Below are 57,671 nucleotides of genomic sequence, written 5' to 3'. Positions count from 1 at the left end.
ATGGAATAAGAATGGGCAAGGCCGGATTTATTCCGGCCGATAGCCTCAAAAAAAATCAAAACTCCTTCCAACATGACCTTTCATCAAAAAAAGAAAAAAATTACAGTTGCCTAAACTCATAAATAAGAGGTAAAATAAAGATTATTTTATATATTGGAAAGCTAAGCTAAAAAAGTACAGGCGAATATAGCAGATGAAGCTTGGTAAACTATTAGCTGCTCTCCGTGATTTTCCTCCTTATAAATGAAGAAAATTTTTGTACTCTTCAATTACTTCAGGAAACCTCAAAAAATAAAATCTTTCCTTTTTCCAACCATAGTATTTGTTCGCTTTTAAGGTATATTTGCATATGGGGAAAATGATTGAAAATTCTAAAGAGTGGTGTCGAAATGGGATTAAATATTTCTAGTTTAGAAAATATGAAGTTGAAAGAGCTTTATGAGCATGCTCGCGAATATAAAGTTTCTTATTATAGCAAATTATCAAAGAAGGAATTAATTTTTGCCATCTTAAAAGCGAGAGCGGAGCAAGAGGGCTATTTCTTCATGGAAGGCGTTTTGGAAATTATTCAGTCTGAAGGCTTTGGTTTCTTAAGACCGATTAACTATTCACCGAGTTCAGAGGATATTTATATTTCTGCCTCACAAATCCGCCGCTTTGATTTAAGAAACGGTGATAAAGTATCTGGTAAAGTACGTCCGCCGAAAGAAAATGAGCGTTACTTTGGTTTGCTTCAAGTGGAAGCGGTAAATGGCGATGATCCAGAATCGGCAAAGGAACGTGTTCATTTCCCTGGATTAACTCCGCTTTATCCAGATCGTCACATGAATTTGGAAACGTCAACAAAACATATTTCTACGCGCATCATGGATCTGCTCGCTCCAGTCGGCTTCGGTCAGCGTGGTTTAATTGTTGCACCGCCTAAAGCGGGTAAAACGATGTTATTAAAAGAAATTGCCAATAGCATTACAACCAATCATCCCGATGCAGAGCTGATCGTCTTATTAATTGACGAGCGTCCAGAGGAAGTAACGGATATCGAACGTTCTGTCGCTGGCGATGTAGTCAGCTCCACTTTCGATGAAGTGCCTGAGAACCATATTAAAGTCGCAGAGCTTGTATTAGAGCGAGCGATGCGCCTTGTTGAGCATAAGCGGGATGTAGTCATCCTAATGGATAGCATCACAAGACTGGCAAGAGCCTATAACCTGGTCATTCCGCCAAGCGGAAGAACATTATCGGGTGGTATCGACCCAGCTGCCTTCCACCGTCCAAAGCGCTTCTTCGGTGCGGCTCGTAATATTGAAGAGGGTGGAAGCTTAACGATTCTTGCAACTGCACTAGTCGATACAGGCTCTCGCATGGATGACGTTATATATGAAGAATTCAAAGGAACAGGCAACATGGAGCTTCATCTTGACCGTCAACTTGCAGAAAGAAGAATCTTCCCTGCCATTGATATTCGTCGTTCAGGTACACGTAAGGAAGAATTGTTGATTCCTAAGGATCATCTTGATAAACTATGGGCAATTAGAAAATCCATGACAGATTCCCCTGACTTTGTAGAAAAGTTCATGCGTAAGCTAAAGCAAACGAAATCCAATGAGGAATTCTTTGCAAATTTAGCTGAAGAGATGAAGGCAAAGCGCTCACATTAATAATGGAATTAAGTGGAATAAACTAATAAGAAAACCTTTATTGCAAATTACGCTGGTACTTGTTATAATAATTCCAGTATGTTTTTGAAGATTACGGGTAACCGTAACTATATAACTCTGTCTCAGAATGATTCAGGGCGGAAGGAGATGAAAAGAATGAAATCAGGAATTCATCCTAACTATAAAAAAGCAATGGTGAAATGTGCATGCGGCAACGAATTCGAAACAGGTTCTGTTCAACAAGAGATCCGCGTTGAGACTTGCTCTGAGTGCCATCCATTCTATACTGGACGTCAAAAATTCGCTGAAGCTGGCGGACGTGTTGATCGTTTCAACAAAAAATACGGCATGAAGCAGCAATAATTTTAATAACAACCAAAACAGGCAAGTGCAGTTTCTTGCCTGTTTTTTATTTATGGTAAGACCGATTCTGTTTAAGTCCTTGGAGTATTTTGAGGCTTTTAGGCGACCTATGCATGTCGGATAAGAAAAACATTCATGAGACATCCTAAAAGTTAGCTTCAGTATGCATCGGGGATTAAGTCGGTAAGCTAACAACTAGATACCACTTAGATTTATTGGGAAGGAGAGAGGCCGTTCATGTATGTAATGAATCACCATGGATGGGTAGAAGTGATTTGCGGGAGTATGTTTTCTGGCAAGTCCGAAGAGCTAATTCGCCGTGTCCGGAGAGCTCAATTTGCCAAACAGCAAATCGCTGTATTTAAACCACAAATTGATAAACGTTATAGTGAGGAATCAGTCGTTTCTCACAATGGCTCCTCTTTTATTGCCCAGCCTGTTGCACACTCAAGTGAGATTTTTCAATTTATCTCTTCTGATATTGAGGTGATTGCGATTGATGAGGTTCAATTTTTCGATGATGACATTATCCATGTTATTCAAAAACTTGCGAATAACGGTCATCGTGTTATCGCCGCAGGCCTTGATCAAGACTTCCGCGGAGTACCATTTGGAAAAATGCCTGACCTAATGGCCATTGCAGAGCTAGTAACAAAGCTTCAAGCCGTATGTGCGACCTGTGGCTCACCTGCAAGCCGAACGCAAAGGCTGATCAATGGTAAGCCAGCTTCATTTGATGACCCAGTCATTCTAGTTGGAGCATCTGAATCGTATGAGCCTCGCTGTCGCCACCATCATGTAGTAGGAAAATCAGCTGGTCACATACAGGAAGATAAAGTGACGAATACTTAAAGAAAAATCTGCTTGGCTATAGTCATGCAGATTTTTTGTGGTTTTAAAGCTGTAATTCTTCCTGAAAAGATCATTTAAATCCAATGGTTGTCTGCGATTTGGAAATGGTCAACAACATAATGAAAATTAACCCACATATTGGAAAAAACGAATTAAGCAGAAAAACGTCGGAATAATGCTGAAAAACGTCGGAAAAATCATTACTCTCCGAAATAAACGAAAATTCCTGCTGAAATATTTAAACCTTTTATATAATGAGCAAAAACCGATAAATTAAATCCTGCAGATAAATGGTGGAGATAAATTCTTTAAATCAAATACCTCCAACCTAATATAAAACGACCCAAATAAAATATTCTCGCAAAAAACCTCTGCCATATTCCTAAATCCAGCCCGCAAATCAAAAACTAAACACTCACCCTTTTCCTTCAAAAAATTGTCTGTTCTACCTCCTGACTCTTTGGGCAACCTACCAACAGGAGGTGCAATAAATGAAAAAATTGAGTGTTTCCATTCTATTGCTTGCTCTCATGGCTGGGTGTTCTTCATCTCATGAAGCTGAACATGCAGATAGAGATTATAACCTGAACGATGCGAATAGCGTAAAGCTGAGCAGTCCTGCTGGTCATCGTCCGGATGCGACAAAGGAATTTGCCATGTATGAGCAAAACCCGAATCTGCTTAATACGAATGGAGATAAAGTCAGTGAGCGCAGCGATATTGATAAGGCTCGCATTGTCATTAATACCGAAACCGATTACAAACCGGGTGCGGTTTGGATTGACGGAGAGCATTTGCGTGTAACTGCTTATGCGAAGAAAGATTTCAAAACTGACAATGAGCGGGAAAAAGCAGAAGAGAAGCTCCATAAAATACTGCAGGGTGCACTACCAACTTATTATATTGATGTTAAGCTACGCGAAGATCACAATGATTAATGGAAAAAAGACGGCATGAACGCCGTCTTTTATGCTGTCTTATGAACCTACGGTTTGACAGGCAAGGTCGATACATAGCTGTGAAGTGCCATACCAAGCATGACTAAGCCCATGCCAGCTAGAGAAACATTAGAAGGGAAGGCACTGGAAAGAAAGATGACCTCTCCTGCAACCGCAAATAATACTTCCAATGATTGTGTAGCTTCAACCGCACCCAATTTTTGCATATTCCCTTGAACTAAATCTGTCGCTGCAAAAAATAGTACGGTGGCAAAAACGCCGGATAGGAGCGCGACTAATCCGGATTGATAAACTTGCCCAGCGCTTGGTATACCGGATGTTTGCAAGCCTATGGCTGCAAGGATGAACCAAAAGGGCAGACTGGCAATGGTCATACCGAGCACCCTTTGGTAAGCGTCTAAACGGTTATTCGTCACTTCCATCATTTTTCGATTCCCTAACGGATAAGCAATGGAAGCAATAATAATTGGAATGACGCAAAGCAACGTTTCTTTTAAGGATACTTTAGATGCGTGCTCGAATTGCATAATAAACACACCCAATAAAATAATCAAGCTCATCATCAAACCGCGATAAGGAATCTTCCCTTTAATTTGTATGGGACCCTTTTTGGTATGAATCGTCTCATAAAACAGTGGGGCGAGCAAAGATCCGGAAATAATGGTGATCTGCCACGTTCCTGCGATCAGCCAGCCTGGACCATATGCCGCTGCAAAACAGATGGGGGCATAAAACAAACCAAAGCCTACGAAGCTCCATATCAGCCATTTTCGAGGTGCACGTTTCATTTCTGCAAACATTTGCCGTAAATTGCGCCTGCATGCCACGATCACAAGCAGCATTGGAATCATAAATAAGTAACGTAAGGATGCACTCCAAAACCAGCTTCCGCCATCCATTTCCATCGATGAATTTAATATAAATGTAAATGCAAAAAAGAATGCGGCAAAGATGCCTAATATAATTGCCTTCAAGCTTAAAACACCTCGACTTCCATGATGTATAAACTAACTATATTAAATAACTAACTATCCTTCAATCTAAATATCGAAATTTTCAAACATAAACACCGTATGGTTTTGACTGGTGGAAACAGCTATACTATAATTAGACTGTTATAGGTATCAGTGGTATACCTGATTTTTTCGGATAAATAATATAAATGTTTATTGACTGAGTCAATAGGCTTTTAAAAAATAGAGGTGAATGATTGTGTTTGATCGTCTTCAATCAGTTGAGGACCGCTATGAAAGGTTAAATGAGCTTTTAAGCGATCCTGAAATTGTAAATGATCCTAAAAAACTGCGTGACTATTCCAAAGAGCAATCAGATATTCAAGAAACGGTTGATACATATCGCAAATATAAAGATGTGTACGAACAATTTAAAGATGCGAAAGCGATGCTCGAGGATAAATTAGATGCAGACATGCGTGAAATGGTAAAAGAAGAGCTAGGTGAACTTGAAACACAAGTGGAAGAGCTAGAAGGGAAACTAAAGATACTGCTTGTTCCTAAGGACCCCAATGATGATAAAAACGTTATCATGGAAATCCGCGGTGCAGCTGGCGGTGATGAAGCAGCCCTATTCGCTGGAGACCTCTATCGCATGTATAGCCGTTTTGCAGAAATGCAAGGCTGGAAAACAGATGTGATTGAAATGAGTTCTACAGGTGTTGGCGGCTATAAAGAAATCATCTTCATTATTAATGGCAAGGGTGCTTTCTCAAAGCTTAAGTATGAAAATGGTGCACACCGTGTGCAGCGCGTTCCTGAAACGGAATCGGGCGGACGTATTCATACCTCAACAGCGACTGTAGCGGTTCTTCCTGAAGCTGAAGAAGTGGAAATTGAGCTTCATGATAAGGATATCCGCGTTGATACCTTTGCTTCAAGCGGTCCAGGAGGGCAAAGTGTCAACACGACAATGTCCGCCGTCAGGCTTACGCATATACCGACTGGAACGGTTGTTTCATGTCAGGATGAAAAATCGCAAATTAAAAATAAAGATAAAGCCATGAAGGTTTTACGTGCACGTGTATACGATAAGTTTCAACGGGAAGCACAGGCTGAATACGATCAGCAACGTAAATCTGCTGTAGGTACAGGCGATCGCTCTGAGCGTATCCGCACATATAACTTCCCGCAAAACCGTGTAACGGATCATCGCATTGGCTTAACGATTCAGAAGCTTGATCAAATTCTGCAAGGGAAGATTGATGAAGTGATTGATTCGTTAATTCTAGAAGAGCAGTCTGCGAAACTTGAAAGTGCGTCAAATGAGTAATGCAACGGTGAAAGTATATGAAGCCCTTAACTGGGCTTCTTCTTTTTTAAAAAAATATGAGCGTGATGACAATGCGGGTGAGCTATTATTAAGACACTTTTTAAAAATGAACCGCTCGAGCTTTCTGGCGAGCTTGCGCGAAGAATTACCTGCCGGTGTATACGAACAATTCAAACAAGCAGTACAGCAACACGCAGACGGCAAGCCGATTCAATATATTATGGGCTATGAGGAGTTCTACGGCCGTACTTTTCAAGTGAATGAAGATGTCTTGATACCTCGTCCGGAAACAGAAGAGCTTGTTTACGGGATCTTGCAGCGTATTGAGCACAAATTTGCTGGCAAGAAACAGCTTGCTCTTGTTGATGTCGGGACTGGCAGTGGAGCGATTGCTATCACGCTTAAGCTGGAGAGTAATCGCTTAGATGTGACAGCAACAGATATTTATGGACCCACACTTTCGTTAGCTCAGAAAAATGCCGAAGCTTTGCAAGCTGATATCCATTTTATTGAAGGTGACCTGCTGCTGCCGATAATTGATTCGGGAGATAAGTACGATATCGTCATCTCCAATCCCCCTTATATTCCAGCTGAAGATGTGGAATGGATGTCTGAAGTCGTAACGGATCATGAACCCCATCGTGCTTTATTTGCAGGTGCGGACGGTTTAGATTTATATCGTCGATTCATGGTCGAACTTCCACAAGTAGTACAAGAACAAGCGCTTTTAGGATTTGAAGTAGGCGCAGGTCAAGGTGAGGCGGTTGCATCCATGCTTAAACAAGCCTTCCCACATGCAAAGGTAGAAGTAGTGAATGATATCAATGGCAAGGATCGTATGGTTTTTGCCGAGATTGGATAAAGGATGCCTCCAGCCCCTAAGCTGGAGTTTTTTTTTTGTTTTGGCAGAGGAATGAAAATACATCATTTCAGCTCGTAGACAAAGGTTAAAGTAAGCAAACTTCCTTGGATTTGGAGATGTGTCCGCTCGACCCCTGTGGGAGAAGCGAGATAGGTGAAACCCTGCAGGAGCGTAGCGGAAGCGGCCTGGCGCTCGCCCCGCGGAAAGCGCACGGTAAGCTTCGGGAAATCCCCTACCACTCTTTTTCATTAATAGATATGAGTTTATCTACAGTATCGAATGAAAATACATCATTTATTATTCGCCTATTCATAAAGCCAAATCCGGATATTTTTTAAAGTATACATAATACAAAGATACAAGAATGATAGCCTCCTCTCGGTTAATTTTTGCCATACTGAAACTGCTTCTTCAGATTCAGAAGAAGGAATAAGTGAGATTCTTAATGGTTCCAAAAGAACCATCCTCCGCTTTCGTTTCTATTTTTTTAATTTTAATAGTTTAGGAATTTGTCATCCTGACCACAATGATGATAGTGAAGGGATGGTGCAGGAAAGATGAATGCAAAAGTGATTGTGAACTTATATATTTTAATTTTATCGATTGGGACTTTATTTAGTTTATATATTCCACAGACAGAAGTAGTGGCTGATGAGCCGCTTGTCATACCTAGTGAAGCGATTCGGTTAAGAATACTGGCGAACAGCGATTTAGATAAGGATCAGGCAATCAAGCGAAAAGTGAGAGATGAAGTGAATAAACAGATTACAGAATGGGTGTCTGAGTTAACCTCTATTGATGAGGCGAGATCATTAATTCAATCAAAGCTTCCAGAGGTACAAAAGATTGCCGAGAGAGTAGTGAAGGAAGAGGGATCAACTCAAACAGTAAAAACTGATTTTGATAAAGTGGATTTCCCAACAAAGTTGTATGGTCAATTCCTTTATCCAGCTGGAGAGTATGAAGCGATTCTTATTACTCTTGGTGAAGGAGAGGGTGCAAACTGGTGGTGTGTTTTATTTCCGCCTTTATGCTTTCTTGACTTTTCAAACGGTGTTGCTGTAAGTGAAGGCTTTACAGAAGATAAAAAAGAAGATGAGCAGTCGGTCGCAGAGGGTGAAGAAAAAGTAGAGAAGGAAAAAGCAAATGAAGAAGAGGAAGACCCTGTATATACGGGGGAGGAAGATGAAGAAGAAGTAGAAGTAAAATTCTTTCTTGTTGAGCTTTGGGATAAAATCTTTGGTTAAACTTTCATTTCTAGTAGAATTTTTTGTTCTAGTTTTTTTGAAGGATTCATATTCATAGAGTATAAAATTCGATAGAGGTGAAGATGGGTGACGACAAGTACAGTTAGAGTAGCGCAATCAAATGATATTGGTAGATTAATGAGTTTTTTACAAGAAGCAAGTTTAAGTACGGAGGGTGTGGCTGAAGCCATTGATTACTTTATCCTAATGGAGGATGATCAGGGAGAATTGAAAGCAGGTGTAGGGATAGAACCATATGATGATTGTGGACTCCTGCGATCACTTGTAATGAGGGCAGGAACTTCCGAGCATGATCTGCTTTATCTTTTACAACAGATATTTGCTTTAGCGAAAGATAAAGGCTTAACATCTGTATTTTTAGCATCGAATAAACGGAGCACACTTGAATTATTCCTATTGATGGGATTTAAGAAAGCTGAAAAGGCTGACTTACCAACATCTCTTCTACAGTCATCTCATGTTCAGCATGTTTTGACTGTGGATAACTCTTTCTTTTTGCAATTTTCTATCTAAATTGTGGATAGAGCAACAAAGTTATACACAGAAACAGAAGAATTATACACAATTTGTGGATAATCGCTTGAGTTATCCCCCATCTTCTTTTATACTTTCAAAGGTGATTGGTAAAAAAGTAAAGAATATAAAGGATTCTTTTAATCTAAATGACAATTGTAATGAAGGTGGATATATATGAATACAAGTAGATGGTCGGTGGATAAAAATGTGGATAACCTGGAGAGTTACCCACAGATCACTCAAGCATCCCAAAAACTCATGGAGAATGAAGCTGTAGCTTTTCCTACAGAAACGGTATATGGCTTAGGCGGAAATGCGGAAAACGACGAGGCGGTTGGGAAAATTTTTGCGGCAAAAGGACGTCCGGCAGATAATCCATTAATCATTCACATTGCTGAGCGCGGTCAGTTAGCGGCATTTGTAGAGGATATTCCTGCTAAAGCAGAACGCTTAATGGATGCTTTTTGGCCAGGCCCATTAACGTTGGTTTTCAATAAAAGGGATGGGGCATTATCCGATTTAGCTACGGCCGGGTTAGCAACTGTCGGTGTTAGGATGCCAGATCATCCGGTTGCACTGGCTCTGCTAAAGAAAACGAATCTGCCGATAGCAGCACCGAGTGCAAATCGTTCCGGAAAACCAAGTCCTACAACAGCTGCCCATGTCTGGGAAGATTTGAATGGCAGGATAGCTGGAGTGGTTGATGGCGGTCCAACTGGTGTTGGTCTGGAATCGACGGTGTTGGATTGCACAGAGGAGATTCCGACGATCTTGCGACCAGGAGGAATCACAAAGGAGCAGCTTGTCGAAGTCATCGGTGAGGTGAAGATGGACCCGGCCTTACAGGACACAGCACAAGCCCCAAGGTCTCCAGGAATGAAGTATCAGCATTATGCGCCAAATGCGCCGCTCTATTTAGTGGAAGGTTCTAAGGAAGCGATTCAAAAGCTTGTGTCTGAAAAGCGAAACGAGGGCTTAACCGTTGGTGTATTAACAACAGAGGAAAATACAGATTTTTATGATGCGAATGTTGTGATTGCCTGTGGAAGAAGATCGAACTTAGAAACGGTTGCTTCAGGATTGTATGATGCATTGAGACAATTTAATCATGCTGACATTGATATCATCTATGGTGAAGTATTTTCTGCCGAGGGTGTCGGGGCTGCTGTAATGAATAGGTTGGTTAAAGCAGCAGGTCATCGTGTGATTTCAATTTAGGGGTTTTGACGCTGACAATGTATGTCGGCGTTTTTTGCATGGGATGAGGGTATGTGCTGCAGGGAGGGGATCATTTTTTTTGACGTTCGCTTAGCTCTTGTGAAAAATTGCAGCTTTACTGTAGATTTGAAAGCGGAGGGAATAGTAAATGTAATAAAGGAAGAAAGCGCTCGTAAAATCCGGGATTTGTAAGATTCTAAATGACCTTGGACGTGCATATGCTGAAATAGCAAGTCCAAGGAGGCAGATAGGATGTCAGTAATAGTAGGAGAAATACTTACACTAGCGCTAATGGCTTTTGCCCTAGGCATGGACGCCTTTTCGGTTGGTTTAGGTATGGGAATGTACAAGCTGCGATATAAACAAATATTTAAAATAGGTGTGACCATAGGATTATTTCATGTCATGATGCCGTTAGTAGGAATGCTGCTTGGCAGGTTTCTTTCAGATCAGTTTAGTGAAATCTCTGCCTATATTGGTGGAGGGCTGATGATCATCTTAGGATTGCAGATGCTTTGGTCCAGTATGAAAAAGGAAGAAGAGAGCTTAATCACTCCGGTGGGCATGGGCTTACTTTTGTTTGCTTTGAGCGTTAGTCTAGATAGTTTTTCGGTCGGTTTAACCCTAGGCATCTTCGGAGCAAAAACAGCATTGGTTCTCACCCTATTCGGCATCAGCGCCATGCTGCTCACATGGACCGGCCTCCTCATCGGCCGCAAAGTCCAAGGCTGGCTAGGACGCTACAGCGCTTCACTAGGTGGCGGCATCCTCCTAGCGTTCGGAATCAAACTCCTTTTCCTATAGATATAGAAGAATTGTCGAAATATGACGGTGACAGGCACCAAATTACTACAATTGTCGAAATTTGGCGGTGACAGGCACCCTTTTTTTCTATGTGAAATAGGGATTTTGGATTATAATGTAAGGAAAGGAGGGAGCTTTATGGCTCATGTTTTGTTTGTTTGTACGGGGAATACTTGTAGAAGCCCGATGGCGGAGGCTATTTTGAATAGTAGGGGATTTTCTGGAGTGGAAGCTAGGTCGGCGGGGATTTACGCTGCGAATGGCAGTGATGCGTCTGCACATACGAAACAAGTGCTGTTGGAGGAGGGAATAGAAATCAATCATGATTCCTCGATGTTAACGGATGAGCTTGTTGACTGGGCAACGCATATTCTTACAATGACAAATGGTCATAAATCGGCCATATTGCAACAATTTGCAAATGCAAATGGAAAAACATTTACGGTGAAGGAGTACGCGCACGGTCAATTAAATAGAGATATCATCGACCCGTATGGCGGCCCATTAGCATTATATAAACAAACTTTTCTTGAGTTGAACTCAGACATAGAAAAAATTGCAGCAATGATCAAAGATCAACCTCAAAAAGATGACTATTAAACAATTCTCAGGGGGCAAAAATGGAAAAGCGGAAGTTTAAATTTAGTTTACGAAAAAAATTAGTCATACTCATCTCGGTCCTTGCCATCATTACATATTCAATCAGCGCGATATGCATTCAATTTCTCTATCCGCTCATTGAAGCCTACATACCGATACCTATCGTGGCTTTCAACATCTTCATTTTGATGTTAGGTGCATTTTGGTCAGGTGTATTAGCGTTTTTTGCAGCTGGGTTCATTACAAAGCCTTTGCAGAGCCTTGAGCATTCCGCATTAAGAGCAGCGGACGGCAATCTTCAGGAAGAAGTTGTGCTTGCGCAAACAGACGATGAAATTCGTTCTCTTGGAGCAGCGTTTAACCGCATGCTGGACAGCCTAAAGGAGATGGTCCAAAGCATAGATGGTAATGTCAATGCCACGAATGAAAAAGTAATTGCTATATCCAAAGAGTCCTCCATTGCTGCAGATCAGGCAGAAGCCATTTCTGTCACTATCTCAGAAATCTCACATGGTGCTGAAAATTCAGCGGTTTCCACCCAGTCGACAGCTGAATTAGTAGACGAGGTCATCAGAATCGCAGAGGAAGTGCAGGAAAAGGCTAAGGACTCAGAAGATGTTTCTGCTGAGTTAGTTGAAGATCTCATTAATTCGAAAAAAGCGATTCATTCGCTTATTACTGGGATCGAAACGCTGGCATCAGGCAATCAACACTCTCTTGAAACCGTAAAAAGACTAGAAAATAATGCAGCAAGGGTCGGACAAATTATTCAACTTGTCGGTGATATTGCTGCACAAACCAATTTGCTTGCATTAAACGCTTCAATTGAGGCAGCCAGAGCAGGCGAGCATGGCAAAGGGTTTGCTGTTGTAGCGGAAGAAGTGAGGAAACTTGCGGATGAAAGTGCTAAAGCGGTTCAAGGAATCTCAGAGCTCATCAAAAATATTCAAGAAGAAGTGAAAAATGTCGTTAGTCAAATAACACAGCAAGTAGAAACAGCTAATCAAGAGGCGAAGAAAGGGACGGAAACAAATACAGTCATTGAAGAAATGACACAAACCGTTAACCAAATGGCAGTATCTGTGTCCTCGATTACTGACCTTGCTGATCGTCAAATGAAAACGATGCAGGAAACATCTGCCCAATCCCAACAAGTAGCAGCAATTGCAGAGGAAACATCTGCAGGTGCTGAGGAAGTTTCGGCGGCAGCACAACAACAAACCGCTGTCATTGAAAATGTTGATAAATTAGCTACAGAATTAAAAGCGCAAGCAGAAAATCTGAAAAGTAATATCACAAAATTTAAACTATAAGGCATAGCGGGTGGAGTCACTCGCTTTTTTTAGTTAGAATAATGTCTAACTCCTGCGCCTATCAAACTTTAGGTCTCCTCCCTGCGATATGCAGCACCCGTTTGTTTACCGTATTTCCTTTATCTAAAGAATAAGCCCATCTGCGTTTGTACGGCGATGTGTAAGGCACTTCCGTTTTTCTAATAGAAATACATTTTTGAGTAAGGGTAGAATGACTCCCTTTATTCATTTAAACTGGCTTTATAATTTTAATAGTTTGTGTCAAAATAAAGGCATAAAGCAGTCAGTTGAATGGAGGACTTGTAGAAATGAAAGTAGCAATTGCTTCAGATCATGGAGGCATTAATATTCGCGAAGAGCTTAAAGGTTTATTGGAAGAGTTAGGGATTGAGTATGTTGATTTTGGCTGCGAGTGTAATACGTCTGTAGACTATCCTGATTTTGCTTTACCTGTGGCTGAAAAGGTAGCGAATGGTGAATTCGATAAAGCGATTCTAGTTTGTGGTACAGGTATTGGTATGAGCATTGCAGCCAATAAGGTAAAAGGAATCCGCTGTGCGTTAGTGCACGATACATTTAGTGCAAAAGCAACGAGAGAGCATAATGACAGTAATATACTGGCGATGGGTGAAAGAGTCATTGGGCCGGGATTGGCACGAGAAATTGCGAAAATTTGGTTATCCACTGATTTTGAAGGCGGACGCCATGAAAATCGCATAGGAAAAATTAAAAAATATGAAGAAGAACACCAATAAGCGCGTAAATAAGGAGCGACTTAAAGATGGAACAAGTAAGGCAGTGGGAAGAGCAGCTTGATCAAATAATCTCTGAATTCAGCGAACAAGTGCCGTTAGCAAGGAACAAAATTTTTGTTATCGGCTGCAGTACGAGCGAAGTAGCGGGAAGTCGAATTGGAACAGCCGGTACGGAGCAGGTTGCCGAAATGATTTTTACGAGGCTGAAGAAGTTAAGTGAAGCTACTGGCGTTGAACTGGCCTTCCAATGCTGTGAACACTTGAACCGGGCGATCATCATTGAACGTTCAACAGCTGATAGGCAGCAACTAGATGAAGTCAGTGTTGTTCCTATCCGCAAAGCCGGCGGTGCGATGGCAGCGTATGCTTTCAATCACATGACAGACCCGATCGTTGTGGAACATATTAAGGCGGATGCGGGCATTGATATTGGTGATACCTTTATTGGCATGCAGCTAAAACATGTTGCTGTACCTATTCGAACCTCCCTGCAATCACTAGGCTCGGCCCACGTTACGTTGGCAACAACGAGACCAAAGCTCATTGGCGGTGTAAGGGCTGTGTATGAACGAACAGAATAACGACAAAAAACCTTTGCGTAAGGCAGAGGTTTTTTTATTTGAAGAATAGTAGATGAATTTTTGAAAAACTTGTAACATATCTCTCATTCATACGTTGTAATAAGTTGAAGTTTCTTTTTAAATTGCGGGAGAGAGTAAAAGAAGAGTTAAAAACTATACCGACATTAAGTAAATTCGATGCAATTAAGGAATAAGAGGAGCGGTCCTCGATGACCTCACATATTGGAACTGGGACTAACTGGATGACCACAATGTTTTATCGGAAAAAATCCATGTCGGTGCCTGTCACCTGCGCGAAAAACATGTTAGAATAAAATAGAATTTTCGCAATAAAGCTATTCAATATTTAAAATAGTGTGGCAGATATAAAGGGAGGATTATTATGAAGCATTTAGCGCAGCAGGACGAGCAAGTTTTCAATTCGATTCAAGACGAACTAGGACGCCAGAGAAGTAAGATTGAATTAATCGCTTCTGAAAACTTTGTAAGTGAAGCGGTAATGGAAGCACAGGGGTCTGTTCTGACAAATAAATATGCTGAAGGTTATCCAGGTCGCCGTTATTATGGCGGTTGTGAGCATGTCGATGTAGTAGAAGATTTAGCTCGCGATCGTGCCAAGCAAATTTTTGGTGCAGAACATGCCAATGTGCAGCCTCATTCTGGTGCACAAGCCAATATGGCCGTTTATTTCACCATTTTAGAGCAAGGCGATACCGTCCTTGGTATGAATCTTTCCCATGGAGGCCACTTAACACATGGAAGCCCTGTTAACTTCAGTGGTATCCAATATAACTTCGTTGAATATGGTGTTGATGAGAAATCTCATACGATTAACTATGATGATGTTTTAGAAAAAGCACGTGAACATAAGCCGAAATTAATTGTTGCTGGTGCAAGTGCATACCCGCGTGTAATCGACTTTAAAAGATTCCGAGAAATTGCCGATGAAGTGGGCGCATACTTGATGGTTGATATGGCTCATATCGCAGGTTTAGTTGCGGCTGGACTTCATCCAAACCCAGTGCCTTATGCTGACTTTGTAACAACTACAACACATAAAACATTAAGAGGTCCACGTGGAGGCATGATTCTTTGCAAAGAAGAATTTGCGAAGAAAATTGATAAATCAATTTTCCCTGGAATTCAAGGTGGTCCATTAATGCATGTGATTGCGGCAAAAGCGGTAGCATTTGGTGAAGCGCTGCAAGATAGCTTTAAAGATTATGCAAGCAGCATTATTTCAAATGCTAAGCATTTGGCAGAAAGCCTGCAAAGGGAAGGAATCGAAATTGTATCTGGCGGCACAGATAACCACCTTTTACTAGTAGATGTCCGTTCACTAGGCTTAACTGGAAAAGTGGCTGAAAAAGTATTGGACGAGGTCGGAGTGACAGTAAACAAGAACACGATACCATTCGATCCTGAAAGCCCATTTGTAACGAGTGGTATCCGTATCGGTACAGCAGCTGTTACTTCCCGCGGATTTGGAAAAGAAGATATGGAAGAAATTGCATCGATCATTGCTTTTACATTAAAAAATACTGAAGATGAAGCGAAGCTCTCTGAAGCAAGTCAGCGTGTTGAAGAGTTAACAAGCAAATTCATCTTATATCCTGAAAGATAATGTGAAAATCCAGCCCGAAAAAAAGGGGCTGGATTTTTGTTTGACTGCCGAAGTAATTTAAGCGGGAGGTCATTTGAGCTCACGAATTTAACATTGCCCGATGTATCTATTGTGGTACTATATGGAATCCCCTCATTAATAAACAATGTTATTCTGAGAAATACATTTTCCGTATTAATGATTATCAGAGTTGCCCCGCAAGGTTTTTTTCTGTAAAATAGGACGAAGTGTAAAATGAACTTTTTTAGTAGAAGGAGAGATTTTAAAGTGGCAAAGGTATATGTGTTTGATCATCCATTAATCCAACATAAGCTTACATACATCCGTGAAAAAAATACAGGTACGAAGGAATTCCGTGAGCTAGTTGACGAAGTGGCAACATTGATGGCATTCGAAATTACCCGAGATATGTCTTTAGAAGACATCGAAATTGAAACGCCAGTACAAATGACAACTTCAAAAGTACTTTCTGGTAAAAAGATGGGTATCGTCCCAATTCTTCGCGCAGGCATCGGCATGGTAGACGGAATTCTAAAATTAATCCCAGCAGCAAAGGTCGGACATGTGGGTTTATATCGCGATCCAGCGACACTAAAGCCAGTTGAATATTATGCGAAATTCCCTGGTGATATAGAAGAAAGAGACTTCATTGTAGTGGACCCAATGCTTGCAACAGGCGGATCTGCTATTGAAGCAATCAATTCTTTGAAAAAACGCGGCGGCAAAAGCATTAAGTTTATGTGCTTAATCGCAGCTCCAGAAGGCGTAGAAGCTTTAAAAGAAGCACATCCTGATGTAGATATTTATATCGCTGCATTAGACGAAAAGTTAAATGAAAAAGGTTATATCATTCCTGGATTAGGTGATGCGGGAGACCGTCTGTTCGGAACGAAATAAGGAATTTTCTATTATTGAAGATATTAAAAATGGCATCTCAGAAGTGTAGTAAACAGAGTAAACATACGACTGCACTTCTGTCTTCGCCTATCCAAGGCTCGCCATTTTGGCGGGCTTTCTTTAGAAAAATATTTAACTTCAGCGCCTAGTGCCTATCAAACTTCAGGTAACTTCTTCTAAACGATAAGTCAACAACGGTTCGCTCGTGTTTTCTTTTACTTGAAGCCCTCTAGTTTGTACTGTGCCCAGCGCTTTTCTTAAAAAGAGGAGTGTATCCAAATGAATCGGCCTATTAAAGTAATGACCATTTTTGGGACAAGACCAGAAGCGATTAAAATGGCGCCGCTTGTTCTCGAATTGGCTAAGCATCCTAATGATTTTCATTCGATTGTCACAGTCACCGCGCAGCATCGCGAAATGCTTGACCAAGTATTGAATATTTTTAATATCAAACCAGATTTTGATTTAAACATCATGCAGGAACGCCAGACTTTAATTGACGTAACAACGAAGGGGCTAATCGGTCTTGATCAAATTATGAAGGATACGAAGCCAGATATCGTCCTTGTTCATGGAGATACCACCACTTCATTTGTTGCGAGCCTCGCAGCTTTCTATAACCAAATAACGGTTGGCCATGTAGAAGCAGGGTTGCGGACTTGGAATAAGTACTCTCCGTTTCCTGAAGAGATGAATCGCCAGCTGACTGGTGTGATGGCGGATCTTCATTTTTCGCCTACCAATAAAGCAGCTGAAAATCTGTACAATGAAAATAAGCAGGAAGAGCATATTTTTATTACAGGGAATACAGCGATTGATGCATTGAAAACGACGGTGAAAGAGAAATATCATCATGATGTGCTCAATCAAATCGGAGAAGATCGACTCGTATTGTTAACTGCGCACCGCAGAGAAAATCTTGGTGAGCCAATGCGCAATATGTTTAAAGCCATTAAACGTCTAGTGGATGAGCATCAAGATGTTCAGGTCGTTTATCCTGTTCATTTAAACCCTGTTGTTAGGGAAATAGCTGCGGAGATTTTAGGCGGCGATGAACGAATTCATCTCATTGAACCACTTGATGTAATTGACTTTCATAACTTTGCCTCAAGAGCTTATTTAATACTGACTGATTCAGGCGGTGTTCAAGAAGAAGCACCTTCTCTTGGAGTCCCTGTTCTCGTTTTGCGTGATACAACAGAACGACCGGAAGGCATTGAAGCTGGAACATTAAAGCTTGCAGGTGTTGAAGAAGAGAATATTTATAATATGGCTAACACGCTTTTAACAGATGAAGGCGAATATCAGCAAATGGCCAAAGCTGCAAACCCTTATGGGGACGGCAAAGCGTCGATTAGAATTGCTGATGCGATCCGCTACTATTTTAAAAAGATAGACGAACGGCCTACATCATTTTAATAGGGGAGACTGACACTGTCAGTCTCTTTTTTCTATTTACATACCATGCCGATTGTCTTCTTCTCAATTTATTATGAATACTACTTCACAAAAACGAGGACTCTAAACGAAAAAGGGGTGTCCTCATGAAGAAGCTGACTTGTTTACTTTTAATTTTATTAATGATCCAAACCTCAGCCAGTGCACGTGAATTGCAGCTTCCACCACTGCCTGAGGAGTCTCTTGATGCAGAGGAAATTGCGATTGTCATATTGAATGAAAATGAGGATACCCAATCGATGAAGCGAAAGATTCTTCAGGCTGGATTAGAAGTTCGACATACATATAAATATGCGATAAATGGTTTTTCTGTAAAAGGGAAGAAGGGTGACATCGCAAAAATAAACGAGGCGGCTGGCATTTCGTTTATTTCCCGGGTCAATACTTATACAGTTCAATCAGATGATAATATTAAATTGATTGGCGGGCAAGCAATCAGAGGGTATTTTGATGAAGAGAACAAACGCCTGACAGGTAAAGGAGTCACGGTTGGCATCATAGATACGGGAATTGATTATAATCACCCTGACTTACGAAGAAGCTATGGAGGCGGACGAGACTTAGTCGATGGTGATGACGATCCAATGGAAACAAAGAAAGGTCAAAGTACCCTGCATGGCACCCATGTCGCCGGCATCATTGCCGCAAATGGGAAGATTAAAGGTGTTGCACCTGAAGCGACAGTTAGAGCCTATCGCGCATTAGGTCCTGGCGGGAGCGGAACCACAGAGCAAGTGATTGGTGCGATTGAAGAAGCAATCAAAGACAAAGTCGATGTATTGAACCTTTCGCTCGGCAACAATGTTAATGGTCCTGACTTACCCATCAGTATGGCCTTAAATAAGGCGGTGGATCATGGCGTTGTCGCTGTTACTTCTTCGGGGAATTCCGGACCAAATGTATGGACTGTCGGCTCTCCGGGAACTGCGGCAAAGGCAATATCCGTCGGTGCTTCCACTCCAACCATGAATATTCCCTATCTTCAAGGAAATGATTTTCAAGTTCGCTTAAATCCGATTCAAGGGTCCTTGGATTGGGATTTGCATCAATCGTATGAAATCATTGATGGAGGAATAGCAAGAAAAGAGGAACTTAAAAATGCCTCAGGAAAAATCGTCCTTGCTGAGCGAGGAGAGCTTACTTTTACAGAAAAAAGCAAAAATGCGTTTGAAGCAGGAGCGGTCGCACTCGTAATATATAACAACACAAAAGGAAACTTTATGGGTAATCTTGAAAAGGAAATACCCATTCCTATCACCGCTATATCAAAAGAGGACGGGGAGCTGCTGTTAAGACAAATCGAAAAAAGAAAGATCATTGCTCGCACGTATATAATGGAAGAAAAGGATATACTAGCCGATTTTAGTTCACGCGGTCCGGTCACCTCAACTTGGGAAATTAAGCCCGATGTGGTTGCGCCCGGAGTAGCGATTAATAGTACCATTCCTGGCGGTTACCTCCCTCTTCAAGGCACAAGTATGGCAGCACCACATGTGGCAGGGGCAGCAGTACTGTTAAAACAAGCCCATTCGGATTGGGGCCCTGAGAAAATTAAGGCGGCACTCATGAATACTGCAAAGCCAATAGCGAATGAAGAAGGAGTGCTATATCGTGCATATGAACAAGGAGCAGGGCGGATTCAGCTGGAGGAGGCATTGAATAGCCCATCGCTCGTCATGCCTGCTTCACTGCAATTCGGGAAATTCAAGCTGGCGGATCGAATGCATGAGCATAGTACATCTATTATGGTAGAGAATACGAGCAAGGATAGACAAACCTATTCATTTGCGATTCCTCATCAAGAAAAGGGCATTCACTGGCGGTTACCTATTTCCTTCAACTTAAAGCCAGGAGAGAAAAAGAAACTGAAAATCACGATGTCTGCAGATCCTGCAGAACTAAAAGAAAAGATATATGATGGGCGGTTAGCATTACAGGCAAGCTTCGGTGACATCGAGATTCCTTACCTCTACGTATTGGAGGAACCAGATTATCCAAGGGTAATGGGTTTTGGTTTTGGTAAAGGAGATAAGAAAGGAACGTATCGCTATGAAGTGTATTTGCCAGGTGGAGCAGATGAATTTGGTATCGCATTATTTGATTCAGACTCATTAAAATTTGAAGGATTTTTAGATTGGAAGCGCAATCTCGGCAAAGGCCAAATACAGGAAGTGATGCAAGCAGAAGGACTTCCGGAGCCGGGACTTTATATTGCGAAAGTATTTGCGAGGAAAGCCGGTAAAGAGGATTGGCTAGAAACTTACTTAGTGGTTGGACAGAATGGTGAATTAGAAGAGCAATTAAATAGGGGGAGAAATAAGAAAGCTATCATAGAAAAATAATAATTAAAAACAATGCATAATTTGTAGAATATTGCAATAGAAGGTAGAGAACATAATTATGAAGAAAGTGTGAACATCCCAAATTTTAGCCAAATGGCAACGGTTGTTTTTGGCCCAAAACGCATTGACATTGACAAGACCCTATTGTATGCTTACAAAGGGTATAATTGATAGGGTTTTCAAAATATTGTTCATGGCTATTTTCCGCGTCTGATCAAGGAAAAACGTAGGCTTGTTACCTCAGAAAACCTCTTACCGTTCTCTTAAGAGAGGATGCGTTTTTATGCGTCAAAACGACCGCCGCCCATTTAAAGCAATGGCGTTAATGTCCGCGATTCTTTCTCAATTAGTAGGTTCAATCCTTCTCGGGATTTTTGCAGGGAGATGGCTGGATCGGGTGGCAGGAACCGAACCGCTATTTTTAATCGTAGGTTTACTGATGGGATTAGCTGCAGGAGTATATGCCATGCTGCGTTTAGTCCAACATTTCTTTACAGGAGAATAACAACTATGCCGGAAATTAAAACAAGTTTCACCAGACAGCGTAAATACATGTTTTTTCTGTTGTCTATTTATGTTCTCGGCTGGGGCTTTACGTCTTATCAATCTATCTTTCTAGGGCTCATTCTCGGAACCGCTTTAAGTTTATTTAACTTATGGCTTATAGTGCGGAAAACAACGCAGTTCGGAGAAGCGGTCGCAAATGGGAAGAAGGTGCGCTCTCTCGGAACTATGACACGGATGGCGTCTGCCGCATTGGCAATAATCATCACGCTTGAATATCCGGAAGCATTTCACCTCATTAGTGTAGTTTTGGGATTAATGACGTCCTATATAGTCATTATGATAGATTTTTTTCTTCAATCTTTTCATTTACGTAGAAAGCGGGAAGAGAGGTGAAATATTTATGGATCACGGAGCTCCATTGGTAGATTTTATGGGGTTAACTTTTAACTTGTCTAATATTTTAATGATTACAGTGGCTAGTGCCATCGTATTCTTAATTGCTGTAATTTCAACACGCCGTCTGGCAATGAAACCTACAGGAATGCAGAACTTTTTTGAATGGATCATGGACTTTGTTAGAAACATTATTAACAGCAACATGGCATGGAAAGATGGAGGAAGATTTCATGTATTAGGGATTACTCTTATCATGTATGTGTTCGTTTCAAACATGCTAGGTCTTCCATTCGCGATCACCTATGATCATACTCTATGGTGGAAATCACCAACAGCTGATCCAATAGTTACATTAACTTTGGCAGCAATGGTGGTTGGGCTTTCACATTACTATGGTATAAGGGTGAAAGGATTAAAAGAATATGGGAAAGATTTCTTTAGACCAATGTCGTTTTTGTTCCCGTTAAAAATTATTGAGGAATTTGCCAACACATTAACACTAGGTCTTCGTCTTTACGGAAACATTTTTGCCGGAGAGATTCTACTTACATTATTGGCAGGTTCACTTGCTAAAGGGTTTGCAGGCACGCTTGTTGCGGTTATACCAACACTTGCATGGCTTGGTTTCTCACTATTTATCGGTGCTATCCAAGCATTTATTTTCTGTATGTTAACAATGGTTTATATGTCTCACAAAGTGAGTCATGACCATTAATATATACCTGTTCAATACTTGAACAAAACATTTTGTTAAAATAATTTATTTAATATTCTAAGGAGGAAACAAATAATGGGTCTTATAGCAGCAGCAATTGCGGTTGGTTTAGCAGCACTAGGTGCAGGTATCGGTAACGGTCTTATCGTTTCAAAAACAGTTGAAGGTATGGCACGTCAGCCAGAAGCTCGTGGTATGCTTCAAACTACAATGTTCATCGGGGTAGCTTTAGTTGAGGCCGTTCCTATCATCGGCGTAGTTATCGCGTTTATGGTTATCGGTGGCTAATTTTACCGATCGAAATTTTAAAAAATGGCGAAGATCATATTAAGTGGACCTTCGCCTTTCCTTTATGTCTATTATTATTTTTCCGCAAGGATTCTAAATAGGAATGATCCTAAGTGAACGTCTCTTGAAGGGAGTGAATCGAGAGTGTTATTAAACAGTTTTGTTTTAGGCGCAAGCAATGGTTTTAACGGTGGGGATATTTTATTCCAGCTGGCTATGTTTATTATCTTATTAACTTTAATTAAAAAGTTTGCATGGGGTCCTTTAATGGGAATCATGACACAGCGTGAAGAGCATATTGCAAACGAAATCACTGCTGCTGAAGATAGCCGTGTAGAAGCAAAGAAACTATTAGAAGAGCAAAAAGCACTTCTTAAAGATGCACGTACAGAAGCACAAGCTATGATCGAAAGTGCGAAGAAGCAAGGAGAAATCCAGCGTGATGAAATCATTGCTGCATCTCGTGCTGAGTCAGACCGCATGAAAGAATCTGCTAAACTTGAAATCGAGCAGCAAAAAGAACAAGCAGTTACAGCTATTCGTGAACAAGTCGCTTCATTATCTGTCCTAGTTGCTTCTAAAGTGATTGAGAAGGAATTAAGTTCAGCAGATCAAGAAAAGCTAATTAACGAATACATTCAAGAGGCAGGAGAAAAGCGATGACGAGCTCTATAGTAGCAAAGCGCTACGCGTTGGCTCTTTTCCAACTTGCGAATGAGCATCAGCTTCTTGACCAGATGGAAGAAGAGCTTCGTGCAGTGAAAGACGTAGTAAACCATAACTCTGAATTTAAAGCAGTGTTAAAATCTCCGAAACTTCCAATTGAGAAGAAGAAAGAGATTGTGAAGGAAGCATTTGCATCCGTTAACACATATGTATTAAATACATTATTAATCATGATTGAACGCCATCGTGAAGACCATATTTCAGGTGTAGTCGATCATTTTATCAGCCAAGCAAACGAACTAAAAGGTATTGCTGAGGCTACTGTATATTCTGTTCGTCCATTATCGGACGACGAGCGTAAAGAATTGTCTGCATCTTTTGCAGCTAAAGTAGGAAAGAAATCACTTCGAATTGAAAACATTGTTGATACAAATCTACTAGGCGGTCTTAAGCTTCACATCGGAAATAAAATTTTCGACGGCAGCTTGCGCGGCAAACTAGATAGACTTGAACGTCAATTATTAGGCTAAGATTCGTAGATAGGGGTGAAACTCATGAGCATCAAAGCTGAAGAAATCAGTGCGCTGATAAAGAAGCAAATCGAAAACTATCAGGCGGAAATTCAAGTGAGTGATGTTGGTACCGTTATTTCTGTAGGTGATGGTATCGCACGTGTTCATGGACTAGATAGTGCCATGGCGGGTGAGCTTGTTGAATTTTCAAACGGCGTTATGGGTATGGCGCAAAACCTTGAAGAAAATAACGTTGGTATTATCATTTTAGGACCTTTCACTGAAATCAAGGAAGGTGACGAGGTTCGCCGTACAGGGCGCATCATGGAGGTGCCGGTTGGTGAAGAACTAATCGGACGTGTAGTCAATCCTCTAGGACAACCAGTTGATGGTATGGGTCCAATCAATACAACAAAAACTCGTCCTATTGAAGGTGCAGCTCCTGGTGTTATGGATCGTAAATCCGTCCACGAGCCACTTCAAACGGGTATCAAAGCGATTGATGCATTAGTGCCAATCGGGCGCGGACAACGTGAGTTAATCATTGGAGACCGTCAAACTGGTAAAACATCTGTTGCCATCGATACAATCTTGAACCAAAAGGATCAAGACATGGTCTGTATCTATGTTGCAATCGGACAAAAAGAATCGACTGTTCGTAATGCAGTTGAATCACTTCGTAAGCAAGGTGCATTAGATTACACAATCGTTGTAACTGCTTCTGCATCTCAACCAGCTCCATTACTATACCTTGCACCATATGCAGGTGTAACAATGGCCGAAGAATTCATGTACAATGGCAAGCACGTTCTTGTTGTGTATGATGATTTAACAAAACAAGCTTCTGCTTACCGTGAACTTTCACTATTATTACGCCGTCCTCCAGGTCGTGAAGCATATCCAGGGGATGTATTCTACTTGCATAGCCGTTTGTTAGAGCGTGCTGCAAAATTGAGTGATGCAAAAGGTGCTGGTTCAATCACAGCTCTTCCATTCATCGAAACTCAAGCAGGTGACGTTTCTGCTTATATCCCAACAAACGTTATTTCCATTACTGATGGACAGATCTTCTTGCAATCTGATTTATTCTTCTCTGGCGTTCGTCCAGCGATCAATGCAGGTCTCTCTGTATCACGTGTTGGTGGATCAGCTCAAATTAAAGCGATGAAAAAGGTTGCAGGTACACTGCGTCTTGACCTTGCATCATTCCGTGAGTTAGAATCTTTCTCTCAATTCGGTTCTGACTTAGATAAAGCAACACAAGCTAAATTAAACCGTGGTGTACGTACAGTTGAGGTTCTTAAACAAGACCTTAACAAGCCATTAAAAGTAGAAAAGCAAGTAGCCATTCTTTATGCGCTTACTCGCGGCTTCTTAGATGATATCCCAGTTCAAGATATCCGCCGTTTCGAAGGCGAGTACCTGACTTGGTTAGACCATAACCGCAAAGAATTATTAGACCATATTGCAACAACAAAAGAACTTCCTGCTGATAATGATATGGTAGCTGCACTTAATGATTTCAAGAAAACATTTGCCGTTTCTGAATAAAAGCAGCAATTGACAGGATGGGATCATGTATCCCCTCCTGCATTTTCATGCATGATCTATACGGGATCTAACGATAAGGAAAGGCTTGTCATTTCTTTTGACTTGTTCAATAAGGACTAATAAGCTGGACACACTTAGTATGAGGGTGGTGAGAACCTGTGGCATCATTACGTGATATAAAAAATCGGATTACTTCTACGAAGAAAACGAGCCAAATCACAAAAGCAATGCAAATGGTATCAGCTGCGAAAATGACCCGTGCAGAAATGAATGCAAAAGCATTTGTTCCTTACATGGAAAAAATTCAAGATGTTACTGCATCCATTGCACTTGGAAGCAGCGATGCGTCGCATCCGATGCTAGTAAGCCGCCCTGTGAAAAAGACTGGTTATGTGGTCATCACATCTGACCGTGGTCTTGCAGGAGCTTATAATAGCAGCATCTTAAGAGCAGTAAACCAAACAATTCAAAAACGCCATAAATCAAATGATGAATTTGTAATTATTGCAGTCGGCCGTACTGCCCTTGATTTTTTCAAAGGCAAAGGAATGAATGTCATTCTTGACATCGTTGGTGTAGCTGATCAGCCTTCGTTTGCGGAAATCAAAGATATCGCCAGCAAAACAGTTGGCATGTTCTCTGATGAAACTTTCGATGAATTATTTATTTATTACAGTCACTATGTCAGCGCGATTCAACAAGATGTTACATCGAAGAAAATTCTTCCGCTTACAGATATCTCTAGCTCTGATAAGCTTGCATCTTATGAGTTTGAACCATCCGCTGAAGAAATTTTAAAAGTATTGCTGCCTCAGTATGCTGAAAGCTTAATCTATGGAGCGTTGCTTGATAGTAAAGCAAGTGAGCATGCTTCGAGGATGACAGCTATGAAGAGTGCAACGGATAACGCGAACGATTTGATTAATTCATTGAGCCTAAGCTACAACCGTGCACGTCAAGCAGCAATTACCCAAGAAATTACAGAAATCGTCGGTGGAGCAGCTGCTTTAGAGTAGGGTGTTCTGTCAGACATTTTAAGATAATTGGAATTAGCACTGACTAATTTCAGGCGAGATTGGCCCGAGCCATCCGCCGAATGGATTTCTTATTAGATAAGAAAGAATTAATTTTTCATTAGAAAAATGTCTAGCTCCAGCGCCTACCCCCTCGATGGTCTAGGGAAGGCCTCCCAGAAAGGTAAAGAACACCTTTTTTGTGAGGCTCGTCTTATGCTTTGAGGGTGATCAAGGCGCTTGCGCTTTTCTTATTAGGAGGGAAAAAGATGAACAAAGGACGCGTTCTTCAAGTTATGGGTCCGGTTGTTGACGTAAAGTTCGAAAGCGGACAGCTTCCTGCAATCTATAACGCATTGACAATTGTAAACCAAGCGCGTAACGAATCTGAAGTTAACATCAACTTAACCCTAGAAGTTGCCCTTCATTTAGGTGATGATACAGTTCGTGCGATTGCAATGTCTACAACAGATGGCTTACAACGTGGTAGTGAAGTAATTGACACTGGTGCAGCAATTTCTGTACCTGTTGGTGATATTACTCTTGGACGTGTATTCAACGTACTAGGAGAAACAATCGACTTGGATCCAGCTATTGCAGCAGATGCTCGCCGTGACGTTATCCACAGAGAGGCACCAACTTTTGAAAAGCTTTCTACAGAAATAGAAATTCTTGAAACTGGAATTAAAGTAGTAGACCTTCTTGCACCTTACATCAAAGGTGGTAAAATCGGTCTATTCGGTGGTGCCGGTGTTGGTAAAACCGTATTAATCCAGGAATTAATCAATAACATCGCTCAAGAGCACGGCGGTATCTCTGTATTCGCTGGTGTAGGTGAGCGTACACGTGAAGGTAATGACCTTTATCATGAAATGACTGATTCTGGCGTTATCAAGAAAACAGCAATGGTATTCGGACAAATGAATGAGCCGCCAGGAGCGCGTATGCGTGTTGCCTTGACTGGTTTGACTATGTCAGAATACTTCCGTGATGAGCAAGGACAAGACGTTCTTTTCTTCATGGATAACATCTTCCGTTTCACACAAGCAGGTTCAGAGGTTTCTGCCCTATTAGGCCGTATGCCATCTGCCGTTGGTTACCAACCAACACTTGCTACAGAAATGGGTAAATTGCAAGAGCGTATCACTTCTACAAATGTAGGATCTGTTACATCTATCCAAGCAATTTACGTACCAGCCGATGACTATACGGATCCGGCTCCAGCAACAACTTTCGCGCATCTTGATGCAACAACTAACCTTGAGCGTAAGCTTTCTGAAATGGGTATCTACCCAGCTGTGGATCCATTAGCATCAACTTCTCGTGCGTTATCACCTGAGGTTGTTGGCGAAGATCACTATAATGTAGCTCGTCAAGTCCAACAAACTCTGCAACGCTACAGAGAATTACAAGATATTATCGCCATCCTAGGTATGGATGAGCTTGGTGACGATGACAAGCTACTAGTAGCGCGTGCACGTCGTATCCAAAACTTCTTATCTCAAAACTTCCACGTGGCTGAACAGTTCACTGGTCAAAAAGGTTCATATGTACCGGTTAAAGAAACAGTTCAAGGTTTCAAAGAAATCCTTGATGGTAAATATGACCACTTACCAGAAGATGCATTCCGTCTAGTAGGACGTATCGAAGAAGTCGTTGAGTCCGCTAAGAAAATGGGCGTAGAGGTTTAATTCTGGACCAGGAGGGTAAAAAATGAAGACGATTAAAGTCAGTGTTGTTACTCCCGATGGCCCGGTGTATGAGGCAGATGTGGAAATGGTAAGTACTAAAGCTGAAAGTGGAGAGCTTGGTATTTTAGCTGGCCATGTTCCTATGGTTGCACCGTTACAAATTGGAGCTGTCCGTCTGAAAAACGGCGATCAAACAGATTTCGTCGCAGTCAACGGTGGCTTCCTCGAAGTACGTCCGGACCAAGTAACGATTTTAGCTCAATCTGCTGAACAAGCGAATGAGATTGATCTTGAGCGTGCAAAGCTTGCAAGAGAGCGTGCAGAACAACGTCTTAACGACCAAAAACGTGACAACGTTGATATCCGTCGTGCTGAACTTGCGCTTCAACGTGCGGTTAACCGTGTAAATGTTTCGGAGAGAAATGTTTAATATAGCATAAAAAACCCCTTGGCATCCTTGCCAAGGGGTTTTTTATGTGGAAAAGTATTTGGAATGCTGGAGGATGTAATATTTAGTTAAGCTCAGTGATTGGATCTGGAATTTAGAGACATTTTCGGAATTGACGGTATAATGAAAAAATTGCTGATATAACCTCAAAATCGTCGATATAATGAAAAAATCGCTGATATAACCTCAAAACCGCCGATATAATGAAAAAATCGCTGATATAACCCTAAAACCGCTGATATAATGAAAAAACCGCTGAAATATCCTTAAAATCGCCGATAAATCCTCAAAAGCCCCTGATCAATCCAAATTACCACAAAAAAATCATCAACAGAACCGCATATCTATAAAAAATTCCTACTCAAAACCTTGAACATAGGAATTTTGAATCTCTTTTAAATAAAATGGATATATCGAGGACAACTAATCATATAATTTAGAGCAGCAGATTTTAAACAGTCTTCCAAAAAAAGGCTGCGTCTTATCGACAGAGAAACATAATAATGCTATAATGAATCCGATTACATTTACAATATTTCGAATATTAATTCTTCTGATAGGGGAGATGATTTTGGACCTTTGGAACGTTTATCAAAATAATTATTTAATTGTTATAGTCTTCCTCTGTTTAGGGATTTTATTGCCGATCATTGCATTGTTTTTGGGCAGACTTCTCCGTCCCTATAAACCAGCCGACAGTAAATATACGACCTATGAAAGCGGGATTGAACCGTTTCATGATTCAAGGGTGCAATTTACTGTGCGCTATTATATTTTTGCCCTCATGTTCGTCATTTTTGACGTTGAGACCGTGTTTCTTTATCCGTGGGCTGTAGTGTATGAAAAACTGGGGATATTCGCTTTAATTGAAATGCTGATTTTTGTGTTTATGCTAGTGATTGGACTCATCTATGCATGGAAGAAGAAGGTGCTAAAATGGAATTGAAATTGGAGAACATTACACAGGAAGAAATGGCAGAGCTGCAACGAAATGTTTTTCTCTCGACGCTGGAGCAATTAAAAGGCTGGGCAAGAAGCAATTCTTTATGGCCGATGACTTTTGGGCTCGCATGCTGTGCGATTGAAATGATGGGTGTCGGCTCATCACATTATGATCTTGACCGCTTTGGTTCCTTTTTCAGAACATCTCCTCGCCAATCAGATGTCATGATTGTCTCAGGAACAGTCACAAAGAAGATGGCACCAGTTGTAAAAAGATTATATGATCAAATGCCTGAACCTAAATGGGTCATTGCAATGGGCTCCTGTGCCACTGCCGGGGGACCGTATGTAAAATCTTATTCAGTCGTTAAAGGTGTTGATCAAGTAGTTCCAGTGGATATATACATACCTGGTTGTCCACCTAATCCAGCCGCTTTAATATACGGAGTGAATAAATTAAAAGAGAAAATCCGTTATGAGGCGAAAACTGGGAAGAAGGTGATTTAATCGATGGACGGGGAAAAAGATCTTGAACAATTGAAAAAGGAGGCCGCCGCAAAAGCGAAGGCCGCCGCACTCGCTAAAAAGAAAGAAAAAGAACAATCCACCACAGAAGAAGTCTCCGCAGAAGAAGAACCAATGGATATAGCCAAACAAAAAGCCGCCGCAGCCGCAAAAGCGAAGGCCGCCGCACTTGCCAAAAAGAAAGAAAAAGAACAAACCACCACAGAAGAGGTCTCCGCAGAAGAAGAACCAATAGATATAGCCAAACAAAAAGCCGCCGCAGCCGCAAAAGCGAAGGCCGCCGCACTCGCCAAAAAGAAAGAAAAAGAACAATCCACCACAGAAGAAGTCTCCGCAGAAGAAGAACCAATAGATATAGCTAAACAAAAAGCCGCCGCAGCCGCTAGGGCAAAGACTGCCGCACTTGCGAAACAATCTGCAGACACTGGTGACGTTGAAAAAGCGAAAGCCATTGCAGCCGCAAAAGCGAAGGCCGCCGCAGCAGCCAAAGCGAAAGCCGCAGCACAAGGAAAGTCAGCTGGAGGAAGTGATGAAAAAGCGAAGGCGATTGCAGTTGCGAAAGCAAAAGCCGCCGCCGCAGCTAAAGCCAAGGGGAAAGCTTCTGGGGCGGACAGCGCGGCTGTATCAGAGGAGGAAAAGAAACCCTCGCCAAACCAGCCTGTACTTGATAAATATATAAAGATAATAGAAGAGCATTTAGGCAAATCTATTTTAGAAGATTCCTATATTAATGAGCTTTCGAAAGATGTTCCGACGCTGGTTGCAAAGCCGGAAGCCTACTTTAGGCTAGCGGAATTTCTGAAATATAATGAGCAGCTGAGCTTTGACTTCCTCTCGGAGCTGCATGGAACAGATTTTGAAACGCATATGGAAATATACACGCATTTATTTTCCTATAAGAATCGTCACTCGTTAGCATTGAAAGTGAAGGTTGCCCGGGAGAATCCGGAGATTGATTCCTTGCAGCCGTTATGGGCTGGCGCCAATTGGCCGGAATGTGAAGCGTATGATTTACTTGGAATTCGCTTTAACGGCCACCCTGATCTTCATCGAATCATGTTAGGTGAAGATTGGATAGGATATCCGCTCCGTAAAGATTATGAACCATATGATGTGGAGGTGTAGCAGGGTGATTAGAACAGAAGAAATGCTATTAAATGTAGGCCCTCAGCATCCAAGCACACATGGTGTTTTTCGCCTTGTCTTAAAAATTGACGGGGAAATCATTACAGAAGCAAGGCCAGTCATTGGCTACTTACATCGAGGAACGGAAAAGCTTGCGGAAGATCTTCAATATACGCAAATTATTCCTTATACAGACAGGATGGATTACTTAGCAGCCATGACGAATAATTATGTGCTCTGCCATGCTGTCGAAACGATGATGGACCTTGAGATCCCGGAACGAGCTGAATATTTGCGCATCATCACAATGGAACTTGGCCGCATTGCAAGTCATCTTGTATGGTGGGGCACGTATCTTCTGGATTTAGGTGCAACGAGTCCATTCCTCTATGCCTTTAGAGAGCGGGAAATGATCATTAACATGCTAAATGAAATATCAGGTGGCCGATTGACCTTTAACTATATGAGAGTTGGCGGTGTGAAATGGGATGCGCCAGAAGGATGGATTGAGAAGGTAAGAGAGTTTATACCATATATGAGGGAACAGCTGAAAGGATATGACCAGCTGGTAACAGGCAATGAAATCTTTATGAATCGTGTGAAAGGAGTCGGCACCTATACGAAGGAAGATGCCCTTAATTATTCATTAAGCGGTGCCAACCTTCGCTGTACAGGTATAAAGTGGGATCTGCGTAAAGAGGAGCCCTATTCCATTTATGATCGGTTTGATTTTGATGTTTGTATCAGGGATGGCGGTGATGCGTGGGCAAGATATCATGTTCGCTTAAGTGAAATTGGAGAATCGTTAAAGATTCTCGAACAAGCTGTCGAGCAATTCCCATCCGAAGGTGCCGTTTTAGGAAAAGTCCCTAAAGTGATCAAACCGCCAAAAGGGGAAGCCTTCGTAAGAATTGAATCACCACGAGGAGAAATCGGCTGCTATATTGCAAGTGAAGGGAAGAAGGAACCCTACCGCTTAAAGTTTAGGAGACCTTCCTTTTATAACCTGCAAATCCTGCCAAAGCTTCTTGTCGGACAGAATATGGCGAATTTAATTGCCATTTTAGGTGCGATTGATATTGTCCTCGGGGAGGTGGATGGCTGATGATGGAAGGGTTATTGGCAGCTGAAGCAAGCTGGCTGAACTTCGGCATCTTCTTTTTACTCGCTGTAGTTTTATTGTTTGTCGTATTAGGATTTGTCACTTATGCCATTTTAGCAGAGCGTAAAGTGATGGGATTTATGCAGCTTCGATACGGGCCCAATCAAGTTGGTGGACGCTTTGGACTGCTGCAAACTGTCGCAGATGTTTTAAAGCTTTTAATAAAGGAAGACACGATTCCAAAGCTTGCTGATCGGCCGCTTTTTATTCTTGCACCAGTCATAGCGTTTACACCGGCGTTTATGGTATTAGCGGTCATTCCATTTACGGATAAATTTTACTTTGCTGATATCGGTGTCGGCCTGCTCTATTACATTGCTATCTCAGGATTAACGACGATAGGGATTGTGACAGGCGGCTGGGCTTCGAATAATAAATATGCACTAATGGGAGGCATGCGTGCAGCCGCACAGATGATTTCCTATGAGATTCCACTCGTCATGTCCGTCATCGGGATCATTTTATTGACTGGGAGTCTCAACTTAAATGATATCGTCGAGGCACAGAAGAATGGCTGGTTTATCATTTGGCAGCCCATTGCCTTCATTGTCTTTTTGATTGCAGCTGTAGCGGAGCTAAACCGGGTGCCGTTTGATTTGCCTGAAGCGGAATCGGAGCTTGTAGCGGGGTTTCATGTTGAATATTCAGGGTTTAGATGGGCATTCTTTATGCTTGCTGAATATGTGTATATGTTTGCCATGGCCTCACTTATTACGGTGATTTTCTTAGGCGGATGGCTGCCGCTGCCGTTTTTAGGTTTTATTCCAGGAGCGGTCTGGTTTGCCCTCAAGTTTACAGTTGTTATCTTTATTCTCATTTGGTTCCGGGTGACGTTCCCGCGTATCCGTGCCGATCAATTGATGGAGTTTGGCTGGAAAGTGCTGCTCCCAGTAGCTTTGGCGAATATCTTTTTAACAGCAATTCTTAAAGAACTGCTTAATATTTTTTAAAAAAAAGGGGTGGAAAAACGATGCTTGGATTAGCGAAAGGCTTAACCTATACCCTGAAAAATTTAACGCGGAAAAAGCTGACCTATGATTATCCTCATGAACCTTTGCCGTTACCTGATCGATTTCGCGGGATTCAAAAGTTCTATCCAGAGAAGTGTATTGTATGTAATCAATGCGCAAATATATGTCCGACAGACTGCATTCAATTGACTGGAAAGAAACACCCTGATCCAAATAAACGGGGAAAAATTATCGAAACGTATGATATTAATTTTGAGATTTGCATCCTTTGCGATTTATGCACTGAGGTTTGTCCAACAGAAGCAGTTATTATGACCAACAACTTTGAGCTGGCAGAATACAGTCGGGATGAGCTGTTTAAAGACTTAGTCTGGTTAGATGAAAACGATGAGAACTTGCGGAAGGTGAATAAAGCATGATTTTTTCAGGCGAGTTTCTTATATTCATGCTTCTTGCCCTCATTGCTGTCATGGGCGGAGTGCTGATGATTAACTTAACGAAAGTTGTCCATATGGTGGTTGCGCTCGTATTCACATTCGTAAGCATTGCCGGCATCTTTGTCCTTCTTTCAGCAGAATTTATTGCCGCTGTCCAAATATTGATATACTCAGGTGCAGTTACGATCATCATGTTATTTGGCATCATGCTCACTCGTCATAATGATGAGAGTGAACCAAAAACAGGACGCCTCCGAAAGATTCTTCTTTTTCTCGGTGTCCTTGGTTTCGGAGTTGTCTTCTATATTGGTGTATATAACGTCGATTTCCCACAGGCTGCTAATACGCTGCATGAAAATAATACGGAGCAAATTGGCATTGCACTTTATTCCAAATATATCATTCCGTTTGAACTCACATCGGTGATATTACTTGTCGCATTAATTGGCGCGATTGTTTTAGCTAAACGAGACGATCAAGAGGAGGCTGATAAGGAGTGAGTACCGTACCAATTTCAGCTTATCTGACATTAGCGCTTGTTCTTTTTTGCATCGGATTATTCGGTGCGCTGACAAAACGCAATACGGTCATCGTGCTGATTTCTATTGAATTAATGTTAAATGCAGTCAATATCAATCTAGTTGCCTTTAGCAAGCTGGGGATGGCTCCTTCGATAGATGGCCAGGTTTTTGCCCTTTTTGCTATTGCAGTTGCTGCTGCTGAGGCAGCTGTTGGACTAGCGATTCTCATTGCGCTTTATCGCAATCGCAAGTCTGTGAATATCGATGAATTTAATACATTGAAAAACTAGTTGTAATCACGTAACAAAGTCATGATACACATGCTAAAGGCCAGTGTGGATTGGTTTTAATAAATACGCTAAAACATAGAGGCGTATTCACTAAAGGGGACCAGTGAAAATGATGGAGAACGCATGGATCATACCGCTATTCCCGCTTTTATCGTTTTTATTCCTTATCGTTTTTGGCAAAAGATTGAGAGCAGTCAGTGCGTATATAGGCATTTTTCTCACCTTTGCCAGTTTTATTATTTCGTTGTTGGTACTCATTGCTCGCTTCGGCTCACCAACATATAAGGCGGAAGGCATTTGGCTGACGATAGGGGATTATCAGTTAACAGCGGGTTATGAAGTGAATCAATTAAATGCACTCATGCTAGTGATTGTCTCACTCGTCAGCTTCCTCGTACATATGTATTCGAAAGGCTATATGCATGGAGATGGGCGAATATCTGTTTTCTATGCTTATTTAGGATTATTTACTTTTGCGATGCTCGGACTCGTTCTTTCACCGAATCTATTGCAAACGTATATTTTTTGGGAGCTTGTTGGTCTAGGTTCCTTCTTATTAATAGGCTTTTATTTTTATAAGGAAGAAGCAAAAGCAGCAGCAAAAAAAGCATTTATTATGACGCGTATTGGAGATGTCGGGCTGTTTATCGGCATGATTCTTTTATTCTGGCAAGTGGGCAGCTTCGAATATGATGAGATTTTTGCAGCCGTATCTGCCGGAATGATTTCCGAACAGATGATCACACTGATCGCTCTGCTTATTTTTATCGGAGCAGTTGGGAAGTCGGGGCAATTCCCGCTCCATACTTGGCTGCCAGATGCAATGGAAGGACCGACGCCGGTATCCGCTTTAATCCATGCAGCGACGATGGTTGCCGCGGGTGTTTACTTAGTTGCTTCCATGTTTCCATTATTTGCAGCCAGTGAAACGGCAATGATGACAATTGCCATCATCGGGGCATTCACGGCTATTTTTGCGGCGAGTATCGGGATTGTGCAAAAAGATATTAAGAGAGTACTAGCTTATTCAACAGTCAGTCAGCTCGGGTTTATGATGCTTGCACTGGGATCGGCTGGTTATGTAGCAGGCGTTTTCCATTTGATGACACATGCCTTTTTTAAAGCGCTGCTTTTTCTCGCAGCCGGAAGTGTCATTCATGCGGTTCATACACAGGATATTGAGAAAATGGGCGGGCTATGGAAAAAGCTCAGGGTGACTGGACCGCTGTTCTTAATCGGTACATTAGCCATTAGCGGTGTACCGTTATTGTCAGGTTTCTTTAGTAAAGATGAAATACTCGTATCAACATGGGTGCATGGCCATACGTTTTTATTCTGGCTAGCTGTGGTGGCTGCCTTTTTCACCGCCTTTTATATGTTTCGGCTGTTCTTTATGGTTTTCACTGGTGAAGCAAGAGGGAAGACCGCAAACGTAAAAGAATCGCCTGGTGTGATGGTTATACCCATGTTGATTTTAGCTGTTCTTGCGATTGGTGCCGGTTATGTGAATACACCATGGTTTGGCACTTTTCTAGGAGATTGGCTGACAGAAGGCAACCAAGCACTCGGGCACGGTCATGTGGAGGGTCCTGCATGGATTATGGTGGTAGCCACAGCAGTATCCCTTTTAGGTATTCTTTTAGCTTGGCTGATGTACGGTAAGAAGACGATTGCAAGAGATTGGTTTTCAGCGGGTGTGCCTACCGTATATGGGATTCTCGCTAACAAATACTATATAGATGAATTTTATAAAATGACTATAGTAAAAGGAACGACAGCCTTTAGTAGAATCCTTCATTTTATTGAAGTGATTGTTGTGGAAGGCATAATGAAGATGGTAGCAGGAATCATTTCTGGACTGTCCAAACTTGGTTCCCGCTTTCAAAGCGGTCAGGTGCAAACATATGGAACGGTTGCCTTTTTAGGATTAGCGATATTAGTTATCTTTTTTGCAGTGACAGGGGGGTACTTAAAATGATGTTTCCTTATTACCTATCATTATTAGTTTTCTCCCCACTCATCGGTATTTTGGTTTTGGTATTTATCCCCAAGGTAAAGGAGCCTTTCATTAAGCTCATTGGTTTTCTGGCAACCTTGCCAGCGCTTATTTTAACGGTCATTGCTTATATTGCCCATCGCAATGGTGCAGAGCTTAGCGAGCTGGCTGAAAAAGTAGGCTGGATGCAGTTTGTTAATCCAGAAATGGCAGGGAAAATTTATTCCATTGATTATGAGCTAGGGGTAGACGGCTTTTCTTTACTCATGTTGATGTTGACCGCACTGCTTTCAACCTTGGCTGCGATTGCTTCCATTCATATTAAAAAAGAATGGAAAGGCTACTTTATGCTGTTTCTTCTGCTTGAAATCGGAATGTTGGGTGTGTTTGCAGCAGAGAATTTAATTCTATTCTTTATCTTCTTTGAGATCACATTGATTCCAACCTTTTTCTTAATTGGAAAGTGGGGCTATTTTGAAAAGGAAAAAGCGGCATTTAAGTTTTTAGTTTATAACGGTTTAGGGTCAGCGATTCTTTTGATTGTCATTATGGTGTTGTATGCGAGGACAGGAACATCCAATATAGAGGCAATTATGTCAATTATGGCGTCTGACAGTGACCATCTTGTCGTATCCGCCGGGACTAAGATGGGCTTGCTTATTGCTCTGGTCGTTGCCTTCGGTGTAAAGCTGCCAATTTTTCCTTTGCATAGCTGGATGGTAGAGGTTCATGTGCAGGCACCGCCATCAATAGTCATGCTGCATGCAGGCATTCTTTTGAAAATTGGTGCGTATGGGTTGATTAAGTTTGGGATGGGTATCTTTCCTGATCAATTTCAATCGCTGGCAGTCTGGCTTGCGGTTTTAGGCGTAATTAATTTATTGTATGGTGCCTTTCTCGCCTTCATACAGACAGACTTCAAGAAGGTGCTTGCCTATTCATCCATCTCTCATATGGGGGTCGTGCTGATAGGTCTTGGTGCACTCAATGCTGCTGGTATCCAGGGTGCGATTTTTCAAGTCGTCTCACATGGATTAATTGCTGCTTTATTATTTCTGCTTGTGAGCATTGTGCATGAGAGGTATGGCACTTCTGATATGGCAAAAATCAGTGGACTCGCAAAAAGTATGCCGATTGCAGCCGGAATTCTTCTTACAGCGGCGCTGGCATCCTTAGGGATACCGGGAATGTCCGGCTTCATCAGTGAATTCATGGCGTTTTTAGGACTATTCAAGGAGATGCCAGTCCTTGCTGCCATCGGTTGCCTCGGGATTATTATGACGGCTGCGTATCTATTAAGAGCGGTTCTTTCAATTACCTTTGGAGAAGCAAAACGTGAAAATACAGAGGTTAACGATGTGGCGCCACTTGAAGCCATACCGGCAGCCATCCTGGTCGGACTAATCGTCCTTATCGGTGTCTACCCCAATATACTAAGCGGGTCGCTCACTTCTACTATTGAAACAATCTTACTGGGGATGGGAGGATGATGAAGGATGGATCTTGAGACATTATTATCATATCACTGGAGTATCATGACACCGGAGTTCATTATCCTTGGATTTGCCACGCTTCTTTCACTGCTTGATTTGTTTATGCCTAGAAAAATAAACCGGAGAATTCTTGGGTGGCTTGCTTTAACAGGAATTCTAGCTGCAACCATTTCCGTGTTTACTTTACTTGGCTCTGCACCTGAATCAATTTTATATGATACATTCAGACTGGATTCCTTTGCGATTGCCTTCAAATTATTGCTGCTGATTGGAGCAGCATTGGTAATGATGTTGGCTGTATCATATGAACCAAGGGAAAGGATCGATGAGTACCGCGGGGAATTTTACTACTTATTCCTGGCAGGCCTGCTAGGGGCATTAATTATGTCCTCCAGCGGAGACCTAATCACTCTGTTTATAGGGTTAGAGTTGCTTTCACTTTCTTCCTATATATTGGCTGGCATAAGGAAAAAGCATCTTCCATCCAATGAATCAGCCATGAAATACGTGATCAATGGCGGCATTTCAACAGCCATTACCTTATTTGGGATGAGTTATGTGTATGGCATTTCAGGTACGACAAATTTAAAGGAAATGGCTGCATTCTTGCCGACAATTACTAATAATCAACATCTATATTTACTTGCATTGGCCTTTTTCATGATTTTGATTGGATTATCCTTTAAGATAGCAGCTGCTCCTTTTCATATGTGGGCACCTGATGTGTACGAAGGCGCACCTTTACCTGTTACTGCATTTTTAAGTGTAGTCTCTAAGACTGCTGGCTTTATTATCATCCTAAGAATCCTGCTATCGATATTCTTTAATGTCCCTGATCAAACAGGCACAACAAGTCTGATGCTAAGTCTGCAGGATTATCTTGCGGTCATTGCCGGGGCAACAATGATCATCGGAAATGTAATTGCTCTCAGACAGAAAAATATCAAGCGGATGTTTGCCTATTCAAGTATCGCTCATGCCGGTTATTTACTAGTCGCAGTAACAGCAATGTCACCGTTCTTGGTCGAAACGACTTGGTTTTACCTTGGTGCCTACCTTTTCATGACACTTGGGGTATTCGCTATTATTCAAATTGTTACAGCAAGTGCAGATTCAGAAAGCATTAATGAATTTGGCGGCTTATATCGCCGGTCACCTTTTCTAGCTGTAAGTATGTCCATTCTGCTGCTATCATTAGCGGGTATACCGGGAACTGCTGGTTTTATCGGTAAACTGAATATCTTTATGGGCGCGCTCGCAACCGATCCTGCGCATTATATTTTAGCAAGTTTACTGATAGCGACAACTGTCATATCGTATATTTATTACTTTGGTGTAATGGTGCAAATATTTTTCAGGCAGGCAGAAAGTACGAAGAAATTTCCCTTATCACCTGTTGTAGGGATTGTCATAATCATATGTGTGGCAGCGACAGTCATTTTAGGGATATTTCCCAACATTGCTTTCGATTTTTTACATGAACAATTTTCATCGTTTAAGGATTTCATTCAATAAAATATGGGTAAAGGAGAGGGAAATGCTTCCCTTTCTTTTTTTTTGCCGTTAAAAGAAAATATAAAAACTAATAATTGCGAAAATGAATTTAAGTGAAACTTATGAGTGATTGAATACGTCAAAGGGAATGAGATGTGTACGCTATCTTTCTCGAATGCAATAGGTTAAAATGAGAATGATGAAGTTTTAGACAATATTAGGAGGGGTCATGTGATAGCTAGTTTCGGTCAGGAAGCATTATTAGGCATCCTATCACATCTTGTTTTTATCGCCATCTCATGGTGGGCGCTCCAAGCTTTAAGAATTGATAAAATAATTAAGTCTAACCATGTGATGCAAGCAAGAGCTTTGTATATTTTGCTATCTATTGTAATCGGTTCAATTGTAAGCAACTTTTTCTTAGATTACCTTCTGTGGTCACAGCAATTGCCTCTTATGTTGCAAAATATAATCTTCCAGTAAATATAGGTCTTCGTACATGTTTTCATTTCATTGGTTTTTAAGTACAATGCATTATGTTGCTGTCTGAAATTGAGAATTCATACATAAGTATGTGAAGAATTTTTCAAAGATGGACATTGTTTTTAAGCTTTCAAAATCCTTGTCTAAAAGTGACGACAATTCCCAAGTATGCGCATCCCTACTTTGGTAACAATGGTACTAAGGGAGGGAGAAAAAAATGAAAAAACATTCATTTTTATTATCCATAATTGGCATTGTCGGAATCTTAATGATTCAATTAGGCAATCATTCGAATGCAGCACAAACTGAGCTTACTCTTTCAGAAATGGCCCAAGTTTTACAGAACGAGAATATTATGATTCAGGGATGGTCGGTCCATGCAAGGGAAAAGGTGGAAGATTTAAAAACCCTTCAAGAGGTTAAAGCATATACTAATGATGTAAAAACCACTTTTGCGCAATGGGATTGGACGGTCAATGAATCGAACGGGCACTTTGAGGCTGTAGCGGTTTTTAATGAGCAGCAAAATATGACAGAATCATTAAAAATTCTTTCAACCCCCACAAACGGCCAAATGCAAACGTATTTGATTTATGAGGCAGAAGGTGCCGGGTTGGAGGAGCAGATACAAGAAGGTTTATACAAAACCATTGAAAGTCGCATATCTGACATTTTTCTGGCGGATCCGACAATTTTTTCTTGTATCAAAGGCGTTTTCAGTGATAAGATGGATGAGTCTATGCCTTATAAAATGAACGAGTTATTAACAGCATTTAATGCGAAAGAGATAGAAGCATTAAAAGAAGAGCATTTTATGTCAACATCAGCGTTTTCGCCGATGTTTACCGAGTCCATACAGTCGAACGGCAAGGATATGAATTTGCAAATTGGTTTAAGAAAAGAAGGGTTGGGCGCTAAGACAACTATTGTTATCGGCACACCCATCATTACGATTGAATATTAATATAGAGAAAATGGACGCGGAGGGGAATACACTTTGGAAAAAATCATCGTCCGCGGCGGAAATCGGTTGAGCGGTACAGTCAAAGTTGAAGGTGCAAAAAATGCTGTTTTACCGGTAATCGCTGCAACATTGTTAGCAAGTGATGGAAAAAGCGTAATTCGTGATGTCCCAACTCTCTCCGATGTATATACAATTAATGAAGTATTACGTTTTTTAAACGCCGAAGTGGGGTTTGACAATAATACAGTAATCGTAAATGCATCTAGAGAGTTAAAGGTAGAAGCGCCTTTTGAGTATGTGCGTAAAATGCGTGCTTCTGTTTTAGTAATGGGTTCACTATTAGCGAGAAATGGAAGAGCAAGAGTAGCGTTGCCAGGTGGCTGTGCAATTGGCTCGCGTCCAATCGATCAGCATCTCAAGGGCTTTGAAGCAATGGGAGCCTCTGTGAAGGTTGGCAATGGCTTTATTGAAGCGGAAGCACCAGAAGGCCGCTTGCATGGAGCAAAAATCTATCTAGATTTCCCTAGCGTAGGTGCAACGGAAAATATCATGATGGCTGCTACACTTGCAAACGGAACAACAGTTATTGAGAACGTAGCAAAAGAACCAGAAATAGTTGATTTAGCTAATTTCTTGAATAAAATGGGTGCAAAAGTCAGCGGAGCTGGAACTGGCACGATCCGCATTGAAGGTGTAGATGTACTGTTTGGTGCAGAGCATCACATCATCCCTGATCGCATTGAAGCGGGCTCTTTCATGGTTGCCGCAGCGATTACTGGCGGAGATGTACTTGTAAAAGGTGCTGTAGCTGAGCATTCAACATCTTTAATTGCAAAGATGGAAGAGATGGGTGTTACCTTTATTGAAGAAGCTGAAGGTATCCGTGTCATCGGTCCGAAGAATCTGAAGGCTGTTGATATTAAAACAATGCCGCATCCAGGCTTCCCAACTGATATGCAATCACAAATGATGGCACTATTACTTCGTGCATCGGGCACAAGTGTCATTACAGAAACTGTTTTTGAAAACCGCTTCATGCATGTGGAAGAATTCCGCCGTATGAATGCAGACATCAAAATCGAAGGACGTTCAGTAATCATGAATGGACCGTCCAATCTTCAAGGGGCTGAAGTTGCTGCAACGGATCTGCGTGCAGCTGCTGCATTGATTTTAACAGGCCTTGTTGCTGATGGAGTCACCCGCGTTACTGAACTAAAGCATCTTGATCGTGGCTATGTAAATTTCCATGAAAAGCTTGCTTCTATCGGTGCAGATATTGAGCGCGTAACTGAAGTTGAAGAAGAAGCAACGAAAGAAAAATTCATATCTGACATGAATGCTTAATTAAAGGCATACCGCAAAAGCAAATCGTCCAATGTGAGGACGAGGAGAATTTGCGGTTTTTTTTATGGGAAGAATTTTGTCATAATCGACGGTGACCAACCATAAGATTGAAGGAGACTGATTGATTATGGAGGCTTAACACATGACAAAATTCAAACCACTCGTCGTAGTTGCATCATTGCTATTTGCCATCACACTATTGATTCCGGCACTCCTTGTCCTGCCATTTTCGGATGAAAAGGCAAGCGGCGTGAAGCCTGTTAAAGAAGAAAAGCCAGACCAAGAAGCAGCAGCACCGCCATCAGTAGAACCTTCGATCGATGTATCTGTATTCAGGATGAGTTCAAAGGCTGTTGAAACCCTTTCATTTGAGGAATACTTAATAGGTGTAGTATCCGCCGAAATGCCGGCAGATTTTGAAAAAGAAGCATTAAAGGCACAGGCGCTTGCGGCAAGAACCTATATCACTAAGCATATTATGGATGACAAGCAAACTGAGCTGCCTGGGGGAGCGATGATTACAGATACAGTAACCCATCAGGTTTATAAGAATAAAACGGAATTAAAAAAGCAGTGGAAGAAAGATTATGATTGGAAGCTTCAAAGAGTCACAGAGGCTGTGCGCGAGACAAGCGGGCAGATCTTAACCTACGATGGCCAGCCAATTACAGCTGCCTTCTTTTCGACAAGTAACGGCTATACAGAAAATGCGGAATTTGTCTGGACCAGTCCGGCCCCTTACTTGGAAAGTGTAGAAAGCCCTTGGGACATCGGCACTCCTAAATTTACGGATGAAAAAGTCATTCCTATTTCAGACTTTGAAAGAAGACTTGGCGTCAAAGTACCGGATGGCGATCAGGTTGGCAGCTTTATCGAAACAACAGCCGGCAACAGAGTCGGGCGAGCTGAAATCAATGGCACGAAGATAAAAGGTGTAGATATAAGAGACAAACTCGGTCTTAAATCAACAGACTTTAATTGGAAGCGTAGCGGGAACGATATCATTATCCAAACAAAAGGATACGGTCACGGTGTAGGCATGAGCCAATACGGCGCGAACGGAATGGCTGAAGAAGGAAAAGACTACAAGGAAATCGTCACTCACTACTATAAAGGTGTAGAGATATCTAAATCCGATACGATGCTGGCGAAGGTAACAGCGAAGAAATAAAGGAAAGAGAGGTGTTCACATGCCTCTCTTTGTTTGTCTTTAAATTTGATTGCGAGACTTTTGGATGGTTAGGTGAAAATTGTTTTTCTTATTACGCGGGGAAAGGGTTTACTAACCAAGAATTTTATGACGCAGAAAATGGTTTACTGCGCTACTTATTCATTTATTTTACCTTGCAGTATTAGGTTTACGATCAAGTTCACAGCCAATCATTATACTCTGAAAAAAGAGCGATCTATTATAACTTCTTAGCAACTCCATCCAAAAGCTCCCCTCGGAAAGAATCTAGCCTCAGTTACCTTCCTTTTAACCACTCTAGTGACGTCCTTAAACCACATTGATGACAAAGTATAGGTGAATTCATCTATTACGTCATACATCGGTGCTCAATTAGTAGAAAGGATGGGAGAATGTACGGTAGTTTAACAAGGTAATTACTAATAGTATATAGAAGAAAGTGATTTCTACTAGATGCAGGGAATCTCTAATCAAGCTGTCAATTGATCAATGTTGGAGAGCTGCTGCTGCATTTGCCAAATAACTGGAATATGATAGCGAAATGCGTAAAATCCACTTTAAAATGGTCTTGCATCGGTCTCTTCAAAAATATTTCACGAAAATATGTATATTTCTTTTTAGATTGCAAAAAATAAACCAAAAAAATTTTTTCGGGAAAGGTATATAATCTCTCTAATCTGTTCACACTGATTGCAGAGGTGATGAAAATGAGAGAGGAAGAAAAAAAGACTTCTCAAGAATCCAGTTTTAAACGCTTCTTTAAAAAGCGTTGGGCATTTCCAGCAATCTACATCGCGAGTGCAGCAATCATTCTTAGTGCGGTTCTATGGTTCCAAAATGGCAACAACAGTGCGATTGACACTAATAATTTTGATGGCAGTGCCACGGATGTACCAGGTAAAGTTGATGAACCTGCACTTGAAGTAAACAGAGCATTGGAAAACTTTGTAATGCCAGTTGAAAAGCCAGATGCTGCTGTGATTCAAAAACCATTTTATGACTATGACGGTGACGAAAAAGAACAAGAGGCTGCATTAGTATTTTACAACAATAGCTTCCATCCGAACACAGGTATTGATATTACAACTAAGGATGGCGAGCCATTTGAAGTACGAGCTTCTTTAAGCGGTACGGTTACGAAAGTGGAAGAAGATTCGCTGTTAGGAAATGTGATTGAAGTTGAGCATGACGAGGGTATTGTCAGTCGATATCAATCTGTTAGTGAGATGAAAGTCAAGGTTGGTGATCGTGTAGAGCAAGGGCAAGCTATTGCGACTGCAGGAAAAAGCATGATCAATGAAGAGGCTGGTGTACATGTCCATTTTGAATTACGTAAAGATGGTACAGCAGTAAATCCAGAATCTTATTTTAATAAGTCATTAGGTGATTTGAAAGAAGTTGATTTAGTAGACGAAGAAGAAAAACTTCCTGCTGATGATGCAACAGAAATCGAAAAAGGCACAGACGAAGACTCTGCACCTAGCGACGAAGACGAAACCGATGCAGGCACAGACACTAATAAAGAAACAAAAACAGAAGACAACTCTTCTGAATCAGCTGACGCTTAATATGAAGAAAAATGGGGGTGCCTGTCACCCCCATTTTTCGACATTTCTCGGGAAATACTCTGCAGAAAAGCAAATGCCACTTAGCATTTTTCTTTCTGCAGAGTATTTCTTTTTTATGAAGTAGAAGCTGATTTTACAGCTTTATATTAAGCTGGTTAAGTGTCTAATTTAATCGGAGAAGGGTGCCGTTTTTGTGAGTGATGATAAACTCTTTGCCCGATAAATTTTGAAATTGAGCTGCTGCCCCATAGGGAACATGCAGTGTGAAAAAATCTCTGTCTGCTTTAAATTCTAATGTGAAGTTGTCAGCAGCACCGATGATCTTGGCTTTTGTTAATGAAACGTCGTCTGAGATGATCAGCTTTTGATTAATAAACACAAAGTCGTTTACAAGGTTGTTTACCTTCTTTAAATCCTCGATAGGTATTTCAAAGCGCTGAGAGATACTCCATAATGTATCACCAGGTGCGACTGTATAAACAGCAGCGTGTTTGAGCCATTTTTCATAGAGCTCTGATGAAGGAATCCCAAGGATTTGACCAGCATATATATGATTGTCCTTCAATTGGTTCAACTTTTTTAACTCATTCACTGATATATCGTGTTTAAGGGCAATGCGATATAAAGTATCTTCTGCCTGTACCATATATGCAGCTTCTATGTTTTTTCCTCCTAAACCAATGGCAAAAGATGCGACAACTGCAATAACGACAGTTAATCCAGCAATTTTTCTTCGCTTTGCCTTTAATCTTCTTTGTCGTGTTTCCATAATTCTTTCTTTCCGTGGCTTCAAAATTCTCTCCATTATGTCCCCTTGCTTTCATTGGATAATTATAGATATATAACCAACATTATCTATATTGATTCTTGATTCAGTTTAATTCACCTCACAAAAAAACAACAATAGGCATTAAAACTCAGGGATATGAGGGTTGATGAGGGTGTCTTTAATCCTTGTTTTAAAAAAGGATAGGCCTAAAAAACCTTGAAGGATGAAAAAAATAGGGGATTTCATGGGGATAAATGCGTAAAAAACAAATTAAACTACGTTTTGATTGCAAACTCCAACTCGAATCCTGTCGAAAAAGAAGGAATAAGACCTATAGATTTTAGTAGTGATTTTTCAAATAAATGAAACTATTTTCATGAGTATTACGGATTAGTTTTAAAATTTCAAGCAAAAAACAGCGATGTAACCTGAATCTTCAAAAAAATAAACAAGATACCTTGTCCCTATTCTGTTTTTTGTGCATATATTCTCAACCAAGCTAATAAACTGTTACAAACCTTACAAAGAGAATGTATGAGGTGGGGTCGTTTTATGAACTAATAGTGAATCATCCTTCGGACATGTTTATATATGACAGTTAGGAAAGTTCTGCTTTCTACCGTACGTTTTTCATTTTTTTGTGCGGAATCTACTATCGGACAAAGTTAAAAGCGAGTTTCATTTCACACTTCTTCACATCCAATTTAGGGAGGGCGAGTAGTGTGCACGATTACATCAAAGAGAGGACTATCAAGATTGGAAAGTATATCGTGGAGACGAGAAAAACAGTTCGCGTAATCGCGAAGGAGTTTGGCGTATCCAAAAGTACAGTCCATAAAGATTTAACAGAAAGACTACCTGAAATTAATCCTGACCTGGCAAATGAAGTAAAGGAAATATTAGATTATCATAAATCAATCCGGCATTTACGCGGGGGAGAAGCAACGAAAATGAAATATAAAAAAGAAGAGCTTGAAGGAGAACCTATAAAATAATTACAGGTGGCGGTGCCTCGCAAAGCCCGACAAGACCTAAGGCAAGGATGAATGAAGGGCGCTTTCCTTCTGTTCATCCGAGACTTAAAACATCGAAGGGCTAGGTGCAAGCAGCTGAACTGGGTTTTCTCTGTAGAAGGAGCGGACAATTATGTTTCTGTAAGGGTAAACATAATTGTTCGTTTTGCTATGTTCCAAAAGGCTTTTTTATAAAGGAATTCGACAAGGATTATATACATAAGACAATAATCCCCAAAATGTCACAATTATTTTGACAAATAGTTACTTAATCTCGGTAGTTGTGCTAAAATATACAATTAGGATAATGAACTTGATTTGCTATAATATCGTGGAAGCAAATGTACATAATGACATCTTTTATTCTGTAAAGAGAGAAGATTTTGCATGTAAGAAATAGCATTGCTGAAACGGAAGGATAAAGCCGTCGTTTGCTCGTAAAACATGAGAGAAATCTCTGGAATGTCTAGCCAAACGATTTGGATTACTTATGCCTTTTTTTAAGTGATGTCGTAAACTATTCATATGCTGGCAAAAGATGTAATCGATTAAGTGCGAGGGGGAACTGAACGAAAATGTTTGCAAGGGATATTGGGATTGATTTAGGGACTGCGAATGTACTGATACACGTTAAGGGACGTGGAATTGTACTAAATGAGCCATCTGTGGTGGCAATTGATAAAAATACAAATAAAGTATTGGCTGTTGGAGAAGAAGCACGCCGTATGGTCGGACGTACGCCTGGAAACATCGTTGCGATTCGTCCGTTAAAAGACGGAGTGATTGCAGATTTTGATGTGACTGAAGCGATGCTTAAGCATTTTATAAATAAATTAAATGTTAAGGGCTTTTTATCAAAGCCGCGCATTTTAATTTGTTGCCCAACAAATGTAACAAGTGTTGAGCAAAAAGCAATTAAAGAAGCAGCTGAAAAAAGCGGCGGCAAAAAAGTTTATTTGGAAGAAGAACCTAAGGTTGCAGCGATTGGCGCCGGTATGGATATTTTTCAACCAAGCGGTAATATGGTAGTAGACATTGGTGGAGGAACAACGGATGTAGCTGTCCTATCAATGGGCGATATCGTTACATCTTCATCCATCAAAATGGCTGGAGACAAGTTTGATAATGAGATCCTTCAGTATATAAAAAAAGAATACAAGCTTCTAATTGGTGAGAGAACAGCTGAAGATATTAAAACATCCATTGCGACAGTTTTCCCAGGATTAAGAAGTGAAAGCTTGGCTATTCGTGGGCGTGATATGGTTTCTGGTTTACCTAGAACGATTACTGTGCACTCTGAAGAAATTGAAGCTGCATTAAGAGAGCCAGTAGATGTAATCGTGCAGGCTGCGAAAAGTGTACTTGAGAGAACACCACCTGAGCTATCTGCAGATATTATTGATCGCGGAGTTATTTTAACAGGCGGTGGAGCTTTGCTGCACGGCATTGATATGCTATTGGCTGAAGAGCTGAAAGTACCTGTTTTAATTGCTGAAAACCCAATGGATTGCGTAGCGATCGGTACAGGAATTATGCTGGATAATATCGATAAGCTGCCTAGGCGCAAATTAAGCTAACTACATACGGCTGACCTATAGAGATACTCTGTTAGGCCGGCCTTTTTTCATAAAAGTATTTAAGTTTCTACCGATATATAACCTATGGAATAAAACCGTTATTTTTCTACTCGTGTTTTATAATGAAAATAAACGTTTGCGATTGAGGGGTGGACGAGTTGTTCAGAGGTTTTTATACGGTCGCATCTGGTATGCTGGCCCAGCAGAGACGGACGGAAATGTTATCAAATAATATGGCCAATGCCAATACACCAGGATTTAAAGCGGACCAGTCTGCGATGAGAAGTTTTCCGGAAATGCTGTTGCAGCGTTTCGATTCAAAATCAATACCAACTGAAAAAGGTTTAAGCCTCCCGAGCAACCGAACAGTGGGCAGCCTTAGTACGGGTGTCTATATGCAGGAAGCGATACCTTCCTTTCTTCAAGGAGATATAAGGGAAACGGGTGTAAACACAGACCTATCATTAATTGATGTCAACATGCCTGATGACGGTTCTGTATTTTTTACCGTGACAGGACCTAATGGTGATGTAAGTTATACAAGGAATGGTAACTTCACTCTTGATGGCAGTGGTTTTTTAACGACGGCGGCAGGTCTATATGTATTAAATGATCAAGGCCAGAGGATTCAGCTTTCAAGTGATGATTTTACTGTGGGAGAAGATGGTATCCTAAACGGTGCAGCAGGAGAGACGGCAAGACTTGGTGTGGCCTATGCGAATGACCCTTTAAGCCTAATTAAAGAGGGGAACGGCCTGTTTAGAACAGAAAATGGAAATGCGCTGCCGAGTGCCTATAATGCAGGCAACATCCAATTTAAAATGCAGCAGGGCTTTGTGGAGCAATCCAATGTCGATACTGGCCGCACGATGACAGAAATGATGTCGGCATACAGAGCATTTGAAGCGAATCAAAAGGTACTTCAAGCTTATGATAAGAGCATGGAAAAAGCCGCAAATGAAATTGGCAGAATTGGTTAATGAGGGTCCCGAAAAAGGGGGAGATTAAATGAATAGAACAATGATTACCGCAACAAATACATTGTCACAGCTGCAAAAGCAAATGGACATTGCCAGTGATAACCTTGCTAATTTAGGTACGACCGGGTTTAAGCGAAAGCAATCGAGCTTCTCTGAACTGCTTGTGCAGCAGTTCAATAATCAGCCCTCCGCGGGTGCTGAAGCAGGAAGATTAACGCCTCTTGGTATAAGACAAGGAGTGGGAGCTCAGCTGGCGCAATCACAAATTGTGATGACCCAAGGAAGTTTAAAATCAACTGATCGCCCGCTGGATTTTGCATTAACCTCTGAGAAACAATACTTTCGCGTGCTTGAACAATCGGACAACGGATCTGCGGTGAGATTTACAAGAGATGGAGCATTTTATTTAACGCCGACAGGGCAAAATGAAAATATGCTTGTAACAAGCGCAGGCCATCCAGTGCTCGATGCTAATAATAATCCGATCACGGTCAGTGCGGATGCCAGCAATTATAAATTAATGGATGATGGCAGCCTTGCCGTGCAATTGAATAATGGTGCAACACAAGAAATTGATTTAGGCATTTCACTTGTGAAGAAACCGCAATTTTTAGAACAAATGGGCGGAAATTTATTAGGGATGCCAAATAATCTAGCGGAGCTAAATGTAACTGCTGATGAAATATATACAGATTTGAATGGTCCATTACGAACCCAAATCGCTGTATCACAGGGAATGCTTGAGCAGTCCAATGTTGATATGTCCAAAGAAATGACTGATATTATTAATCTTCAGCGCTCCTACCAATTCCAATCAAGATCCATTTCCATGGCTGATCAAATGATGGGTTTAATTAATGGGATCCGTTAAAGGGGAAAAGAATAATATGTCACATAACAAGAATAACAAACAAGAAGAAGCACCAACAATGATACAAAAGCAAAACAAAGTAAAAGAAAGAAGCAGGGAAACAGAGGCTAATTCGCATAAGGAGCGCATTCGTATACGCCTCATTCCAATCTGGCTTCGCATCATCATCATCATCGTTTTAATTGCGCTCTGTTTAGTAGGCGGAGCAGCATTCGGCTACAGCGTCCTAGGTGAAGGCAGCGTAAAAGATATTTTCAGCAAAGAAACCTGGACGCACATCATCGACCTAGTCAATAAAGAATAAAAAAAAGGCAGAATACCAATTGGATTCTGCCTTTTTTAATGTCGAAAGATGTCGGTGACTGTCACCGACATCTTTCGACATTCATATGATTATTTGTTCATAGTTAGAAATACTTTGCGCGAGGGCTTTTTTCTAGTACAATATAAATAAATAATACCTATTATTAGTAGGAGGTACTAAAATGTTAGATATCACGCAAATAAAAGAGATCCTTCCACATCGTTACCCATTTTTATTAGTTGATAAGATTTTGGAAGTGCAAGAAGGGCAAAAAGCAATCGGAATTAAAAATGTAAGTGCTAACGAAGAATTCTTTAATGGACATTTCCCTGATTATCCAGTAATGCCAGGCGTCCTTATCGTAGAAGCATTAGCTCAAGTGGGTGCAGTCGCTATACTTAAAAAAGAAGAAAATAAAGGAAAAATCGGCTTCTTAGCAGGCATCGACAAATGCCGCTTCAAAAAACAAGTAAAGCCTGGTGATCAATTGCGCCTAGAAGTAGAAATGACACGCATCAAAGGCCCAATCGGCAAAGGCAAAGGCATCGCCACCATTGATGGAGAACTCGTGTGTGAAGCTGAAATCACTTTCGCTTTACAATAATGGGTGCCTGTCACCCTCATATTTCTACAAATTTCGACATTATTAAAAACCGTTAAAACCCCGTATACAGGGTTTTAACGGTTTTTTAGTTTTGATAACTGAGAGGCAAGTAGTGATTTTGTCGAATCTTGTAGGTGACAGGCACCGACAAGCACTAAAAAAGCATCAATTACCCCACGGTATCACCTGACAACAAATAGGAATTAAAACAATAATTTTAAAAAAATAACAATCGAATTACAAAACGTTTACATGATCTATAGGATGTTTAAAATGTTGTACAAAGTGAATGTTATATGTAAATGCTGCAGCATAATGATTGGGAAAAAATTTCATATAGTTTTGTGCAAGTTGTATTGTGATTAGGGGAAGATAACAGGAGACCGAAATGGAAAACGGTCGAAATGGAGAAAAATCATACTTGAAAGGAGTTTTTCTAACATGAAATCAAATCTTTTAAAGTTACTTGGTGCATCTGCGTTATCTGCAATGGTACTTGTAGGTTGTGGTGGTAATGAGGAGCCACCGCCAGAAGATGACGATATGATTGAAGAGCCTAACGATTTGCAGGACAACAATCAAAATCAAGAGGACAATAATCTAAACGACGGCGGCAATGACGTGTTTGATAACGATAAGGATGATATCAACACGGATGACGACGGCATGATTGAAGATGACCAACAAAATAAAGACGATGGTCTTATGAATGACGAAGAAAATGAAAACAGGTAATAAACTTTAATACAAGGACAGGGTTAACCCTGTCCTTGTTCTGTGTTTTCTAAATTGTCTACCCATAGGGTTTCAAACAAAAAGCTATTAACCCAACTTGGCCAATAGCAAGTATTAATACGCTTATTTTTTTGAAGAGCTTAACCGCTGCTTGCTCTTCATTTTATTTTTAAATTCAGTTAACAAATTCTCTCCAGATAGACCTTGAGAAACCAAATCATCGAGTAAGTTTTCGGCATACTCATTCCGCTTACTTCTTAGAGATCCTTCAAGAAGAATGTTTATATGCTGATCAAACTCATTAATGGAAGAGATTCTCGTCATAAAGTGAGCAGGATCATTGTCCTTTTTCGTGATGACTACTTGAAGAGGAAATTCCTGATCCATCTTTTCCAACTTCGAAAAAAACTCAAGAAATTTCTTGTCTAATACAGCCTCTAACAGCCATTTGCTTTTCTCGTCCTCTTTATTAATAATCAGACCGTCTTCAAGGTTCACATCAACAAGCTCTTCCTCATCCCACACGTGCATAGAAACCAGTTTAAACGTCTTCATGCTATTCCCCCCTTTCCTCTGTATAATCGATTACAAAAATTATATCACACGCACATAGGAAAGCGAATTTCCGTCATCACTCTCACTTTGTCGAATTTTATCTGTCGGACAATGTAAAATTGAATTTTTAACGATAGAATCGACTTGAAAATCCAATTTTGCCAAACCTTTTATTAAAATTCCATTAAAACCAAAGCTCTAAAATTGAATTATCAACTTTTTACATCTCTCCATTCAGTCAGTAAGATGGAACAAAGAAAGGAGATGAAAATGTGATAAACCAAGTCACACTTGTGGGCAGACTGACTCGAGATCCTGAATTGAAGAGGACACAAGATGGCAAAGCAGTGACCAATGTGACACTTGCAGTCAACAGGCAATTCAAAAATCAGGACGGTGAAATAGAGGCTGACTTTGTTCAGTGTACCCTCTGGAGAAAGACTGCAGAAAATTTAATACAATACTGTCAAAAGGGCTCTCTTATTGGTATTACCGGACGCATCCAGACCAGATCATATGATAGCAGTGACAAAAAGCGAATCTATGTCACGGAGGTTGTGGCAGAGCAAGTTCGTTTCCTTGAAAAGAAAAGAACGGAGGCATTAGTCCCTGCGCTATCAAGAGAGGAGATGAGACAAGTTGAAGGAGAAAACAGCCGAAGAGAAGGCAATCGAATGCATGCTGGAGAATCTAATCAAAATGCTTGGTAAATCGAATCAGCATATGGATGAACTGCGACTTAGAGTGAATCAATTGGAAATGTGTATCCGTGAATCAGAGGAAATTGCCTGAAAGAACTATTAATGCCCCTAGTTCAATCCTCGTATAATCTTTCTTTGTACCCTTATTAGAAAAAAACAATCACATCCCCTTACTTTTTCCTCATTATTCTTTCCGGTGCAGCGAGCGCCGGATTTTTTTATAACATCACTCTTTCCCGCGTCGAATCAGCATAGTGAGCAGGATAACGATTAGCCTCACCACCTTGATTGAATTAATATCCTTAAAAGTTACATTTATTTACGCTTATTTGCCTAAAGTAATCTGAATATTAAAAATAAACATATAGACCTATGCAAAATTTTGGTAATTGGTTCTTTAGTACTCTAAAACTAAAAAAACCGTTGTGTTACCTTTAAATAGAAATGTTAAAATTCAGAATCGTTAAAGAAGGGGAGTTAGATGGTGAGGAAAAGAAAGATTCTTGTCATATTATTTGCTTTTCTGTTAGTATTCTCAAGTTCTGTATCAGCAGCAGTACCTGATAAGGTAGAGAATACGAAAGGAAAAGAAAATCAAAAAAACGTACAGAAGCTAGAAAAAAGTGAGCTGGACAAGCAGTATAAAGATTCAGATATTGTTCGTGTTATCGTCGAGATGAAGAGTGACCCAGCCATTCTGTATGCCCAAAAGCAAAATAAAGTCTATAAAGAATTACCGGTTGCAAAAAAGAAACAGCTGACTAATGAAAAATTAGCTGAACAGCAAACAGTTAAAAATCAAGTGAAGAAAAATAAAGTAAAATTAATAGAGCATGAAAGCTTTACTACAGTAGTAAATGGTTTCAGTGCAGAGCTCATGTATGGAGATATTGAAAAAGTAAAAGAAGTGAAAAATGTATCTTCCGTACAAGTTGTAAATGAATATGAACGTCCGGAAGAAAAACCGGAAATGGTCTATAGTAAAGAACTTGTACAAGCCCAAGAAGCTTGGAGAGACTATGGCTATAAAGGTGAAGGCATGGTTGTTGGTGTTATTGACACAGGTGCAGACCCAACACACCGTGACATGGTACTTTCTGATGAAACAGAAGTGGATTTGACAGAAAGTAAGATCAATGGTTTTAAGAAGGATAGTGACTTGCCAGGTAAATATTATACAGAGAAAATTCCATATGGCTACAACTACATGGATGAAAATGACATCATTGGTGATGTTGCAGCTGGGGCAAACATGCATGGTATGCACGTTTCAGGAACAGTTGGTGCCAATGGTAACGAAGATGACGGCGGAATTAAGGGTGTAGCCCCTGAAGCACAAATTTTGGCATTGAAAGTATTCGGCAATGATCCTAATTTTGCATCAACATATGGGGACATTTATGTCAAAGCCATTGATGACGCAATTATCCTTGGAGCAGACGTTCTTAATATGAGCTTAGGTTCCACTGCAGGATTTGTATCACCAGAATCATCCGAAAATAAAGCAATCGAAAGAGCAGTTGAAAATGGAATCCTTATGTCGATTTCAGCTGGTAACTCAGCGCACTTAGGAAATGGACATGCGAACCCGCAAGCTGATAATCCAGACTTTGGTGTAGTTGGTTCACCAGGCGTATCCTATGATTCATTGCAAGTGGCATCCCTTGAAAATCATTTCATGGACCTTGACGCTGTTCGTTATGAATTTGGCGGAGAAACAGGAGAATCACCATTCCTATCAGCAGGAAGCTTGCATCCGAATGACGTAGCAACAAAAACATTTGATGTAGCGGATGGGGGCTTAGGTTACCCTGAAGAGCTAGCCGGTGTTTCTGGTAAATACGCTATGGTCAAACGCGGCGGACTTACTTTTATAGAAAAAGCAGTGAATGCGCAAGCAGCAGGAGCTGTTGGTGTTATTATTTACAATAACGCAGACGGTTATGTAAATATGGCATCTGACCCAAGCATCACGATTCCACAATTATTTATGTTGAAAAATGACGGTGACAAAATTGTTGCAGCTATTAAAGCAGGAGAAGACGTCTCTTTCACATTTGAAGGTGAAAAAACAACAGCGCCAAACCCTGAAGGCGGGAAAATGAGTGATTTCACTTCATGGGGAGTAACACCTAACCTCGATTTTAAACCAGAGATCACAGCACCAGGCGGACAAATTTACTCTACATTAGAAAATGGCCAATACGGTATGATGAGTGGTACGTCAATGGCTGCTCCTCACGTATCTGGTGGAGCGGCGCTCGTATTGCAAAGAGTGGACGCGGACTTTAATGAGGTTGGCTTTGACCGTGTAAATACAGCTAAAAATATTATGATGAATACATCAAAACCTGTTGCAGACCAAGGAACAGTCAATAGTTCATTAGGTTGGGAAAATTCATATTCCCCTCGCAGACAAGGTTCTGGCATCATGCAGCTTCATGCAGCTCTTTCTACTCCAGTAGTAGTGACGGAAGCTGAAACAAATGAAGCGAAGGTTGCTTTAAAAGAAGTTGGCGATCAATTTGAGTTCACGCTTAAAGCGGAAAACTTCAGTGATGAAGATGTTACCTATGATGCAGCAGCTAATGTTCAAACAGATTTCGCTGCATACGGCGAATTTGGATGGGCAGTAGATGAACTAGAAGGACAAGAAATCTTAAATGCAGATGTGAAGGTAGAAGGTCAGGATTCTACTGATATTACAGTCCCTGCAAACGGTACAGTTACATTTACGGTTCAAGTGGATGTAAGCAATGCACAAGTGGTAGACCCTAGCGTTACAGGAAACTGGACTACACCAGTCGATATTGATGAAGTATTCCCGAATGGATACTTTGTAGAAGGCTTCGTGACGTTAACAGATACAGCAGATGTACAACCTGAGCTTTCTGTCCCTTATGTAGGATTCAAAGGCAGCTGGGACAAAGCGCCAATTTTAGATGGCTTGAAATATGATGAGCATTCTTTCTATGGTATGGCTGGAGCAGTGCATGAAAATGAAGAAGGCTATTACTATCTAGGATTTGATCCAGTAAATGAAAGCTTTAATGCGGATAAAGTAGCAATTTCACCAAATGGAGATAAGGTTCAGGATACATTAATACCTGCACTTAGCTTCTTGCGTAATGCGAAAAAGGTTGAATACTCCATCACAGATAAGGATGGTAAAAAACTAAGAACATTGCGTACGGAAAATAATATCTCAAAAAATTATTATGATCGTGGAAATAGCAGCCAGTTCAAAATCAATCCAAGTGCAAAGTGGGATGGAAAGATTAAAAATGCTGTAGCTGCGGATGGTCAATATTATTTTGAAGTCAAAACAATCATCGACTTCCCAGGAGCAGAATGGCAGTCAGTTAAAATCCCAGTGAAGGTAGATACAGTTGCACCAGCTGTAGAAGCTGAGCTTGTGGAAGATAATACAGTTTTAGACATCGCTGCTAAAGATAATGAAGGCGGTTCTGGTATCTCCTATTTAGATATTTTAGTAGATGACAAGACTGTACTAACTAAGCCATTAAGTGGCGACACAAAGACATTTACTTTTGAAGAAGAGTTAGAGATCGGTTCATTTGTGAAAGTAGTAGCTTATGACTTTGCAGGTAATACAACAGAAAAGGAAATCGAGGTTAAAGAAGTGAACAAGGATAAAACGATTCCTACTGTTTACTTAACTGAGCCAGCGGCCTTGGAGGTTTACAATACGAATGAAGTCAAAGTAAAAGGAACAATTAAAGAAGAGTCTGGCCTTAAGCAATTCACGATTGCAGGTCAAGAGATTGAACTAACCTACAATAAAGAAAAAGAAGAATATGCCTTTGACACTACACTTCATTTTGAAGACGGAGTTCCAACATTTGAAGTGGTAGCAGTGGATAATGCAAACAATACAGCTAAATTCAAACGAACAATCATGATCGATACAACAGCACCAGATGTGGAAGTCTCAGGTTTGCCTGCAAGCAAGTATGTAGAGCATAATCAAGACAACCCAATCGTCGATGTGAAGGTTGCCGATAACTTTGATGAAATTCGCTTATATTTAGATGGGGATGAAATCTACTATCAAGAATTCGAAGAGCCATTTGAAATGAGAGGCTTTGAACAAGTCATTGAAGATATCGAATTAGAATTAAAAGACGGCCCGAACCAATTCGTCTTCGAAGCAGTTGATTTAGCCGGAAACAAAACAGCTAAAACGATTGAGCTTCACAAACTTAAAGAAGGAGAAACAGCGCCTGATAAAAAAGACACACCAGACAAAGGGAAACCAGTCCCTGACAAGCCAGGTCAAATTGTTAAACCAGAAAACCCAGGTAAAGGCAAAGTAGAAGTACCAACACCTTCACCAACTAACCCAGCGATACCTGGCAAACCAGTCATTGGCGGTAAACTGACATTCTAATCAAACAAAAATCGGGATCTCATTGCGAGGTCCTGGTTTTTTTATGATTTTAGTGTTTAATATTTAACCCCAACTCAACGCCTAAACAAGTGAGAAGGTAGAAAAAAAGAGATAATAATCCTCAACCTAGTGCTTAATCAAGTGAGAAGGTAGAAAAAAAGAGAAAATAACCCCTAACTCAGTGCCTAAACAAATGAGAAGGTAGAAAAAAAGAGAAAATAACGCCCAACTCAGTGTCAAATCAAGTGAGAAGGTAGAAAAAAAGAGAAAATAACGCCCAACACAGCGCCAAATCAAGTGAGAAGGTAGAAAAAGAGAAAATAACGCCCAACTCAGTGCCTAAACAAGTAAGAAGGTAGAAAAAGAGAGAAAATAACCCCTAACTCAGTGCCTAAACAAGTGAGAAGGTAGAAAAAAAGAGAAAATAACCCCCAACACAGCGCCAAATCAAGTGAGAAGGTAGAAAAAAGAGAAAATAACCCCTAACTCAGTACCTAAACAAGT

General features: G+C 40.9%; 58 protein-coding genes (1 of these 58 running past the window's edge). 55 read left to right on the top strand and 3 right to left on the bottom strand.

Annotated elements, in window-relative coordinates; translation table 11 throughout:
• From glpX to J2S17_RS05535, 5 genes are all read left to right on the top strand, one after another.
• Nucleotides 1-9 carry the end of a class II fructose-bisphosphatase gene (gene glpX / locus J2S17_RS05555; protein WP_307472724.1) on the top strand. 954 nt of this gene lie to the left of the window's left edge, so the window shows 9 of its 963 coding nt (coding positions 955-963); the start codon falls outside the window, past its left edge; the stop codon is at nt 7-9.
• Nucleotides 10-389: 380 nt separating this feature from the next.
• On the top strand, nt 390-1,658 hold the full coding sequence (gene rho, locus J2S17_RS05550) for a transcription termination factor Rho (RefSeq protein ID WP_307472752.1): 1,269 nt from the start codon (nt 390-392) through the stop codon (nt 1,656-1,658).
• A 156-nt stretch (nt 1,659-1,814) separates the two neighbouring features.
• Nucleotides 1,815-2,021 (top strand): 50S ribosomal protein L31, encoded by a 207-nt coding sequence (gene rpmE, locus J2S17_RS05545; RefSeq protein ID WP_307472750.1) that lies wholly within the window; start codon nt 1,815-1,817, stop codon nt 2,019-2,021.
• 237 nt (nt 2,022-2,258) lie between these two features.
• Entirely contained in the window at nt 2,259-2,873 is a 615-nt protein-coding gene (locus J2S17_RS05540; RefSeq protein WP_307472722.1) for a thymidine kinase, read from the top strand.
• 491 nt (nt 2,874-3,364) lie between these two features.
• On the top strand, nt 3,365-3,811 hold the full coding sequence (locus tag J2S17_RS05535) for a hypothetical protein (protein ID WP_307472720.1): 447 nt from the start codon (nt 3,365-3,367) through the stop codon (nt 3,809-3,811).
• A gap of 47 nt (nt 3,812-3,858) precedes the next feature.
• Here J2S17_RS05535 and J2S17_RS05530 read toward each other — a convergent pair whose 3' ends face one another.
• Entirely contained in the window at nt 3,859-4,806 is a 948-nt protein-coding gene (locus J2S17_RS05530; protein WP_307472718.1) for a DMT family transporter, read from the bottom strand.
• A gap of 238 nt (nt 4,807-5,044) precedes the next feature.
• Here J2S17_RS05530 and prfA point away from each other — a divergent pair, with 238 nt between their 5' ends.
• From prfA to spoIIQ, 40 genes are all read left to right on the top strand, one after another.
• A complete protein-coding gene (prfA, locus tag J2S17_RS05525; protein ID WP_307472716.1) occupies nt 5,045-6,118 on the top strand; it encodes a peptide chain release factor 1 in 1,074 nt (357 codons plus the stop codon).
• Nucleotides 6,111-6,980, top strand: coding sequence for a peptide chain release factor N(5)-glutamine methyltransferase (gene prmC, locus J2S17_RS05520; protein WP_307472713.1), 870 nt, complete (start codon nt 6,111-6,113; stop codon nt 6,978-6,980). Before prfA ends, prmC begins: the two co-directional genes overlap by 8 nt.
• A gap of 557 nt (nt 6,981-7,537) precedes the next feature.
• Nucleotides 7,538-8,227: a stage II sporulation protein R gene (gene spoIIR, locus J2S17_RS05515; RefSeq protein WP_307472711.1), complete on the top strand. Its 690-nt coding sequence runs from the start codon at nt 7,538-7,540 to the stop codon at nt 8,225-8,227.
• 87 nt (nt 8,228-8,314) lie between these two features.
• Nucleotides 8,315-8,761 carry a GNAT family N-acetyltransferase gene (locus tag J2S17_RS05510; protein ID WP_307472708.1) on the top strand — a complete coding sequence of 149 codons (447 nt, stop codon included), beginning with the start codon at nt 8,315-8,317 and terminating at the stop codon, nt 8,759-8,761.
• Between the two features lie 177 nt (nt 8,762-8,938).
• Nucleotides 8,939-9,982, top strand: coding sequence for an L-threonylcarbamoyladenylate synthase (locus J2S17_RS05505; RefSeq protein ID WP_307472706.1), 1,044 nt, complete (start codon nt 8,939-8,941; stop codon nt 9,980-9,982).
• A gap of 252 nt (nt 9,983-10,234) precedes the next feature.
• A complete protein-coding gene (locus J2S17_RS05500; protein ID WP_307472704.1) occupies nt 10,235-10,786 on the top strand; it encodes a manganese efflux pump MntP in 552 nt (183 codons plus the stop codon).
• 138 nt (nt 10,787-10,924) lie between these two features.
• On the top strand, nt 10,925-11,386 hold the full coding sequence (locus tag J2S17_RS05495) for a low molecular weight protein arginine phosphatase (protein WP_307472702.1): 462 nt from the start codon (nt 10,925-10,927) through the stop codon (nt 11,384-11,386).
• 20 nt (nt 11,387-11,406) lie between these two features.
• On the top strand, nt 11,407-12,699 hold the full coding sequence (locus tag J2S17_RS05490; protein ID WP_307472700.1) for a methyl-accepting chemotaxis protein: 1,293 nt from the start codon (nt 11,407-11,409) through the stop codon (nt 12,697-12,699).
• A 308-nt stretch (nt 12,700-13,007) separates the two neighbouring features.
• On the top strand, nt 13,008-13,454 hold the full coding sequence (gene rpiB / locus J2S17_RS05485) for a ribose 5-phosphate isomerase B (protein WP_307472698.1): 447 nt from the start codon (nt 13,008-13,010) through the stop codon (nt 13,452-13,454).
• Nucleotides 13,455-13,480: 26 nt separating this feature from the next.
• Nucleotides 13,481-14,035: a TIGR01440 family protein gene (locus tag J2S17_RS05480; protein ID WP_307472696.1), complete on the top strand. Its 555-nt coding sequence runs from the start codon at nt 13,481-13,483 to the stop codon at nt 14,033-14,035.
• Nucleotides 14,036-14,417: 382 nt separating this feature from the next.
• Entirely contained in the window at nt 14,418-15,659 is a 1,242-nt protein-coding gene (gene glyA / locus J2S17_RS05475) for a serine hydroxymethyltransferase (protein ID WP_307472694.1), read from the top strand.
• A 267-nt stretch (nt 15,660-15,926) separates the two neighbouring features.
• Nucleotides 15,927-16,556 (top strand): uracil phosphoribosyltransferase, encoded by a 630-nt coding sequence (upp, locus tag J2S17_RS05470; protein WP_307472693.1) that lies wholly within the window; start codon nt 15,927-15,929, stop codon nt 16,554-16,556.
• Between the two features lie 279 nt (nt 16,557-16,835).
• Nucleotides 16,836-17,975, top strand: coding sequence for a non-hydrolyzing UDP-N-acetylglucosamine 2-epimerase (wecB, locus tag J2S17_RS05465; protein ID WP_307472691.1), 1,140 nt, complete (start codon nt 16,836-16,838; stop codon nt 17,973-17,975).
• A gap of 125 nt (nt 17,976-18,100) precedes the next feature.
• The gene (locus tag J2S17_RS05460) at nt 18,101-20,356 is read left to right on the top strand and encodes a S8 family serine peptidase (protein ID WP_307472689.1); all 2,256 of its coding nucleotides are present in this window, start codon (nt 18,101-18,103) and stop codon (nt 20,354-20,356) included.
• A 283-nt stretch (nt 20,357-20,639) separates the two neighbouring features.
• A complete protein-coding gene (locus J2S17_RS05455) occupies nt 20,640-20,861 on the top strand; it encodes an AtpZ/AtpI family protein (RefSeq protein WP_307472688.1) in 222 nt (73 codons plus the stop codon).
• 5 nt (nt 20,862-20,866) lie between these two features.
• Nucleotides 20,867-21,256 carry an ATP synthase subunit I gene (locus J2S17_RS05450; RefSeq protein ID WP_307472686.1) on the top strand — a complete coding sequence of 130 codons (390 nt, stop codon included), beginning with the start codon at nt 20,867-20,869 and terminating at the stop codon, nt 21,254-21,256.
• Nucleotides 21,257-21,263: 7 nt separating this feature from the next.
• The gene (gene atpB, locus J2S17_RS05445) at nt 21,264-21,974 is read left to right on the top strand and encodes a F0F1 ATP synthase subunit A (protein ID WP_307472684.1); all 711 of its coding nucleotides are present in this window, start codon (nt 21,264-21,266) and stop codon (nt 21,972-21,974) included.
• A 75-nt stretch (nt 21,975-22,049) separates the two neighbouring features.
• Nucleotides 22,050-22,262, top strand: a complete 213-nt coding sequence (gene atpE, locus J2S17_RS05440; protein WP_066189185.1) for a F0F1 ATP synthase subunit C — start codon at nt 22,050-22,052, stop codon at nt 22,260-22,262.
• Nucleotides 22,263-22,406: 144 nt separating this feature from the next.
• On the top strand, nt 22,407-22,925 hold the full coding sequence (gene atpF / locus J2S17_RS05435; protein ID WP_307472681.1) for a F0F1 ATP synthase subunit B: 519 nt from the start codon (nt 22,407-22,409) through the stop codon (nt 22,923-22,925).
• Nucleotides 22,922-23,458, top strand: a complete 537-nt coding sequence (locus tag J2S17_RS05430; RefSeq protein ID WP_307472679.1) for a F0F1 ATP synthase subunit delta — start codon at nt 22,922-22,924, stop codon at nt 23,456-23,458. The genes atpF and J2S17_RS05430 overlap by 4 nt, the downstream gene beginning before the upstream one ends.
• Before the next feature lie 24 nt (nt 23,459-23,482).
• The gene (gene atpA, locus J2S17_RS05425) at nt 23,483-24,991 is read left to right on the top strand and encodes a F0F1 ATP synthase subunit alpha (RefSeq protein WP_307472678.1); all 1,509 of its coding nucleotides are present in this window, start codon (nt 23,483-23,485) and stop codon (nt 24,989-24,991) included.
• A gap of 158 nt (nt 24,992-25,149) precedes the next feature.
• Complete coding sequence (locus J2S17_RS05420) at nt 25,150-26,007, top strand: F0F1 ATP synthase subunit gamma (protein WP_307472676.1); 858 nt, start codon at nt 25,150-25,152, stop codon at nt 26,005-26,007.
• A gap of 266 nt (nt 26,008-26,273) precedes the next feature.
• The gene (gene atpD, locus J2S17_RS05415) at nt 26,274-27,695 is read left to right on the top strand and encodes a F0F1 ATP synthase subunit beta (RefSeq protein WP_307472675.1); all 1,422 of its coding nucleotides are present in this window, start codon (nt 26,274-26,276) and stop codon (nt 27,693-27,695) included.
• Between the two features lie 22 nt (nt 27,696-27,717).
• Nucleotides 27,718-28,125, top strand: coding sequence for a F0F1 ATP synthase subunit epsilon (locus tag J2S17_RS05410; protein ID WP_307472673.1), 408 nt, complete (start codon nt 27,718-27,720; stop codon nt 28,123-28,125).
• A 589-nt stretch (nt 28,126-28,714) separates the two neighbouring features.
• The gene (locus tag J2S17_RS05405; RefSeq protein ID WP_307472671.1) at nt 28,715-29,089 is read left to right on the top strand and encodes an NADH-quinone oxidoreductase subunit A; all 375 of its coding nucleotides are present in this window, start codon (nt 28,715-28,717) and stop codon (nt 29,087-29,089) included.
• Nucleotides 29,080-29,592 (top strand): NuoB/complex I 20 kDa subunit family protein, encoded by a 513-nt coding sequence (locus J2S17_RS05400; RefSeq protein ID WP_307472669.1) that lies wholly within the window; start codon nt 29,080-29,082, stop codon nt 29,590-29,592. The genes J2S17_RS05405 and J2S17_RS05400 overlap by 10 nt, the downstream gene beginning before the upstream one ends.
• A gap of 3 nt (nt 29,593-29,595) precedes the next feature.
• The gene (locus tag J2S17_RS05395) at nt 29,596-30,735 is read left to right on the top strand and encodes an NADH-quinone oxidoreductase subunit C (RefSeq protein WP_307472668.1); all 1,140 of its coding nucleotides are present in this window, start codon (nt 29,596-29,598) and stop codon (nt 30,733-30,735) included.
• 4 nt (nt 30,736-30,739) lie between these two features.
• Nucleotides 30,740-31,840, top strand: a complete 1,101-nt coding sequence (locus tag J2S17_RS05390) for an NADH-quinone oxidoreductase subunit D (protein ID WP_307472666.1) — start codon at nt 30,740-30,742, stop codon at nt 31,838-31,840.
• Nucleotides 31,840-32,847, top strand: coding sequence for an NADH-quinone oxidoreductase subunit NuoH (gene nuoH, locus J2S17_RS05385; RefSeq protein WP_307472664.1), 1,008 nt, complete (start codon nt 31,840-31,842; stop codon nt 32,845-32,847). The genes J2S17_RS05390 and nuoH overlap by 1 nt, the downstream gene beginning before the upstream one ends.
• A 20-nt stretch (nt 32,848-32,867) precedes the next feature.
• A complete protein-coding gene (nuoI, locus tag J2S17_RS05380) occupies nt 32,868-33,287 on the top strand; it encodes an NADH-quinone oxidoreductase subunit NuoI (protein ID WP_307472662.1) in 420 nt (139 codons plus the stop codon).
• The gene (locus J2S17_RS05375) at nt 33,284-33,805 is read left to right on the top strand and encodes an NADH-quinone oxidoreductase subunit J (protein ID WP_307472660.1); all 522 of its coding nucleotides are present in this window, start codon (nt 33,284-33,286) and stop codon (nt 33,803-33,805) included. The genes nuoI and J2S17_RS05375 overlap by 4 nt, the downstream gene beginning before the upstream one ends.
• The gene (gene nuoK / locus J2S17_RS05370) at nt 33,802-34,116 is read left to right on the top strand and encodes an NADH-quinone oxidoreductase subunit NuoK (RefSeq protein WP_307472658.1); all 315 of its coding nucleotides are present in this window, start codon (nt 33,802-33,804) and stop codon (nt 34,114-34,116) included. Before J2S17_RS05375 ends, nuoK begins: the two co-directional genes overlap by 4 nt.
• A 109-nt stretch (nt 34,117-34,225) precedes the next feature.
• Nucleotides 34,226-36,094 (top strand): NADH-quinone oxidoreductase subunit L, encoded by a 1,869-nt coding sequence (nuoL, locus tag J2S17_RS05365; protein WP_307472656.1) that lies wholly within the window; start codon nt 34,226-34,228, stop codon nt 36,092-36,094.
• Nucleotides 36,091-37,602, top strand: a complete 1,512-nt coding sequence (locus tag J2S17_RS05360) for an NADH-quinone oxidoreductase subunit M (RefSeq protein WP_307472654.1) — start codon at nt 36,091-36,093, stop codon at nt 37,600-37,602. The genes nuoL and J2S17_RS05360 overlap by 4 nt, the downstream gene beginning before the upstream one ends.
• Before the next feature lie 6 nt (nt 37,603-37,608).
• The gene (nuoN, locus tag J2S17_RS05355) at nt 37,609-39,120 is read left to right on the top strand and encodes an NADH-quinone oxidoreductase subunit NuoN (protein ID WP_307472652.1); all 1,512 of its coding nucleotides are present in this window, start codon (nt 37,609-37,611) and stop codon (nt 39,118-39,120) included.
• Between the two features lie 210 nt (nt 39,121-39,330).
• The gene (locus J2S17_RS05350) at nt 39,331-39,582 is read left to right on the top strand and encodes a DUF1146 family protein (protein WP_307472650.1); all 252 of its coding nucleotides are present in this window, start codon (nt 39,331-39,333) and stop codon (nt 39,580-39,582) included.
• Nucleotides 39,583-39,799: 217 nt separating this feature from the next.
• Entirely contained in the window at nt 39,800-40,546 is a 747-nt protein-coding gene (locus J2S17_RS05345) for a YwmB family TATA-box binding protein (protein ID WP_307472648.1), read from the top strand.
• A 33-nt stretch (nt 40,547-40,579) separates the two neighbouring features.
• Entirely contained in the window at nt 40,580-41,890 is a 1,311-nt protein-coding gene (gene murA / locus J2S17_RS05340) for a UDP-N-acetylglucosamine 1-carboxyvinyltransferase (protein ID WP_307472646.1), read from the top strand.
• Between the two features lie 142 nt (nt 41,891-42,032).
• Nucleotides 42,033-43,061, top strand: coding sequence for a stage II sporulation protein D (gene spoIID / locus J2S17_RS05335; RefSeq protein WP_307472644.1), 1,029 nt, complete (start codon nt 42,033-42,035; stop codon nt 43,059-43,061).
• Between the two features lie 725 nt (nt 43,062-43,786).
• Nucleotides 43,787-44,647, top strand: coding sequence for a stage II sporulation protein SpoIIQ (gene spoIIQ / locus J2S17_RS05330; protein WP_307472642.1), 861 nt, complete (start codon nt 43,787-43,789; stop codon nt 44,645-44,647).
• A gap of 163 nt (nt 44,648-44,810) precedes the next feature.
• On the opposite strand, the gene J2S17_RS05325 is transcribed toward spoIIQ, so the two are convergent.
• A complete protein-coding gene (locus J2S17_RS05325) occupies nt 44,811-45,440 on the bottom strand; it encodes a LysM peptidoglycan-binding domain-containing protein (RefSeq protein ID WP_307472640.1) in 630 nt (209 codons plus the stop codon).
• Between the two features lie 192 nt (nt 45,441-45,632).
• On the opposite strand from J2S17_RS05325, the gene J2S17_RS05320 reads away from it, so the two are divergent.
• The 8 genes from J2S17_RS05320 to J2S17_RS05285 all read left to right on the top strand — a co-directional run bounded on the left by J2S17_RS05320 (nt 45,633) and on the right by J2S17_RS05285 (nt 51,500).
• On the top strand, nt 45,633-45,782 hold the full coding sequence (locus J2S17_RS05320; protein ID WP_307472638.1) for a hypothetical protein: 150 nt from the start codon (nt 45,633-45,635) through the stop codon (nt 45,780-45,782).
• Nucleotides 45,783-46,138: 356 nt separating this feature from the next.
• Nucleotides 46,139-46,411, top strand: coding sequence for a sporulation transcriptional regulator SpoIIID (spoIIID, locus tag J2S17_RS05315; RefSeq protein WP_307472636.1), 273 nt, complete (start codon nt 46,139-46,141; stop codon nt 46,409-46,411).
• A 593-nt stretch (nt 46,412-47,004) separates the two neighbouring features.
• Complete coding sequence (locus tag J2S17_RS05310; protein WP_307472634.1) at nt 47,005-48,006, top strand: rod shape-determining protein; 1,002 nt, start codon at nt 47,005-47,007, stop codon at nt 48,004-48,006.
• Nucleotides 48,007-48,164: 158 nt separating this feature from the next.
• A complete protein-coding gene (locus J2S17_RS05305) occupies nt 48,165-48,986 on the top strand; it encodes a flagellar hook-basal body protein (protein WP_307472632.1) in 822 nt (273 codons plus the stop codon).
• 28 nt (nt 48,987-49,014) lie between these two features.
• Nucleotides 49,015-49,857 (top strand): flagellar hook-basal body protein, encoded by an 843-nt coding sequence (locus J2S17_RS05300; RefSeq protein ID WP_307472630.1) that lies wholly within the window; start codon nt 49,015-49,017, stop codon nt 49,855-49,857.
• Nucleotides 49,858-49,873: 16 nt separating this feature from the next.
• Entirely contained in the window at nt 49,874-50,161 is a 288-nt protein-coding gene (locus J2S17_RS05295; RefSeq protein ID WP_307472629.1) for a DNA-directed RNA polymerase subunit beta, read from the top strand.
• Between the two features lie 181 nt (nt 50,162-50,342).
• Nucleotides 50,343-50,765, top strand: a complete 423-nt coding sequence (gene fabZ / locus J2S17_RS05290; RefSeq protein ID WP_307472627.1) for a 3-hydroxyacyl-ACP dehydratase FabZ — start codon at nt 50,343-50,345, stop codon at nt 50,763-50,765.
• A 441-nt stretch (nt 50,766-51,206) separates the two neighbouring features.
• Entirely contained in the window at nt 51,207-51,500 is a 294-nt protein-coding gene (locus tag J2S17_RS05285; protein ID WP_307472625.1) for a hypothetical protein, read from the top strand.
• Between the two features lie 123 nt (nt 51,501-51,623).
• On the opposite strand, the gene J2S17_RS05280 is transcribed toward J2S17_RS05285, so the two are convergent.
• Nucleotides 51,624-52,055, bottom strand: coding sequence for a YwpF-like family protein (locus J2S17_RS05280; RefSeq protein WP_307472623.1), 432 nt, complete (start codon nt 52,053-52,055; stop codon nt 51,624-51,626).
• 272 nt (nt 52,056-52,327) lie between these two features.
• Between J2S17_RS05280 and ssb the strand changes: the two genes are divergently transcribed.
• The gene (gene ssb / locus J2S17_RS05275; protein ID WP_307472621.1) at nt 52,328-52,765 is read left to right on the top strand and encodes a single-stranded DNA-binding protein; all 438 of its coding nucleotides are present in this window, start codon (nt 52,328-52,330) and stop codon (nt 52,763-52,765) included.
• 475 nt (nt 52,766-53,240) lie between these two features.
• Nucleotides 53,241-57,167, top strand: coding sequence for a S8 family serine peptidase (locus J2S17_RS05270; protein WP_442342038.1), 3,927 nt, complete (start codon nt 53,241-53,243; stop codon nt 57,165-57,167).
• The last annotated feature ends 504 nt before the right edge of the window (nt 57,168-57,671 follow it).

The organism is Cytobacillus purgationiresistens, assembly GCF_030813235.1.
Classification (GTDB): Bacteria; Bacillota; Bacilli; order Bacillales; family Cytobacillaceae; genus Cytobacillus; species Cytobacillus purgationiresistens.
This window is presented reverse-complemented; position numbering and strand designations above follow the sequence as displayed.

Coding starts and splice junctions, on each gene's coding strand:
- atpA (WP_307472678.1), top strand. CDS start 23,483: ATGAGCATCAAAGCTGAAGAAATCAGTGCGCTGATAAAGAAGCAAATC.
- J2S17_RS05450 (WP_307472686.1), top strand. CDS start 20,867: ATGCCGGAAATTAAAACAAGTTTCACCAGACAGCGTAAATACATGTTT.
- J2S17_RS05375 (WP_307472660.1), top strand. CDS start 33,284: ATGATTTTTTCAGGCGAGTTTCTTATATTCATGCTTCTTGCCCTCATT.
- nuoH (WP_307472664.1), top strand. CDS start 31,840: ATGATGGAAGGGTTATTGGCAGCTGAAGCAAGCTGGCTGAACTTCGGC.
- spoIID (WP_307472644.1), top strand. CDS start 42,033: ATGACAAAATTCAAACCACTCGTCGTAGTTGCATCATTGCTATTTGCC.
- rho (WP_307472752.1), top strand. CDS start 390: ATGGGATTAAATATTTCTAGTTTAGAAAATATGAAGTTGAAAGAGCTT.
- J2S17_RS05455 (WP_307472688.1), top strand. CDS start 20,640: ATGCGTCAAAACGACCGCCGCCCATTTAAAGCAATGGCGTTAATGTCC.
- J2S17_RS05360 (WP_307472654.1), top strand. CDS start 36,091: ATGATGTTTCCTTATTACCTATCATTATTAGTTTTCTCCCCACTCATC.
- spoIIQ (WP_307472642.1), top strand. CDS start 43,787: ATGAGAGAGGAAGAAAAAAAGACTTCTCAAGAATCCAGTTTTAAACGC.
- J2S17_RS05295 (WP_307472629.1), top strand. CDS start 49,874: ATGTCACATAACAAGAATAACAAACAAGAAGAAGCACCAACAATGATA.
- rpiB (WP_307472698.1), top strand. CDS start 13,008: ATGAAAGTAGCAATTGCTTCAGATCATGGAGGCATTAATATTCGCGAA.
- atpD (WP_307472675.1), top strand. CDS start 26,274: ATGAACAAAGGACGCGTTCTTCAAGTTATGGGTCCGGTTGTTGACGTA.
- J2S17_RS05480 (WP_307472696.1), top strand. CDS start 13,481: ATGGAACAAGTAAGGCAGTGGGAAGAGCAGCTTGATCAAATAATCTCT.
- J2S17_RS05395 (WP_307472668.1), top strand. CDS start 29,596: ATGGACGGGGAAAAAGATCTTGAACAATTGAAAAAGGAGGCCGCCGCA.
- J2S17_RS05540 (WP_307472722.1), top strand. CDS start 2,259: ATGTATGTAATGAATCACCATGGATGGGTAGAAGTGATTTGCGGGAGT.
- J2S17_RS05500 (WP_307472704.1), top strand. CDS start 10,235: ATGTCAGTAATAGTAGGAGAAATACTTACACTAGCGCTAATGGCTTTT.
- nuoL (WP_307472656.1), top strand. CDS start 34,226: ATGATGGAGAACGCATGGATCATACCGCTATTCCCGCTTTTATCGTTT.
- atpE (WP_066189185.1), top strand. CDS start 22,050: ATGGGTCTTATAGCAGCAGCAATTGCGGTTGGTTTAGCAGCACTAGGT.
- atpB (WP_307472684.1), top strand. CDS start 21,264: ATGGATCACGGAGCTCCATTGGTAGATTTTATGGGGTTAACTTTTAAC.
- nuoN (WP_307472652.1), top strand. CDS start 37,609: ATGGATCTTGAGACATTATTATCATATCACTGGAGTATCATGACACCG.
- J2S17_RS05310 (WP_307472634.1), top strand. CDS start 47,005: ATGTTTGCAAGGGATATTGGGATTGATTTAGGGACTGCGAATGTACTG.
- J2S17_RS05430 (WP_307472679.1), top strand. CDS start 22,922: ATGACGAGCTCTATAGTAGCAAAGCGCTACGCGTTGGCTCTTTTCCAA.
- nuoI (WP_307472662.1), top strand. CDS start 32,868: ATGCTTGGATTAGCGAAAGGCTTAACCTATACCCTGAAAAATTTAACG.
- J2S17_RS05285 (WP_307472625.1), top strand. CDS start 51,207: ATGAAATCAAATCTTTTAAAGTTACTTGGTGCATCTGCGTTATCTGCA.
- J2S17_RS05505 (WP_307472706.1), top strand. CDS start 8,939: ATGAATACAAGTAGATGGTCGGTGGATAAAAATGTGGATAACCTGGAG.
- J2S17_RS05300 (WP_307472630.1), top strand. CDS start 49,015: ATGAATAGAACAATGATTACCGCAACAAATACATTGTCACAGCTGCAA.
- wecB (WP_307472691.1), top strand. CDS start 16,836: ATGAATCGGCCTATTAAAGTAATGACCATTTTTGGGACAAGACCAGAA.
- J2S17_RS05490 (WP_307472700.1), top strand. CDS start 11,407: ATGGAAAAGCGGAAGTTTAAATTTAGTTTACGAAAAAAATTAGTCATA.
- J2S17_RS05410 (WP_307472673.1), top strand. CDS start 27,718: ATGAAGACGATTAAAGTCAGTGTTGTTACTCCCGATGGCCCGGTGTAT.
- glyA (WP_307472694.1), top strand. CDS start 14,418: ATGAAGCATTTAGCGCAGCAGGACGAGCAAGTTTTCAATTCGATTCAA.
- J2S17_RS05535 (WP_307472720.1), top strand. CDS start 3,365: ATGAAAAAATTGAGTGTTTCCATTCTATTGCTTGCTCTCATGGCTGGG.
- J2S17_RS05400 (WP_307472669.1), top strand. CDS start 29,080: ATGGAATTGAAATTGGAGAACATTACACAGGAAGAAATGGCAGAGCTG.
- J2S17_RS05345 (WP_307472648.1), top strand. CDS start 39,800: ATGAAAAAACATTCATTTTTATTATCCATAATTGGCATTGTCGGAATC.
- fabZ (WP_307472627.1), top strand. CDS start 50,343: ATGTTAGATATCACGCAAATAAAAGAGATCCTTCCACATCGTTACCCA.
- rpmE (WP_307472750.1), top strand. CDS start 1,815: ATGAAATCAGGAATTCATCCTAACTATAAAAAAGCAATGGTGAAATGT.
- J2S17_RS05495 (WP_307472702.1), top strand. CDS start 10,925: ATGGCTCATGTTTTGTTTGTTTGTACGGGGAATACTTGTAGAAGCCCG.
- J2S17_RS05280 (WP_307472623.1), bottom strand. CDS start 52,055: ATGAAGACGTTTAAACTGGTTTCTATGCACGTGTGGGATGAGGAAGAG.
- spoIIR (WP_307472711.1), top strand. CDS start 7,538: ATGAATGCAAAAGTGATTGTGAACTTATATATTTTAATTTTATCGATT.
- J2S17_RS05460 (WP_307472689.1), top strand. CDS start 18,101: ATGAAGAAGCTGACTTGTTTACTTTTAATTTTATTAATGATCCAAACC.
- prmC (WP_307472713.1), top strand. CDS start 6,111: ATGAGTAATGCAACGGTGAAAGTATATGAAGCCCTTAACTGGGCTTCT.